Consider the following 57,671-nt stretch of genomic DNA (forward strand, 5'->3'; position numbering starts at 1 on the left):
TCAGAATCGTTATGGTATTCAGCAAGGACATTAGAAACATGAGCTTCTTTTTCCCTAGATATAAAACCTTGTTCGAGCAATTGCGAATCAATAGTTGTTTCTACTCCGTTTAATAAAGCATAAATTGTTGCATCGTTAACTTGGCAAATATCTGGAGAGATATTTTTCTGAATACGATAGATTTGACCTAAAATTTGTCCGAAAGCAAGCTTAGTATCCTGATCCATGCAAATCACCCCTTAGACATAGAATATAATTACTCAAAAACAAAAAAATTCCACATTAATATATTATTCCCTTATCAAAAATAAGTCTATTACTTTTTTAACGCTTAAAATTTTATTTCGCTCTTAAATCCATTGTTTGCAAAGGTATACCTTTACGGATTAAGGAAATTAAGTATTTTTATGTTCCGTAAAGGCTATTTTTCAATTTTATAAACGTTTATAATCTATGGATCACCTTTACAAACAAAAGAGGAATAAAATGCGAACATTCACAAGAGAATACGGTTATGCTCGAGTTACGACTCGCGATCAAAATGAATATCGGCAACTAATTGTTTTACTGGATCAAGGTATCCCCAATGAATTCATTTTTAATGATAAAGTAATCGGAAAGACTTTTGATCGCCCAGAATATCAAATGCTTAAAAGAGTATTAAGAGAAGGGGATACTATATTTGTTAAATCGATTAACAGATTTTGACGTAACAAACAAGAAATACTTAAAGAATGGCAATGATTAATCGATGCTAAAATTCATGTAGTCGTGATCGATATACCCATTCTGGATAAACGTAAGTATCAGGAGCTAGAGGGTGTAGGTAAGTTGATTATGGATTTAGTCCTACACATACTGAGCTGGTTAGCTGAGGAAGAGTGGAACGATATCAAGCAGGCTCAGGCTGAAGGCATAGTAGCAGCTCGTAAGAAGGGCAAGCATTTGGGAAGACCAGCCATGAACTTAGCTACGCTTACAACTAGGCAACATGAAATACTACAAACGAATTATGCCAAATGGAAATCTGGAGAAATAACCGGGGTAGAATTAATGAAGAAGTTGAATCTTAAAAAGAATACATTCTATAAAATCATTAATGAGTAGGCTGAGAAGGGAATTCAATAGTAAGGAGGATAGACAACGAAAATTACATCGTGTACTTTACAATTACTATTCTAGCCATAGAAAAATGCCAATGTGGGACGTATTGATCCGCTCAGTTAATTGAAGTAGTGGATAATATGCAAGCAGTCGATACATTGAAGTGGTCAGATTCTGAACCAACAACTATTGAATTATTTCAACTGTCTGGACAATCCACAAAAGAATCATTTTATAATGGACAGCGATATTTTACAGATCATTAAGTTCTTATGTTGCGCAGAATAACAAAGGAGCCTTTAAAGGCTCCTTTTCAAATAATATTTAATGAACAATTGCTCCTAGAATATGGTGGTATTGACAAGGTAGTCACTTAGATGATATATTAAAAAGGAAAAGCAAAATAGAGTCGATAACGTTATCGACTCAAAACTCCAAGCAGAGCTGTTAGCGCAGCAAGTGCTTGTTCACATATAAACATTAAAAATCATATGAAAAGAGGAAAACTTATTAACACACATTTTTTTGAGAGCCTTCTTATTCTTTTTAGTTGGCTCATCGGTATCTGGACTGGTATTCCAGTAATCGATTATCTCTATGTCGTCATTGCAACAACTTCAGTATTTTTCACAATTATGAAATGGTTGATTAATCGATTTTTCAACCACCCAGTTGGTATCTGGTTGGTTAAATCAAAGATATATCGTCCTTATTCTGAAAAAATTAGAGATTACCTTATTGAAAAGTTGAATTAGTATTACCCCTAAAATAAGCTGCCTCTTCTGGTGGCTTTTTTAGTTTTACGCGGTGAATGTTATAAATATTACTTTTTGACCTATAATATATAACACCCTTATTTCATAGTATAGACCATTAACAGAATTCGGTCAATAAAAACGTTGAGTGTTCAGTGGTTTTTTATAATCCCCTGATCACTAGCTCTAATCTTAATAAGGTTTTTCATACGATTTGTATGATTGAGATTGATGGAACAATATTGAGTATTGAAGTTGTCTCACGATCACCTAATCATGAATTAAAATTTCAAACGTAATTTTTAATTTGTTAAATCTGTTCAATATTTGTTTGAATATAATCACTACAATTCACATTCATTTTTTATAGATAAAATATTACTGAGCGAAATGCGGACTCGATTGTAGTTTTGATCGTACATAACCAAAACACGAGTCGTCAAATCACAACTATGAAGAACACCTTTTAGCTTGTGTATTTGCTTTTACTTATAGTATGAAATACTTACAGGTGTATGATCTTGTAAGTGTTTATAGGGTATGTTTTTGCCAATGTTAAATTCATACGGATCACTCACTTTTTACAAATGATATAGCCTGCTTATACAGCATCCGACCTAATCTTATACTATAATAGCTTAATCTCACTCTATTCTATCAACTACATTTTTCTTCTTCGCAAGCTACATCAGCCTAATCTCTAATCTGCAATAGCAACTTAGTCCCGTAAGCTTAATCTCTTTATGCCCTGTCTTATCTACTCATCCTCGATCCAATTGCCGATACTGAATCGCCTCTGCAATATGTAGCGCGTCAATCTGCTCTTCCTCCTCCAGATCCGCGATCGTTCTTGCTAATTTCAAAATACGGTCTCGTGCACGCATACTCATACCTAGCTGTTCAAAAGCTGTATCCAGTAACGTATTTGCTGCTGGTGTGAGCGGCGCATACTGACGCAGCCATTTACCAGACAATTGACTATTCCAGTGAATGCCTATTTCTCGATACCGTTCCAGCTGTAGCTTGTGCACACGTAGGACACGCTCACGCATACTAGAGGAATCGTTTCCGTCCGCGGCGGCTGCAACTGCGCTAGCCTGAAGCTCACGTTCACTCGGTCTGGGCACCTCGATCTGTAGATCAATCCGGTCAAGTAATGGGCCTGATATTTTAGCACGATAACGAGCGATTTTGGCATCGGTACATGTACACGGATGAAGTGGATGACGACTACCGGCAAATCCACACGGACACGGATTCATCGAAACTGCGAGCAATATATTTGCCGGAAACGTAAATACAGCTCTGGAACGACTAATATGGATTTCGTGATCCTCTAACGGCTGCCGCAACAGCTCCAAAATCGTACGCGGAAATTCAGGAAACTCATCCAAAAATAAAATACCCTGATGAGCTAGACTCACCTCTCCTGGCTTCGGGATCGCCCCGCCGCCGATCAAGGCAGATGCAGTAATACTATGATGAGGGGAGCGAAAAGGACGCTTGCGCATCAGCGTATTGCCGCTATCCTTTAATCGACCTGCCACACTCAAAATTTTGGTCACTTCTAGTGCTTCCTCATCAGTCAATGGTGGTAAAATCGTGGGCAAGCGCTTGATAAGCATCGTTTTACCCGTACCTGGTGGGCCGATCAGCATAATATTGTGCATACCAGATGCTGCGATCGTTAAGGCTCGCTTCACATGCTGCTGTCCGAATACATCGGCATAGTCCTCAATCATCGTTGGCTCTGTAGCATAAGTATGAGCTTGAGACTTGCGTACAAATAAATGAGGAGCAAGCTGAATATGATGACGCGGATCAGAACCGCTTGATCTTTTCGATGGAGAATGAACTTGCTGAACCGATGTAGAATCAGCTACCTGTTCAGCTGCTGGCTTCGTATATGCTGGATCATGTTCAAACTGTTCCCCTTCCATCCGCTGTCGACGATCTACCTGCTTCCCAGTAGAATGCTCTGCTACACAAGCACGATCCGTAGGAGACAATACACGCACTTGAATATCAGGCTGACCTGGAATCTGCATATTAAACTGCTGTACGCCTTCCTCCTGCTGCATAGAAGCTACATTTAGATTTGCCCGATTCTCTTTCTCTTTTTCTTTTTCTCTGGTAGCGGGGTCAGAAATCTCTAATGCAGCGGCTTTAGCAAGTCTGTCAGCAATCGTCATTTGCTCAGAAACGTGTAAAAGGTCTCGCATATGTCGGATTCCATATACATCCATCCCTTCGACCAGAGCAGCCTCAGCCGCATTTTCCAGCGGCACAATAACAGCCTTCAATCCACGCTGACGTGCCACATCCACCATTGACAGTACACCAGGCACCGGACGTAGATTGCCATCCAGCGCCAGCTCACCAAGTAATAAAAAGCTTTCCTGCTCTGGAAATACCAGCTGGTCACTCGTTACAAGAATCCCAATAGCGATAGCCAGATCAAACGCCGAGCCTTCCTTACGTAGATCAGCAGGCGCAAGATTAATCGTTACACGCTGAGCAGGAAAGGTAAATCCGCAATTTTTAATCGCTGACCGCACACGTTCAACCGACTCGCGAATAGCCGAATCGGGCAACCCGATAATCGAAACAAGTGGCAATCCATTAGACAAATCCGTCTCCACCTCAACCAGCACACCGTGAATTCCTTGAATACAAGCACTGAATTGCTTTCCATACATCACAAAACACCCTTTCTTCTATTCGTTATTAGCTGCGTATCCATTTGTCTATCTATCTGTGTATATACGATCTAGTCTGCCAGCTTCTTATCACCTGACAAATTCGTATCTCCACAGCCACAAACCAATCGCATCATAATCTCATTCGAAAAAGGGTGCTTCCTCTATTCTCATTTTTTACTTTTTCTATTAAGCAGTTATTGTGTACCGATTTCCCGGCTATTGTTGCTTTCTAATTCTACAAGCTATCGATAACGACTAAAATGATCCTTTATCGTCTAAAAATCTACTATATAAAAGCTTCCATACAGTGTTCTAGCTCTACAGCCTGATAATGATCATTAAGCTTGATCGTAATGACATCATAACGAAATAAAGCTTCATGCTGACCTGTATGATGAGCATATACTGCCGCAGTCTCACGTAATTGTTTGCGCTTGCGCCAATCTACCGATTCAGCAGCTGTTCCGTGCGTGCTTCCTGTACGGCTGCGTACTTCTGCAATGACAATCACAGGCATTATTTTTGCAGCTATTCTATTAGATTGAACATCCGACGGATCACTATCATATGTAATTTCTGAATGAGCTACAGACGATTCCCTACTAGCTTGAACCGCAGCTATCTCAACTTCATCTGTATTCCAATCTTCCTTTACTCTTCTATCCCATGCGTTGTCGTATTCATCTGCTCGTCTGGGAGCTAGTGCAATAATATCCAGCTCACCACTACGACAACGCCAGTTACGTTCTAATAAATGATAGCCCTGCTGTTCTAAGTAATACGCAGCAACATCCTCGCCGATTTTCCCTTTTTGCTTGCGATCATCTCGGATCGCTTTTTCGTTGTCATTCATCTTATTCTCCTGACGGGTATAAAGGGGATAAGCTTGTACTTAGCTTGTACTTAGCTTGTACTTAGCTTGTACTTAGCTTGTACTTAGCTTGTACTTAGCTTGTACTTAGCTTGTACTTAGCTTGTACTTAGCTTGTACTTAGCTTGTACTTAGCTTGTACTTAGTTAATCTATGTACATCCTTAGATTTATTATAATAATGGTTGAGCCTCTACATATCACTCATGCAGAGACTCAACTGTTATCAAATCTCACCTAGCTTATAAGCTAAATCTACTCCAACGATCATGCTCACATCATCAAACCGATCCATGATCGATCTCTATTCATTACCAGCCCTGCGGATCGGTTCCAAAGTTCTTATCCGCACGATAGATAAAGCTTAGAATCTCAGCGACAAGATTATATAGCTCACCAGGAATTTGCTGATCCAGATCAAGCTTGGATAGCACTTCAACCAGCGCTGCATCCTCCTGAATCGGTACACCAGCTTCATGTGCCTTTTCCAAAATCGTTTCTGCGATACGTCCGCGTCCCTTGGCAACGACTATAGGTGCTTCGCTACGAGAGGGATCGTATTTTAATGCAACTGCGCGTTTACCTACAAGCGAAGAATCTGTATCTTTGGGAGGCTTAGAATTGCTCATATTTTCATGTCTACCCCCTTATATTCAGACGGTGCAAATTGATCGATCAGCTCACCCATATTGCCCGCTGTCCCTATGAGATTATCTGCGGTATTTCGCACAGGTAAAGGGGCAACATGCAGCGATAACAATTGATATCCGAGCCCAGCAATCGCCTCTGCCACTTCCTGTCGTTTATTCTCAATTACGGGTCCCAGCTGCTCCAGATCGTTATGCACTTTGAGTGATACGATACGATCCGTCACCTGAACATCCAGCAACGTATGCCCCAATGCCTTCATATCGAGATCAAACCACAAACGGCAATTAGAAGCATCCAGCTCACCTTTACTGCCACGACGAGATTGGATATGCACTGAAGCCGTCTCCTGACCATCCGGGCCATTAAATGGAACGAACATCGTCACCTGGGCAAATGGAGCAGTACGATCTGTATTTAACAAAAGCTGCTGCCCCGTTAATTGCTGAACAAGCTGCTGGGCAGCATCCTTTAACATAGGTGGTGCATCGTCTGCGACACTGAGCTGTAATAACAGCCCTTTTAGCGTATCCTGAGCCTTAGACAGTGCTTCTTCTGCTGCGGCTGTATGTGTCGTCATATGAGCTGGATGTGGTAATGCGTCTGTCCGCCCATCGGCTGTCTGCGGTGCAAGCAATGAGCTGGCATTAACCGCATTAGCTGCTTGATTAGTAGCGGACAAAGCTGCTTTCCCCTCCGCTGATGCTTGCGCTTGAGCTGGATTAGTGGCAGCAGTCGGCGTATCGGGTGCATCTGATAACGAAGCCGCTGCTGCTGGTATGGGCTGATTCACTGTTGGAGCATTCGGTACAGTCGGTGGCGTTGGAATAGCGGTCTGGTTCGGATTAGCTACAACACGCTCACCACCTGCTGGTGTGGCTGCCTGCTGTACATTCGTTGCTCCAGCTGGATTAGCTGTTCCCTGCTCCTTCGCCGCATCAGCATGTTGTGCAGTGAGCGTTAAAGCTGCACGCACGCTTTGCTGTTCATATTCTGTACCCATCAGCTTGAGTAACTGACCGAGCCATGGTGAAGTCGAGCCGGATGGTGCATTAAAGTTAGCCGTTGCGGGTTGAGCTGCATTTCCAGCATTCGTACCATTTGCACGTGTCTGCTCGGCTGTTGCTGTGCTCGCTGTCGCAGTCGCCTGCTGTCCAGCATTGCCTGCTGTAAGATTAGATGTACCTCCTGTGGATGGAGGTAGCAGATCATTGATTTGCTGTAGCACCTGCTGAAGCTTAGCTACAATTGTTGCTGTAGCGTTTCCTGATGCAGTATTCGCACCTGTAGGAACCGCCTGCTGTCCATTCGGGTTCGTCGTACTTGCATGTGGTTCATTAGCTGCTGTACTGCCCGAAGGTGTAGCTGTAGATGCTTGCGCTTGTGGCATATTAGCGCCATCCGCTGCTTCACTAAGCGTCGCAGTCGTACCAGACTGAAGCTGTGGCAAAATCGTACGTAGCAGATTTTGCATTTGATCCAGCGATTCATGCAGTGGCGGTCCAAAAATCGCCTGCTGCAAGCCTGCTACACTTTGTCCCGTAACAGGTAGACCACGCTGTATCGCTACAGCTGCGGATTGAACCCATTCGCCCACCGATACACTGGCAGGCTTTTGTGCCATTGAGGTCTGAATACTTTTGACATTATCTGCTGTAAGTGCTATACCTGCTGCACGTATCTGAGTCAGCATCTCACGATTATCCTTCGTATCCGGTAATTGAAAAGAATCCAATAGATCATTCATCGTGGATGGAGGAATCGGCGTTTGGCTGGCAGTTACAGGCTTTAATACCGTCATGCCATCCTTGCCTGGCGGCTGCACCTGTAATAGCGTTGTCTCTCCCTGCTGTAATGGCGCTTCCAGGCGAGCGCGTACCTTGACGCCCTGAATCTGTACGACCACCTCCTGTCCATCCTCAGACACACTGGTCACTACTCCGCGAACGACCTGGCCTTCTTTCAATTCCATCTGCTTGGCCTCACCGGGCTTGCTATCTCCCATCATGCCACGGAACAGTGAACCGATATTCATAATCTCTCCTCCTGTCATTATCGTTGTCAAAGCATGGCTTTGTTAAGCGATATGTAGCGCCGTTTTACTTGACGTTTGTATGTTTATTTATCGGTCAAAATGAACAGAATGATGAGTCATAAATGACAAAGCCTGCGATGATCCATGTCTTTTTATATACAAAAAGAACCCGATCTTCAAATAACAAAGATTCGGGTTCTTCCCTGTGCACAAGCACTTCTGTTCCTTATCGTAACGGATTCCGTCTGAAAGAGCAATATTCTTTTGACGATTACCATACAATCGATCTACATGCTTGCTGTGCTTTTTATACCATACCTATAAGACAATTACTTGCCCTGTTTAAAATAGTGTCGGTTGTTCCAGCAGCAGATTGCCAAGGAAGCTTCTACGATGCAATGGTGTCACACCCAGCTCCAGAATACGCTCACGATGTAGCTTGGTTGCGTAGCCCTTATGTCCAGCAATGCCATAGCCCGGATACTGCTGCTCCCATTCACCCTCGCACAGACGGTCACGCGTGACCTTAGCGATGATCGACGCAGCCGCAATACTATGACTGTTCGCATCACCTTTAATAATGCTTTGCTGTGGCTGGGGCATATCAACCGTCTCTGCATCGACCAGAATATAATCGGGCACAACGCTCAGCTGCTCCAGCGCTTGCTTCATCGCTCGCAGTGCAGCCTGACGAATATTGATCTCATCGATCACATCAGCAGGAACATAGCCTACACCGACAGCGAGTGCTTGCTCCATAATTTCGGTGTACAGACGCTCACGCTTTTTATCAGTCAGCTTCTTGGAGTCAGTCACGCCTTCGATGATTACACCCTGCGGCATAATAACCGCAGCTGCGATCACATCGCCGAACAAGCAACCACGACCGACCTCATCCACACCTGCAATATGCTGATAGCCTGCTTCCCAGCATGCACGCTCATAATTTAGCAAGTCAGACATCGTATCTCCTCCCATCCTCTAATGGATTCAGGGTCTTTCCATAGAGATTCGACCCAGCTTGCCTGCACGAAGCTCACGCAGGATCACCTTGGAAGCCTTCTCCAGATCAACACGGCCTCCGCTCATCAGACAACCACGTTTGCGACCAATCGCTTCCATGATCTCCACGACATCGTTCGGATTGTCCATATCCTGTGGCGGTTCATCCAGGTCAAAGCGCTCTGCCAGTCGATCCCAATAATGCTCGCAAATGTACTTCGTACCAAAGTACGCTACATCCTCGACATTCAGAATCTCCTCACGAATCGCACCGGTTACCGCCAGACGATAACCAACGCCTTGATCCTCGAATTTAGGCCACAAAATACCTGGTGTATCCAGCAGCTCCATCTCTGTACCGACCTTGATCCATTGCTGTCCCTTTGTTACACCGGGACGATCACCTGTTGCAGCGATGCTTTTACCTGCAAGACGGTTCGTCAGTGTCGATTTACCAACGTTCGGAATACCAACGATCAGTGCACGGATCGCACGCTGGTTCATCCCCTTCGCAGCACGCTTATCGCGTTGCTCCTTTAACAGTACCTTAGCACGCTCCGGAATTTCGCGTGTTCCCTGTCCGCTGGCTGCGTCCAGTGTGAGCACCTCATGTCCTTGGTCTTTAAAATATTGTACCCAGGCATCCGTAATTACCGGATCAGCCAGATCAGCTTTATTCAAAATGATCAATCGCGGTTTATTTTGCAAAATCTCATCAATCATCGGATTACGGCTTGATAACGGCAAGCGCGCATCCAGCAACTCGACTACCATATCGATCAGCTTGAGCTTTGCCTCGATCTGGCGTCTTGCTCTGGTCATATGCCCGGGAAACCATTGAATGGTCATAGGTTTTCCCCCTTACTTCCTAAATAATAATGGCTAGAGTCCATCAATAATGATTGATCCACTCTGCTTTGTTTAATGGCCAGAAGATCACATCGGCCCGTCCAATAATATCGCCAAGCGGTACATAACCGATCATACGGCTATCCTGACTGTTGGAACGATTATCTCCCATTACGAATACATAGCCCTGTGGCACTTTACCATCTGGAATCTGTTCCGTTGGGAAATTGTTAATATTGTAATTACTACCCTGTGCATGTGCATGATCGATAGCCGCTTGAATGTAAGGCTCACTGATCGCCTTACCATTTACCGTTACGGTATCGCCATCTACCTTCACCGTATCGCCACCAACCGCAATGATACGTTTGATAAAGTCACGATTTTGTGAAGGTACTTTCAACACGACAACCTCGCCTGGGTGTGGATCACGAATATCGTACAAAATTTTGTTTACGATAACACGCTCACCGGTATAGAAGTTTGGCTGCATGGAAGGACCATCCACGATAAATGGCTCAAACAAGAAGCCACGAATGATGATCACAAGCACAAGAGCGACGACAATCGCTTTAATCCACTCTTTTGCTTCACTTTTTTTCTTTTTAGGAGGGGTTTGCTCTGATTCAGGCGTTTCGCTTACTACAGGTTCCTGTACGGCTGTAGCCTCAGCTGCGTCTGCCCGGTTCTGATTTTGTTTATCTTGCTCCATCGCAATGCCTTCTTTCCTGGTTGAATTGGCGCTTTGTATATGTACCGGTGGTATGATTCATCCGGAAACAATCCAGTGTCAATGTACCCAAGTACCTATACGATTCCTTAATCTATTTTACACACAATTTTGGAAAAACCAAATTTTGAAGGATTAACCTTGTCAAGCGCCGCTCCCATTATAGCATGACAATGTGTACATAAAGAGGGTACAAAAAAATCCGTCTTCAGTTGTAGCGTCATTTTGCCACAGAAATAAACCAATGCTCCATTACATTATGCAGTATAGGAAGCTGCTTATTCATTCAGCTCCAAAGCTAATGACTGCCAGGTTGGTTTCTCTGGAAAAATGCCGTGTCTGTATAACTGTACGGCGGAATAACCATTTTCCTATGCAATTAAAAGGTTTTAAAAATAAAGAAAAGGGCTTGTATGACAAGCCCTTCTCAACCGCAGCTCCCAAAGGATTAACGGCGCAATTCTTTAATTCTCGCTGCTTTACCGCGAAGTTCACGAAGATAGTACAGCTTCGCACGACGCACTTTACCACGGCGAGCCACTTCGAGTTTATCAATCTTAGGGGAGTGTACTGGGAAAGTTCTTTCCACACCTACACCGTAAGAGATTTTACGAACTGTAAAAGTCTCACTAATGCCTCCACCTTGACGTTTGATTACAACACCTTCGAACAACTGAACGCGCTCACGAGTTCCCTCAATAACCTTAACGTGCACTTTCAAAGTGTCACCGGCACGGAAATTTGGAACATCTTTACGCAGTTGATCTTGAGTAATCGCCTGAATGATATTCATCTATGACTCCCTCCTTCCGCACAGATGTTCTTGCGTCTCAGGAAGACCTATTGTCTTCTCATCATTGATCGCAGAGGACCATCGTATTCACACAACATTTGAATTTTAACATATTTACAGGGTGGATGACAATACTTTTTTTGAACGATATTCAGCTTTATTTTACACTCAGCCAAAACGCTCCTGCATCAGCATTTTTTTGAGATCATTCAACCGTTGAATCTCGTCGCTATAGCGATTATAACCGACCCGATCGGACTCCTGCACATTCAGGCGAGCACTTTTTTTGGTGTTCTCCATCTGCTCCAGCAGCTTAATGACCGTATTGCGACCTGCATAATCAGCAATAAAGTACTTTCTGCGTTCATCGGCATGAATATACAGCAAATATTTAAACTCCGGTAGTAGCTGTCCGATAATTTTATCTGCGTCCTGATCGTCAAAAGGCTGATTCAGTATAGACGCATAGCCCTGGCTACGCAGATCACTGCCAAGCTGCTGCACCCAACCCGTGGGCTGACCGGTTACTTCATTCGAATTCGACATGTTCCAGACTCCTATCTTATTACCCTGCAAGTAGGGTCGCCGCGTTCATTTCAGCATGAACTGCTCCAAAAAAAGCATGGTAGATATGCATTTTCTTTATGATACAGAACGGATATCGATATCGTATGTTTGAGCTTTTACCGACAAAAATAAATCATGGCCTGCAAAAACATAACCGAGTATATGATCATCTTCATCCACTTCCCGATAAACACAGGGCGGATCACCCGCAGCATTCGTATAGGAAGCAAGCCCTGATGCTCTATCGGTGCAATACAAGGAATCAAAACTCGAAAAGCTGAACTCTGCGATACGATAACCCAGATGATTATAGTGCTCATCAGGAATTTGCTGTTCATTCTGAACATTATACACAGACAGCCATTTACCGATATCCGACTGGCGAATCTCCTGTCCCAAAAATATCATAAACGATACCTTTAATCCGTATTCATCGTAGCTAAATAACGGATCACTGCAACTTTCCATTCTCCATGAAAAGTCAATCTTTTGCAGCATGTTCATCACTACACCTGCCTCGTTACCTATCACATCTTTACCTAAAGTTCGTTATTCCGATGCCTCTGAGCGTTTATCCTGTAGTGCAAGCCAGCGACGCTCTGCTTCCGACAGATCAGCGTGTTCCAGCAGATCCGGGCGACGCTGTAGAGTACGCAGTAGCGACTGCTCACGGCGCCACTTCTCCACGTTGCCATGATGACCGGACAGCAATACATCTGGCACCTTCAGTCCACGAAATTCAGCTGGACGCGTATAATGCGGATATTCCAGCAAGCCTGTACTGAACGAATCGGTCACCGCACTCATTTCGTTACCCAGCACACCCGGCAGAAGACGCACCACACTATCCACTACCGTCATCGCAGGCAGCTCGCCACCGGTGAGCACATAATCTCCAATCGATAGCTCGTCTGTCACCAGATGCTCGCGAATACGCTCGTCATAGCCCTCATAGTGACCGCAGATGAAAATAAGATGCTGCTCCTGTGACAGCTCCTCTGCCTTCTTCTGTGTAAACGTCTCGCCCTGTGGACACATTAAAATAATACGTGGCTTTGCAGCCTGATCGGGTACAAGATCCTCTACAGCTGCAAAGATTGGGTCTGGCTTCAATACCATTCCGCCACCGCCGCCATAAGGCGTATCATCTACGGTTCCATGCTTGCTGGTCGAATAGTTGCGAAAATTGACCGCATTCAGCTCCACAATGCCTTTTGCTGCCGCTTTACCGAGAATACTGGAGCCGAATACACCCGTAAACATTTCCGGAAAAAGGGTCAATACATCGATCTTCATCATTCCAGTAGACCTTCCATAATCTGAACGATGATCTTCTTGTCATCGATATTGATCTCCTGTACCACATCATGAATGTACGGGATTAAAATATCCTTACCTTTGGCAGGCTTCACAACCCATACATCATTCGCACCTGGTGTCAGAATTTCTTTGATCACACCAAGCGACTTGCCTTCATCCGTAATGACTTCACAGCCGATAATCTCATGGAAATAGTACTCGTCCTCTTCCAGCTCGACCGCTTCGTCTTTGGATACGCGCAGCTCCCAGCCCTTGTATTTCTCGACTTCATTAATGTTGCCAAAGCCTTTGAAGCGCACGACATACATATTTTTTTGCAGGCGTGAGGTTTGGATTTCGACCTCCTGTGAAGCACCTGTTTCTTCATTTAGCATCATCAGCTTGTTACCAGGCGCAAAGCGTACCTCTGGAAAATCAGTGTTCGGATATATTCTCAATTCACCGCGAATACCGTGTGTATTGACGATTTTACCAACATTCAGCCATTGTTTTGACATGTAGCTCTCCTTTGTATCCTTTTAATCTATCATTAGTATAACGGTACTCTATCATCATGTGACTACAAAAAATGTACGAAAAAAGGCTAGGAGTAACCCTAGCCCTTTTTCGTACATTTTTAAGACATGATATCAACCGTAACCCGTTTATGTGTTTTGACGGCTGCGGAGGTCACTACTGTGCGGAGTGCCTTAGCGATACGTCCCTGCTTGCCGATCACTTTGCCGGCATCGTCCGGATGGACGCTCAGTTCGTATACGATCAGGTTCTCCTTTTCCACCACATTTACCGACACATCTTCCGGATGATCCACCAGAGCTTTAGCAATAACGATTACTAATTGTTCCATCGTTTCATCCTCCGGAATAGGCAATATTTTGCGAAGCAAAATCAGTTGTGTCAAGCAGGCTGCAATGTGACAGCCTGACGCGTCGCTGTCGCCGATTTGCTCGCAAAAACGCAGTTCTGTATATACAAAACCGCGTTTCGACCAGCCAATTCAGCGTTAACCAGCGAACGCTTTACAGGGCCAAGCTTGTCAGCAATTATTTTTGCTGTTTCAGCTCATGGAATTTTTTCATAACGCCCGCTTTGCTAAGCAAGTTGCGAACAGTATCAGAAGCTTGCGCTCCATCTTGAAGCCATTTCAGAGCTTTTTCTTCATCAATTTTAGTTACAGATGGTTCTGCAACTGGGTTGTAAGTACCGATTTCTTCGATAAAACGTCCATCACGAGGAGAACGGGAATCGGAAACAACGATACGGTAGAAAGGCGCTTTGTGGGCACCCATACGTTTCAGACGAATGCGTACTGCCAAGAGAATTCACCTCCTTAAACTAATTCATTATCATATCAAACGCTTCATAAAGAAGACGCAGGATTCATTGCCTTCACAGCTGCATTATTCAACTTAACGGAACGGGAATTTGAAACCTCCACCGCCGCCTTTAGTCATCTTTTGCATCTGCTTCATCATCTTGCCTTTGCCGCCCTTCATCGCTTTCGGGTCCATCATATCCGAGAATTGCTTCATCATACGGCGCATCTCATCAAATTGCTTGATCAGACGGTTAACCTCAGCAACTGAGGTTCCGCTTCCGGCAGCAATACGCTTGCGGCGACTGTGGTTGATCACTTCAGGATGTTGTTTCTCCTGCACCGTCATCGAATGCACGATCGCTTCGATACGGCCTACTTGCTTATCATCAACCTGCAAGTTTTGAGTTTGTTTCATTTTGCCCATGCCTGGCAGCATGTCCATAATCTGATCCAGTGGTCCAAGCTTTTTAACCTGTTCCATCTGTTCCAGAAAATCTTCAAAGGTAAATTCAGCGTTGCGCATTTTGCGCTCCATCTCTTTTGCCTTTGATTCATCAATGTTCAATTGCGCCTTCTCGATCAGGGAGAGCATGTCACCCATACCAAGAATACGGGAAGCCATACGTTCTGGATGGAACACTTCCAGTGCATCCAGCTTCTCGCCAAGCGTTGCGAACTTGATTGGACATCCGGTTACTGCTTTGACCGACAGCGCCGCACCACCGCGGGTATCGCCATCTAGCTTCGTCAGTACAACACCGGTAAGGGCAAGCTGATTGTTAAAGTTCTCTGCGACGTTAACAGCGTCTTGACCTGTCATCGCATCAACAACGAGCAATACTTCATCCGGATTCGTCAGCTCGTGAATCTGGCGTAGCTCGTCCATCAACTCTTCATCGATATGAAGGCGTCCGGCGGTATCGATAATGACGTAGTCATTGTTGTTCGCTTTTGCTTCTGCCATCGCCTGACGAGCAATTTCAACGGGGCTCGTCTGATCGCCCATAGAGAAGACAGGAACTTTAATCTGTTCACCGAGCACTTGCAACTGCTTGATCGCAGCTGGACGATAAATATCGCCTGCTACAAGCAGTGGACGATGATTTTGCTTTTGCAGCATTCGCGCCAGCTTACCAGAGGTGGTTGTTTTACCCGCACCCTGCAAACCGACCATCATGATGACAGTAGGTGGCTTCGTCGCTTTGGCGAGCTTCGCCTGCGTACCACCCATTAGCTCAGTCAGTTCTTTGTTAACGATGTCGATAATGACCATACCAGGTGTGAAGCTCTCCATCACTTCTTGACCGATCGCTTTTTCCTTCACCTTGCTGATGAATTCCTTAACGACCTTGAAGTTAACGTCTGCTTCCAGCAACGCAAGTCGTACCTCGCGCATCGCTTCGCCTACATCCTCTTCGGATACTTTGCCTTTACCGCGTAGCTTGCTGAATACGTTCTGCAGTCGTGTTGTTAATCCTTCAAATGCCATCGCTGTCTTCACCTCGCTTCCTGCTTTGATCCTGTATGCCTGAATGCTTCAGATGCATCATTTCATGCTATATTTATTCATCATACCGCTTCTTCATCTAAAAGGACGGTATCTGTATAGTATACCTTATTTAGTGTTGCAGTTCTATTTTGAAATGGAGCTTCACATCGTAATGTCTCAGTCCATTCGGTCGATCGCTTCAAGCTGCTCAATAACATTCATTACAGCGCCTGCCTGCTTATCGTTCAGATCACTCTCTTGCATCTGCTGCTTGAGCTTATCCAGCTCACGCGAGCGACGATAATGCTTGTCCATCAGTCCAAGCTTCTCCTCGTACATCTCCAGTACCTGTTCGGCACGCTTGATGTGCTCATACACTGCCTGGCGACTAATGCTAAATTCAGCAGCAATCTCACCCAGTGAGTAGTCATCGTGAAAATAATATTTAAGGAACATTTGCTGCTTATCTGTCAGCAACGGTTCGTAAAAATCAAACAATAAATTGATTCGAGTCGTTTTCTCGAGTCGATTCTCCTGACTCATACGGGGCACTCCCTCCGTCAAGGAAAAACACTTTACAGTCATGTTCAACGTTTTATATCATATCCAAATCTACAGGGGATGTCAAGTGTTTTTCCTTAACATCTTTTAAAGGAGAATGATAGTGAATTGCTATCGTTGCAACATAAGCGTTTATCGGACGTTGATTGACCCTAAAGCATCATTTTTACTCATAAAAAAGCCACCCTGCAACGAGCAGGAATACACTCCTGTGCTCGCTCGGATGGCTTGCTTTCATTTAACGCCAGGGTAGCAAATAGAACAAGACGGCGAAGAAGTGCAATACGCTGCCTGCCAGTACGAATAGGTGCCATACAGCATGATGGAAAGGAAAGCCTCTCCATACGTAGAACACCGTGCCCAGTGTGTACATAAGACCGCCTGCCACGAGCAGGACGATTCCTCCTGTCGCTATCGCGGCAGTGAGTGGCGCCCATGCAAGCACGATCAGCCAGCCCATCAGCAGGTAGAACAGGGTGGACATAAACAGGAAACGCTTGGCAAAAAATGCTTTGAATGCGCAACCGAGTATAGCTATGCCCCATACGGTGCCAAAGATCGACCAGCCGAGTGGGCCTTTAACGGCTAATAACATAAATGGAGTGTACGTACCTGCGATAAACAGGTAGATCGCCGAGTGGTCAAAAATTTCGAATAAATCCTTTACTTTTCCATCGCGGAAGCTGTGTACCAGGGTAGAACAGCTATACAGTAGTAGCATGGTCACTCCATATACGGTAAAGCTGACGATATGCCATGGTGTGCCTTTTAAGCTTGCGAATACAATTAAAATAACTAGCGCTGCTGCACTTAGCGCTGCTCCGATGCCGTGTGTGATGGCGTTAGCCACTTCTTCACGGCGTGTGTACGTATACGTATCGGCCATGATTCACTTCCTCTCTTCATCCTGTCCGTTGTCTGTCTCTCTGTTATTCGGTTCATCCAGCATGGTGATAAGGCATGATCGGTTTCGATTGCATGATCATAGCAGTTACATCAAAGCTAAACCTATTACTTTTGTAAGGGTCAACTGCATTGTCCTTATAGCTACGATTGTATGTAGCACTGTATCTATTGTAACTCTTTAAGCGGCTGTATTTCCACAATACGTGAAAATAACGTTGAAATGAAAAAGCAACCGTCCAAGTAAATGTCACTATTTTGGCATTTACTCGGGCGGTTGCTATGTGTAGTATCTGTTGCTATTTGTATTATCTATAGATGCGATTACGCGCATACAAATTGATCGATTCGAGGTATCAGGCTATTCTAGCTGTAAAGCGATCACAAGCAAAGTGGAAAAAGGTATGCCTACCTTTCACTGCGTTGTTACACTTACGCGCACCTTACTATGATGGCTTTCATTGGTGCTTATGCCTATTGCCCATTATTCGGACTTGCTTACGTTACGCTTGCTCTTCTTCCTGTTCCACTTCTTCCTGAATCAGTCCAGCAAATAACGCATGCACAAACTGCTCGCTATCAAATGGCTGTAGATCGCCGATCTTTTCGCCCAGACCGACAAATTTGACCGGAAGATTCAGCTCCTGACGAATCGCGACCACGATACCGCCTTTAGCTGTGCCATCGAGCTTGGTCAATACAAGGCCGGTCACGCCACTCTTCTCGCCAAACAGCTTCGCCTGACTGAGTGCATTTTGTCCGGTCGTTGCATCGAGTACCATCAGCACTTCATGCGGCGCATCTGGAATTTCGCGCTGAATAACACGGAAGATTTTGTTCAGCTCTTCCATCAGATTCGTTTTGTTTTGCAGTCGACCTGCGGTATCGCACAGCAATACATCCACATTACGCTGCTTGGCTGCACGTACAGCATCATACATCACTGCTGCTGGATCAGAGCCTGCTTGCTGCTTGATCACTTCGACGCCTGCACGCTGTCCCCACACCTCAAGCTGTTCAATCGCTCCGGCACGGAATGTATCGCCTGCCGCCAGCATAACCTTTTTGCCTTCCTGCTGGAAGCGATGAGCCATTTTGCCGATTGTCGTTGTTTTACCTACGCCATTAACGCCGACAAACAGAATGACCGTGATGCCATCTGGATTCATATTCAGACCCGGATTCTCATCACCACGCAACAATTCGGTCAGCTTCTCCGACAGGACAGGCTGTAGGTCTGCTGCATCCTCGATCCGTCTTTTCTTCACTTCGTCGCGAAGCTCATCGATCAGCTCCATTACGGTATTCACGCCCACATCGGCGCCAATCAGAATTTCTTCCAGCTCTTCGTAAAATTCTTCATCGATCTTCTTGCGGCGAATGACCAGATCGGTTACTGCTCCGACCAGGCCTTTACGTGTTTTTTCCAGACCATCACGGAACTGCTGGGTTACGGCTTCAGTTTTCTGGGAAATGCTTTCCCGCAGTTTTTTGAAAAAGCTCATGAGATTCCTCCGTCAACATCATAGTTATGATTCAGATATTTATTTTGAAAAAAACAAAGCTGATGAAGATTCTGATCATCACATTTATCACACAAGACCGATCAGGACTGCCAAACATTGTTACAACTATCCTCATAGATGTGAACGCATCCTATCTAAGCGTATCATTCCCATAGAGTTCAACCGGTATCAAGCAATCTCAACCTCGTCCACATCATCCAGACGAACAGATACCAGCTTGGATACGCCGCCTTCCTCCATCGTTACACCGTATAACACATCCGCTTCCTCCATTGTGCCTTTGCGGTGCGTCACGACGATAAATTGCGTTTGTCCAGCAAATTCACGCAAATACTGTGCAAACCGCGTCACGTTAGCTTCATCCAATGCCGCTTCTACCTCGTCCAGCACACAGAATGGAACAGGCTTGACCTGCAAAATGGCAAACAGTAGCGCCATGGCAGTCAATGCACGCTCGCCACCGGAAAGCAGCTGTAGATTTTGCAGCTTTTTCCCTGGCGGCTGTGCGACGATATCGATCCCTGTTTCCAGCAATCGCTCCGGATCTGCCAAAATCAAATCCGCACGTCCTCCGCCAAATAGCTTCGTAAACACAGTACCAAACTGACCTCGAATCGCATCAAAAGTATGCTTGAAGCGTTTGGACATTTCATCGTCCATTTCCTTGATCACCTGATACAGGGCGGTCTTCGCTTCAATCAGATCATTTTGCTGCACGGTCAGGAACTCATAGCGCTCATTCACACGCTGATATTCCTCAATTGCACCCAGATTGACGTCACCTAGCTCCACAATTTGACGCTTCAAGCCGCGCACCTCTTCACCCGTGACAGCAACATCCTCTGGTAAGCCATAGCGCTGCTTCGCCTGTTCATAGGTCAGCTCGTATTCCTCCTGAAGCTTCGCCAGAATATTTTCTAGCTCTACATCCAGACGATTGACCTGAATTTCGGTTTTGCGCATCTCGTCCTCGACTGCCTTGAGCTCGCTCCGCTGCTCGCGTGTCTTGTTTTCTTCCTGCTCCAGCTTTTGCTGTAACGCGAGACGCTTTGCACGCGCTTGCTCCAGCTCGGTGCCGGTTTCGGTACGCTGACGGCGCAGACGCTCCAATTGCTCCTGCTGGCGCTGCTGATCCGTGGTATTCTTTTGCAAATCGCGTTCCAGTGTAGCCAGCTGAGCACGATTACTTTCTAACTCCTGTCCATAATCCTGCGATTCCTCGCGGGTGCGGGACATTTGCTCCTCCAATGAGAAGATTTCCTGTGCGAGCTTGCCTTCACGGATTTTCAGATCGGTCACTTGCTCCTGTAATTGCTCTTTGACCGATTCATTGGATTTACGCTTTTGTTCAGCTGATTGAATATCGTTTTGCAGCTTTTGCTCCTGCTTTTGCAGCTCGGCTAGCTTTTGCTCGGCTTCCTTGCGCTTTTTAGCAATTGCATCCAGCTCTGAGGTGTATGCGGTCTTCTCCTGACCATACAGCTCGTACTGCTCATTCACATGACGGAATTCATGCTCCAGCTGCTTGAGTTCTCCAGCAGTCTGTTGCTCCTCGCCACGCTTACGGTCGCCATCGGCACGCAGACGATCCAGCTTACTTTCTGTCGCTTCCAGTCGCTCGCGTACACTTTCCTGCTCACTGCGTATACGCTTGATCTCCTGTTCGCTCTCCGCAATCTGTTCGCCAAGCTGATCAAGCTGACGTTTCCGCCCTAACAGATTGGTATTCTTTTTAAACTGACTACCACCTGTCATCGAACCACCCGCATTGACCACATCGCCCTCCAGCGTTACGACGCGGTAGCGATAACCAAGCTTGGCTGCGATTCGGTTCGCCTGCTCCAGCGTCTCAGCGATTACAACGCTGCCGATCAAGCTTCCGATAATCGAAGCATAACGCTCGTCATACTCAACCAGCTCTGCACCGATACCGACAAAGCCCTCTGCACTTTCTGCCAGACGCTTGTCATTATCTCCAATACGGCGTGGACGAATAACGTCCAGCGGTAAAAAGGTAGCTCGTCCTAATTGCCGCTGCTTCAGAAAAGCAATCGCTCGGCGAGACACATCCTCATTTTCCATAACGATATGCTGTACCGATGCACCCAGTGCGGTTTCCATCGCTTGCTCCAAATATTCAGGCACGCGTACCAGTTCGGCAACTGCTCCATGTACACCGGTCAGTGTATTATTACGGGAAGCTTTAAGCACTTCCTTAACGCCCAGCATAAAGCCTTCAAAATCCTCCTGCATCTCCTGCATCGTATCCCGGCGTGAAATAAGTGCCTCGCGGCGCTGTTCCCACTGGCGAATCGATGCTTGCAGCTGCTCAGCGGATTTTTGCAGACTATGAAGCTGCTCGCTCTGCTTAATGTAATCGGTACGTACACCCGCAATATCTTTGGCAAACTTCTCTAGCTGCGCCGTTAGTGTCGCCTTACTCTGCTCCAGACGCTGCTTCTCCTCACGCCATTTGCCTGATTCGCTCTCAGCGCGTGCCATACGGCGCTGTGTGGATTCGGTTTCCTGATCAGCATACCGAATCTCGTTACGAAGCTGTGCCATATCGTTCATCAGCTGTAGTAGATCGCCCTTCAGGCTTTCTTCCTGCTGCTGACTGATCCCACCATTAATTTCGTTTAAACGAGCTTCTTCTGCATTCAGTGTGCTACGTAGCTGCTCCAGCTGTCCATTCAGCTCAGTCAGCTTGCTTTGAAGCTGCTCGGTTTCACCCGTACGTTGACTGGTACGCTCTTCGCTTCGCTCCAGTGCAACACCGAGTTGCTTGCGATTTTGCTCCAGATTGTGGCGACGTTCCTTGAGTAGCTCAACCTGACCTTCTGCCTTCTCTGCTTGCTCGCTGTATTGCAGCAGTAGCTCTTGCAGACGCTCGACCGTTTGCTCCGCTTCACGAAGAGCTGTACGCTCGTCTTCCAGCTTGGCATCATGTCCAGCAACGACGCTCGCGAGTGCTTCCTGCGTTTTTTTATACCGTTCCAGCTGCTCACCGGCAGCAGTCCACGTGCTATGAATGCGCTCGATATCATGCACATACATCCCGATTTCCTTGTGCTTGAGCTGTTCCTTGAGCTGCTTAAAATGAATAGCCTTTTCAGACTGCTCACGTAGCGGCCCAATCTGATCTTCCAGCTCATGCACCAGATCGTGAATACGTAGCAGATTCTGCTCGGTATCATCGAGCTTGCGCACAGCGTCTTTTTTACGTGATTTATATTTGACAATACCAGAAGCTTCTTCGAAGATTCCACGCCGATCCTCAGAACGCGTGCTCAAAATCTCTTCGATTCGACCCTGCCCGATAATCGAGTATGCCTCTTTACCGATCCCTGTATCCATGAACAGCTCGGTAATATCCTTGAGCCGACAGGACTGACGATTAATCAGATATTCACTATCCCCACTGCGATGTACACGGCGGGTAATCGTGACTTCGTTATAATCGAGCGGCAATGCCTGATCCTCGTTATCCAGTGTTAGCGATACTTCGGAATAGCTGACCGGCTTACGCGAATCGCTTCCGGCAAAAATAATATCTTCCATCTTGCCGCCACGTAGCGACTTGGCAGACTGTTCACCGAGTACCCAGCGGATTCCATCGGAAATGTTACTTTTGCCACTGCCGTTAGGTCCAACGACGGCGGTAATACCCTGAACAAACTCCATTTCTGTTTTGTCGGCAAATGATTTGAAGCCCGATAATTCAATTCTTTTCAGGAACATAATGTATTGTTCACCTCTACTGCTATTGTAGCATAATTGCGTGCCTTGCCATCAATGGAAAAAGAGCAAAAAGCGGTCGTGCCTCTTGTACGCTTGCAAGGGGGCAATGACTGCTCTTTGCTCTTTGTTTGTCCTGTAATCGCCAGAAAAAAAGAGATGTTATTTCAGCTTCAACTGGTTCAGGGCTGCCGCAGCCGCACGCTGCTCCGCTTCCTTTTTGGAACGGCCTGATCCCTGGCCAAGGCTTTCATCCCCCATATAGACTTCCGAGACAAACTCCCGCTCATGGGCAGGACCTTTTTCCTCAATGATGCGGTATTCCAGTACACCCATATTGTGATGCTGGGTAAACTCCTGTAGCTCCGTTTTGAAATCCATCATCTGAAGCTGTCCGCCAGGTGAAAGACTGGAGAACACATGCTTTTCCAGGAAGACTTTCACTGCATCCAGACCTTGATCCAGATACAGGGCTCCGATAAACGATTCAAATACGTCTGCCAGCAGAGCAGGCCGCTGCCGTCCTCCGGTCAGCTCCTCCCCTTTACCAAGCAACACATAACGTCCGAAATCGAGCGCCTCCGCAAACTTGACCAGCGAAGGCTCACAAACGATCGCTGCACGCAGCTTCGTCAGCTCGCCTTCGGGGCGGTCGGGATACTCATTATACAGATACTCCGACACCGTCAGTTCCAGTACCGCATCGCCAAGAAACTCCAGTCGCTCGTTATCCTGATGCTGACTGAACCGATGTTCATTCACATACGAGGCATGCGTAAACGCCTGCTTGAGCAACTGGCGATTGTGGAACTGGATTTGAATTTGTTGCTGTAGCTGTTTCACATCTCCGTTCAAGAAACTGACCCCTTACGCTTCGAATTTCTTCAGGACGATCGAGGCATTGTGTCCCCCGAATCCAAAAGAGTTGGACATTACGATGTTCAGATCGGCTTTGCGTGCCACATTCGGAACATAATCCAGATCGCATTCCGGGTCCTGGTCATGCAGGTTGATCGTTGGTGCGATGATCTGATGCTGTAAGGACAGCGCACAGATTACCGCTTCGACACCACCAGCAGCACCAAGCAAGTGTCCGGTCATCGATTTAGTGGAGCTAACCGCAATACGGCTCGCATGATCGCCAAGCGCCATTTTGATCGCTTTCGTTTCCGATTTGTCACCTACTGGAGTAGATGTACCGTGTGCATTAATATACTGTACGTCCTCTGGCTGAATACCAGCTGTGCGCATCGCCATCTTCATGCAGCGTGCGGGTCCATCTGGATTCGGCTCTGTCATATGGAATGCATCTGCACTCAGTCCATAGCCGATCACCTCAGCATAGATATGTGCACCGCGCTTCTGTGCATGCTCCAGCGATTCAAGAATCAGAATACCCGATCCTTCTGCCATTACAAAGCCATCGCGGCCTGTATCAAATGGACGGCTTGCTGTTGTTGGATCATCATTACGTGTCGACATCGCACGCATCGAGCAGAAGCCGGCAAGTCCAGTTGGACGAATCGTTGCTTCCGCGCCGCCTGTGATCATCACATCAGCTTCGCCAGATTGAATAAATTTGAATGCATCGCCAATCGCGTGGCTACCGCTCGCACAAGCCGTTACCGGCGCTACGTTCGGGCCTTTCGCTCCATGAATGATCGATACCTGACCGGAAGCCATGTTTGCAATCATCATCGGAATGAAGAAAGGACTTACGCGTTTTGGACCTTTTTCAAGCAAAATGCTGTGCTGATCCTCGAAGGTACCCAGCCCGCCGATGCCGGAGCCAATAATGACACCCACACGTTCGGGATCGGTATCCTCGCTAACGTTCAGCTTACTATCCTTCAGCGCTTCTGCTGTTGCAGCAACGGCGAACTGAACAAAGCGATCCAGCTTACGTGCTTCCTTACGCTCCAGATAGTCCTCTGGATTAAAATCATGCACCTGACCCGCAATGCGTGTCGTATAGGCACTCACATCAAATCCCTCAATCGGGGTAATTCCGGATTTACCTGCCATCAGGTTATTCCAGAATGTATCTTTATCCTTACCAAGAGCCGTAGTGACTCCAAGACCTGTAATTACCACTCTATGTTTCAAACACATTCACCTCATATCGACTGCATGTGTGTATTTTTGGTTCAATTCTGATAGACGCCATGAATGAGGAGAAGTCCCGACCCGCAATAATATGCAGGTAACGGGACTTTTTAGCCTTAGGTATGAGATTGTATGTAGTTCACAACTTCACCTACGGTCGTAATTTTCTCCGCGTCTTCATCAGAAATTTCAAGATCAAACTCTTCTTCAAGTTCCATAACGAGTTCCACTACATCGAGGGAATCTGCGCCAAGGTCATCTTTGAAAGAAGATTCTAATTTAATATCAGCTTCGTCAGCACCTAAACGGTCGATAACGATGCGTTTTACACGTTCCAAAACATCAGACATCCGGTTCACCTCCTCTTCCAAGTATTATACGTAAATTGTACTTAAAAATCCATACAGGCATCTGTAAGCCAATCCTGTTTCTTACATGTACATGCCACCATCAACATGTAGCGTTTGTCCCGTCATGTAAGACGCAGCAGGCGACACCAAGAAACCAACAACCTGTGCTACTTCATCCGGCTGACCCAAACGTGCAAGCGGAATCTGGCCCAGAATGCGACCCTTCTGCTCCTCGTTCAGCTCATCCGTCATATCGGTAGCGATAAAGCCAGGTGCTACACAGTTCACGGTGATGCCACGGGACGCAAGCTCCTGCGCAGATGCTTTGGTCAGACCGATCACACCTGCTTTGGCAGCTACGTAATTGGCCTGTCCCGGATTACCCAGTACACCTACGACGGATGAAATGTTGACGATGCGGCCATAGCGCTGCTTCATCATTGGACGCGTTACTGCCTTGAGACAGTTGAATACGCCCTTCAGATTCGTCTCGATCACCTGATCGAACTCCTCTTCCTTCATCCGCATGATCAGGTTATCGCGTGTAATCCCAGCATTGTTGATCAAAATATCAATTTTGCCAAAGGTATCACTCACCTGCTTGACCATCGCTTCTGCTTCAGCAGCTACGCCAACATTTGCCTTGACAGCAAAAGCCTTCACGCCGAGTGCTTCAATCTGCTGTACCGTCTCCTGTGCAGCAGCTTCGCTACCTGCATAGTTGACTGCTACATCCGCTCCGGCTGCTGCCAGTGCGAGTGCAATGCTACGGCCAATCCCGCGAGATGCACCGGTAACAAGTGCAGCTTGTCCTGCTAGTGGTTTACTCATTCATACGCACCTCCTTCACGAAATATTCGCTCTTCCAGCTCCAGCATTCGCCTTATAGTTCCAGCGAAGCCAGGCTATCCAGACTGCTGATATTAAACAGACGTACATCCTTGTCTGTCTTCTTGATCAAGCCAGTTAACACATTGCCTGGTCCGATCTCGATAAACGTATCCACACCCTGCTCGATCAGATAGCGTACACTATCCTCCCATAATACAGGGGAATACACCTGTTCTACCAGCAGCTTGCGAACTTCGTCTCCAGAAGTGACTGCCTGCGCTGTAACGTTAGCAACAACCGGTACAAAAGCATCCTCGAAGGTAACGCCTTGTAGACGCTCTTCCAGAAGCTGTGCAGCAGGCTTCATCATAGAGGAATGGAAAGGTCCACTCACTTCCAAAGGGATGGCGCGCTTGCCGCCAATCTCTTTTACCCGCGCACCTGCCGCTTCGACACCCTCACGAGTACCGGAAATGACAATTTGTCCCGGGCAATTCACATTGGCAAGCTCTACCGCATGTCCATCGGCGGTTACGGCTGCACATAGCTCGCTAAGTGCAGTACGCTCGGCGCCAAGCACTGCTGCCATCGCGCCTTGACCCGCAGGTACAGCTTGCTCCATGAATTGTCCACGAGCACGCACGATCGCAACGGCATCCTCGAAGGACAATACACCAGCCGCTACCAGTGCGCTGTATTCGCCCAGACTGTGACCAGCCACATAATCGGGCTGAATGTCATGCGCCTTGAGCGCCTCCAGCAGCGTTACGCTAGCTGTAAGCAGTGCAGGCTGTGTGTTGGCAGTCTGCTTCAATTCATCCTCTGGACCTTCAAATGCCAGCTTGCTGATGTTAAAGCCGAGCACTTCGTCCGCTTTATCAAAATATTGCGCTGCCGCAGGATTGGCATCATATACATCCTTTGCCATTCCTACCTTTTGCGCTCCCTGACCCGGGAATACAAATGCTATTTTACCCATTTGACAGTTACCTCCTGAATAACGCGAGTTACCAGACGATGACGGAAGCTCCCCATGTGAGGCCGCCGCCGAAGCCAACCATAACGACTTTGTCGCCTTCTTTGATTCGTCCTTCTTCTACCGCTTCAACAAGCGCTAATGGAATGGAAGCCGCAGAAGTATTCGCATACTTTTGCACATTGATCATAACGCGGTCTTCGGTCAAATTCAAACGCTCCATCGCAGAGTTGATAATACGCACATTCGCCTGGTGCGGAATGAACAGGTCAATCTCGTCCTTGGACATGCCTGCTTTGTTCAGTACATCCACAGTTGCTGTGTTCATTACCTTCACGGCAAACTTGAACACTTCACGACCGCTCATCTGGATAAAATGCTGCTTCGCTTCCAGTGTATCCGCAGAAGCTGGTGTACGAGAACCGCCAGCAGGTAGCTTGAGCAGCTCGCCACCAGCACCCTCAGCGCCGAGATCGAATGCTTTGAAGCCGCGTCCTTCGCCCACTTCACCGATCACAACCGCACCTGCCCCATCACCAAAAAGTACACAGGTGTTGCGATCTGTGTAGTCTGTAATGCGGGAGAGCGTATCTGCACCGATAACGAGTGCATTTTTGTACATGCCCATTTGCAGCATACTTGTTGCCGCACCAAGTGCGTACACAAAGCCAGAGCAAGCGGCAGACAGATCGAATGCCGCTGCCTTTTTTGCACCCAGCTTATCCTGCAAAATGCAGGCTGTAGAAGGGAACGACATGTCTGGCGTGATAGTGGCTACAACGATCAGATCCAGATCAGCCGCTGTCAGACCCGCAGTCTCGATCGCTTTGATCGCCGCTTCATAAGCGAGATCGGATGTTGCCTGATCCGGTGCTGCGATATGACGCTCGCGAATGCCTGTACGGCTAACAATCCATTCATCGTTAGTTTCGACCATTTTTTCCAGATCAGCATTCGTTAATATTTTTTTAGGCACATATTTCCCTGTGCCGATAATTCCGATAGGCAAAACACTCATCGTTGTCACTCTTTTCTATACGTACGGATTTCCTTATCGATACGGTAAGGATCAAATAGAGTTCGAACAGCCTCGATAGACGATTCGAAACAGACCAATGAAGCTGTGAATCAGCCAATAACTTCCTGCGAAATACTTGAAACGAGCTTGCCCTCAATCGCAATACGTGCTTGACGTACTGCATGCTTGATCGCGCCAGCATCCGAAGAGCCGTGACCCTTGATCACCAGTCCATTAAGACCTAGCAGCGGTGCGCCGCCGTGCTCCTTATAATCCATAATGTCACGCAAGCCACGCAGCTCCGGCATAATTAAAGCAGCCGCCAGCTTCGTCTTGAGTGATTTGGAAAATTGCTGCTTGAGCAGTGAGAAGATGCCAGCAGCCGTACCTTCCATCGACTTGAGCAAAATATTACCTGCGAAGCCGTCGCATACGAGTACATCGCATACGCCATTCAGCACATCGCGCGCCTCTACGTTACCGACAAACTGAATCGGTAAAGCTTCTAGCAGCGGATAAGCTTCCTTGACCAGCTCATTCCCCTTCTTCGCCTCTGTACCGACATTGAGCAGACCGACACGCGGATTGCTCACGCCTTGAACCTTCTCCCGATAAATGCTACCCATCAGCGCATATTGCGCCAGATGCTCCGGGCTTGCATCCATATTCGCGCCAAGATCAAGTGCCAGTACACCCTTGCCATCGATCGTTGGAATGATCGGTGCCAATGCAGGACGCTCAATCCCTTTAATACGTCCAACGACAAGCAAGCCTGTCGTCATCAGTGCGCCAGTATTCCCAGCCGAGATCATCGCTTCAGCAAGTCCTTCTTTAACCATCCGACCTGCAACGACCATCGAAGCATCCTTTTTCCGACGAACCGAACGTACGGGCTCATCCTCAGGCTCAATCACTTCGGAAGCATGTACCAGTGTCAGGTTAGACGGAATCTCCGGTAACAATGCCTTCATCCTTGCTTCGTCACCGACAAGAATAATCTCCGTATCCTTCCACTCTCTGGCTGCCTCCAGGCCGCCCAATACATTAGTGTCTGGAGCATGATCTCCCCCCATCGCGTCAATCGCGATTCGCATGATCAAGTCCTCCTTCATCGTGTTCTTCTCCATCTGATCGGTATATCACAAAGTTGCCCTGAAATACCATTTCTTCACCGACATAGGTCAAAACCTCAACCTTTGCCTTTCCTCTGCGCGCAGGGCTCGTTTGCACATAAGCCTTAGCAATACATTTTTCACCCAGATTGACCGGACGGACAAAACGCAGATCCGCCGATGCGGTCAATGCGATCGCATCGTTAATGACGGCGACTGCAAGTGAGTTCGCCTGTGCAAAGATGTGGTGACCACGGGCAATATGGTTCCGTGAAAATACATGCTCTTCTCGAATCTCAAAAATCGATATTCCACTTCGATCCAGCTGTAAATCGACAATATCCCCGATCACTTCATCCAGTGGCAAGGATCGAACCTGATCATAGGAACGCTCGGCCATCAGCTTCATACGCTCACGCAGCTCGGGAATCCCCAGCTCCATTCGGTCCAGACGAATCGTCTGAATGCTAACCTTCAGCTGACGAGTCAGCTCCTGGTCCGTCACAAACGGGTTATCTTCAATAATTTTCACGAGCCGCTGCTGGCGTTGCCTTTTCGGCAATCGTTCGATGGTCACAAAGCCTCCCCCCACTTTCAGATGGATTTTGCGAAGCACCCGAGCATGTCCCCTGTCCGGTGCTCCCTGTGTATCAACATTATGATATCTATATAAACCTTTCGGTTTCCGTGTAGCTTTTACAGGAACGCATATACGATAACAGGTACAAAAGCATCGCCTCTGTCCTTATCGCTTCGTTTTAGAACCTGGTACTAAGATTGTAGTATAAAGCATATTCTCGTAAAAAGAAAGAGGCAGTGTTTTGTTATTATGTAATTTCGGTGTCATACCGCACCAGCTATGGCAAGTGATGCCTTTACGCAAAAAAACAGCGTCTCATCAAACGACGAGACGCTGCCTTTACAACAATTACTGTTGTACGATTTCTCTTTGCTTGTAAGTTCCGCACACTTTGCAAACGCGGTGAGACAATTTCATTTCTCCGCAGTTTTCGCATTTTACCATACCTGGTACTGCCAGTTTAAAGTGTGTACGACGTTTGTCACGGCGTGTTTTGGAAGTTCTCCGTTGAGGTACTGCCATCGTTAAACACCTCCTTCATCTAGTTGAATGCCATTTAACACTCTGAGATCAGAGTTATCAAATCACTTGAAAAAATCCTTGAGCCCTGCCAATCGAGGATCGATCGGCCGGTTATCGCAATCACAATCCTGTTCGTTCAGGTTGACTCCGCATGTCTGGCACAGGCCTTTGCAATCGTCCTTACATAGAACAACCGCCGGCAAGTCCATCAATGCAGCTTCCTCCAGATAAGGACGAAGATCTACTGTATCGCTATTCACGTATATTGTATTATCTTCTTCCGCTACATTTTCCGGTTCTTCGCCGTGTCTGAATTCCTCATCCATGCTGAATTCACGATGGAGTTCAACAGGCTTCAGACAGCGAGCGCATGCCACCTGCAGATCAAGCTTCAACGTTCCGTTCACTTCCACAACCTTATCGACTCGATAACGCGCCTTCACATCTGCCTGCAATGGTTGTGCATGCAGGATGTCGCTGCGTTCGAATTTTACAAATTCGGAGTCCAGTGTCTGGTGAAACTCTATAGGCTGATCGCTCTGCGCCATTTTTCGAAATTGGAATTGCATAGTTATCACTCCAAACAAACAAAAATTATTTTACCAATGAATAGAGGTTTTTGTCAATCAAATTTTGTATTTTAACAACCTGTAAGGGTAAATCCCTTTACTGTAGCGGGATTCCCAGTGTTGATGCGGGTTTCTGGCATCTGATATTCACCTGAAATCCATCCAAAATTCGTCCAAATCCACTTGTGCTTCACCGCATATTTTCCAGTTGATCACATGAATTGAAGCCGCTTTTACGCTTCCAAAAGAGGAATGAGGTATAATGGAGCAGCCGCTGTCCAAGACAGCTTCAACCCGATCAGAAATCACACGGGTAGCATTGATTTTACCATACATATCCCTGCTGTATGCTATACAAATTATAATTATATCATGAAGCTTACAAAGGAGAATACCATGATGAATATCGCTGGCGTTATCGTTGAATATAATCCGTTCCATTATGGGCATCAGCTTCATCTGGATCGTACACGTCAGCTGACTGGCTGCGATGGGGTCGTCGCTGTAATGAGTGGTGGCTTCACCCAACGCGGAGAGCCGGCTAGCTTTAGTAAATGGGCGCGTGCTGAGATGGCGCTACGTGCAGGCTGTGATGTGGTGCTGGAGCTTCCCTCCGCTTATGCGGTACAGCCAGCAGAATGGTTCGCTTATGGCGCAGTAGCGGTGCTGGAGGCAACAGGTGTAGTGAATCAGCTCGTGTTCGGTAGTGAGTCTGGATCGCTGGAGCATTTGCAGACAGTAGCGATGCTAATGGAGCAGGAGCCAGAGCAGCTCCAGCAATCGATTCGCGACTATCTGAATCAGGGATGGAGTTACCCAGCTGCTCTCAGTCGCGCTGCTACGGCTTCTGGTCTGCTATCCACTGAAGCGGTAGCAATGCTCCAGCAACCGAATAATACGCTTGGATTGCAATACCTACGAGCAATTCATCAGCTGAATAGTCGGATTACTCCGCTTACGATTCAGCGTGAGCAGTCGGGCTATCATGATCTACAGCCAACACACGAGCAGATTGCAAGTGCAACCTCGATCCGACATATGCTACAGCATGAACCTGAGCGAGTAGCCGCCTATGTTCCTCCAGCGACATGGGAGATCATGCAGCGTGAAATTGCCGCTGGACGTGGTTCTGTACAAATGGACGCCTTATGGCTTCCCCTGCTGCAACGAATTGCTACTTCATCGCCCGAGATGCTGGCAGAATATTATGATATGAACGAAGGTATTGAGCATCGCCTTAAGCGTCTGCTGCCTTCCTTACCGGAGCCGTCTGTCAATCAATTGATCGACAGCTTGAAAACAAAGCGTTATACACGCGCACGATTACAGCGTCTACTCGCTCATCTACTGCTCGGTCATCGTAAGAACAGCTTGAATGAGCAGATGCTACGTCGTGGCCCAGGCTATTTGCGAGTGTTAGGCTTTACGCAGCGCGGACGAATTCTACTTAAACAAATGAAAAGTACCGCTTCGCTGCCAATCATCATGCGAGCAGCCGACTGCGAGCATGAGCAGATGATACTTGATATACAGGCAACGGTGATGCAAGCCGCCGGATTCACGGTTCAGCAGATGCGGGATCTGTATTCGGACTACTATTATCCACCGGTTCGTGTGTGATCTGAGCTGGAGATCGAAGATGCCGTTAAGCTGCTGTTCACCGTGTTTTATGGAGCATTTCTGACAGCGCGGTTGTATGCATCTGTGGATATTCGCAGCTTTTACGAGCTGCATATGAAGCAATTGAAACGACATTGAGGAGGCAATAGGATGAATCCAATTATGCCAGGTCGCCAGACCGCTTCGATTGAAGGGCCGTTCGTCGTTTTTATTATCGGTGTTCGTATTAATAAATGGCTTGCAATCAGGCAATGGCTTCCTGTCCTGCAAGCGATGGGACCTATGCTCAAGGAGCTGTACGAGAACCGCGAGCTTGGTTTTCTGGATGGGGCTTCTTTTATATCCGGGCGCGGCGTGTCGATTGTTCAATACTGGCGTTCTTATGATCAGCTAGAGCACTATGCGCACGGTGCCAAGCATCTGAGCGCATGGCAAAACTTCAATCGCAAATCTCGTGCAGGTGAAGCGGTTGGGATCTATCATGAAACGTATCTGGTCGAAAACGGGGCGTATGAATCGATTTATGTGAATATGCCAGCAACCGGGCTGGGACGTGCGGGTGAATTGCGTCCGATTGGTGCAGGACGGGAGACGTCGCGTGAACGGACGAATCTTGCGGACTCTGATACGATGACAGAGATCAAATAACGATATTAAAAAGGACGCCGAGAATAAGCTCAGCGTCCTTTTTTCTTTTTTCTAATCCATTGAATATACGTCATGAAATAGCGTTGTTACGTTTGGTGAATGTCTGTTTTATTTTAACATGTACATGTAGACGATTACGGTATTCCCAGGCCAGCTAAACGGATAAGCATTACAAGCTGCGGCAGCTATTAATCCGCTCGCATGATCCTGCAATGCATTGCGCTTCAATCACGATTTTGCTGGTAATGCTGCAATTGCCTTCAGCGCATCATCCATCGTTTGTACGGGGATAAGCTTGATCGTAGAATGCATACGATCAAGCTGTGCCTTGGCATCAGCGTAATTCCCCTGTGGCACAAGGAAAATCTCTGCTCCATTGTTCTGTGCAGCGACCACCTTATGCTGTACACCGCCGATAATGCCTACTGTACCATCCGAGTCGATCGTTCCCGTTCCGGCGATACGATAGCCCTTGGTCAGATCGCCAGGGGTTAATTGATTGTAGATTTCCAGGCTGAACATTAGACCTGCTGAAGGGCCGCCAATGCTCGTATCGGCAAACTTCACCTCGTGTGCTGGATCATCTGGTGTTACCTTTTGTACTTCTCCAATCGATACCCCAAAGCCAACACGAACACGTCCAATCGCATCCTGGAACTCGGTTAATGTAATATTTTGCTCTACGGTAGTGCCAGCGCGGTCGATAACGACCTTGACCACCTCACCTGCTTTTTTACTGCCTAAAATACTCTCCAGCTGCTGAATCGATGTGATCGCCTGTCCATCCACCTGCACGAATTTATCCCCGGCATGTATCGTTGTATTCCCATCCGGTACATTCACGACAAACACATACTGAGGCTCGATTTTGAAAGGAATGTTTGCCTTTTTATAGGCCGCAGCAATCGCATTCGATTGGGAGCTGTTCATATAATAGAGCTGCTCGGCTGCGTACTCCTTGCGATCACTCTGGGCTGGCTTAGGGCCAATCTCCTCGTCAGGATCAAATAAACTACCGATCAGCATCGCCGTATTCGCATAGCTGATCGATACCGTCGTCAGCATAAATGTCCCCTTTTCAGTTGGATCGCCGCCTGATACGCTTACGATCGGCTTTAGCTCATTGGCGCTGCCCGGCGCATTAATTACATAGGGAGTCGGCATATAGACAAGCACATAGACAAACAGGAGTAAGCAAAGCAAATAAACCCATATTCGCTTTTGCGAAAACGGGGATTTTAGGGATGAGCCGGACACGCAGTTCTCTCCTTTACACTCTAATGCCTGAACAGGCGGGATATTCGCCGCAACACGTCTTGCCGTTCCATGCCAATCGGTACAGACTATGATCCAGGATGCTGTACTCGCTGGAAAGAAACGGACAGACCGTTGTCGATAACGACCTATCTGTCCGTCTATTATCCCATGACCAGCGCAGCAAATCCACTTTGACGCTAGCTACTCATTTGGAGCAATTATGAATTGGACATCGCTCCGAATTTGAGCTTCAACTCCTGCTCGATCAGTGGCGGGACAAAGTCAGACACTGGCCCGTCAAAGCGTGCAATCTCCTTCACCATACTGGAGCTCAGATAGGAATAGCGCGGATTGGTCATCATAAAGATCGTCTCTGCATCAGGATTCAGCTCGCGGTTGATCGAAGCCATTTGCAGTTCATATTCAAAATCGGTTACCGAGCGAATACCGCGTACGATAACATGCGCTTCACGCTCGCGGATATAATTCGCCAGCAGATCGCGGAAGCTATCGATCTCCACATTGGGCAGATCCGCCGTAACCTGCTTGAGTTGTTCTACACGCTCCTCGACGCTGAAGAGCGGCTTTTTGCTCATATTGTTGAGTACAGACACTACAAGCGTATCGAATTGACGTGCTGCACGGTGAATGATATCCAGATGCCCCATCGTCACAGGATCAAAGCTACCCGGATATACCGCGATCCGCTTGCCGCCAGTCGGTACAGATTGGATCAGCTTGCTCTGCTCGTTATTCATCTAACGTTCCTCCCTGCTGTTCCTCATTCTCGTCCGATGCTTCTACAGCATTCTGTTCTGGCTCATAACGGTAGACGTATAGCGTGGTGTCTCCATATTCTGCTTGCCGCACGCCGATAAAATGCTGGCATTCCGTTGGATACGGGTGCCCGGTTTCAAATTCCAGTACGATGGTCGCTCCCGGATTCAATAAACCGCGCTCATGCATTTCCTGCATCAGCTCAATACCATTTTTCATCCGATAAGGTGGATCAAGGAATACGAGATCAAAGGTAGCCTCGCGCTTCTGTAATACCTTGAGCGCACGTCCTGCTTCATTGCGATAAATCTCCGCTTGCTCAGTCAGTCTTGCGGACTGTACATTGCTCTTGATGACCTCGATGCTTTTGTATTCCATATCGATAAATACACCGTGCTCCATCCCACGGCTTAACGCTTCAATCCCCAGTCCACCCGTTCCAGCAAACAAATCCAGCACATGACCGCCATCAAAATAAGGCCCAATAATGCTGAACATCGCCTCCTTCACCTTATCGGTTGTTGGACGGGTTCCGTTTCCCGGTACCGCTTTAAGCGGTCTTCCTTTTGCACTTCCAGAAATGACTCTCATTCCAATCAATTCACCCTCTATATATAATGTAGAACAGCCTGTTGATCACCGATGGTCGCATCCTTCTACGATTTATCTCCATCATCCGATATCTGTCCGCTCTGATCAGTTCGGTCAGCTTGTATAGGCTTGAGCAAACTAATAACAGTCGCTACATGCCATGTACAGCCCAACCTTTACGCTTGAGGTTCATTACCCGCAAGGGCGCTACCCACCAAGCAAATACACGACGTTATCGTATCATATCAGACGGTCGTTGCAAAATCATATTACGTTCTGCTTGCCTTTCATGACAGCCATCTGCTACAATACTGAACAAACGTTCAGTATCGAGAATGTCGAGGTGAGAATATGAACAAAAAGCAAGCTCAAAGTGAGCAAACACGTAAAAAAATAAGCGACGCCGCCCGTAGTTTATTTGTACAAAAGGGCTACAAGGCGACCTCGATCGAGGATATCGTTGCCGCTACAGGCAGCAGCAAAGGGAATATTTATTACCATTTTAAAAGTAAGGAAGGGCTCTTCTCCTACTTACTGCATGAATGGGATCGTGACTGGCTGGAAAAATGGCAAGCCCGTCTTCCCTCTTACGCAACCGCTACTGCCAAAATGTACGGACTTGCCGAGCAGATTGTACGCGAGGATCTGAACCATCCACTTACTCGTGCAGCGGACGAATTTTTCAGTAATGATGAGCAAAAGAGTGAGATTGAGGAAAAGATGAACACGATGATGCAGGAGCATCTGCTGTTCAATCGCCAACTGATTCAGGAAGGCGTCGATGGTGGCGAATTCAGCGGTGAACAGATTGAGCAAAAGGCGCTTGTGCTGGAGGGCATTATCGTCGGCATGAGCCGTGTTTGCCGTAATCAGCCGCTTGAGCAGGTGCTAAAGCATTATCAGTTTGCGATTGATACTTTTTTACATGGCATTGCAGCCGGACCGCAGCAGTCATAGCACGTCTATCGCTCTGTTGCTCATCCGGTATTTTTAAACCTTTTTACTGACCGAATGTTCAGTATGTATTGCTTTCAATTCAATTGTTTCATGTGATTCGGCTCGTGTCCCCATGGCACGCAGTTATTTTACGGAGGAAATCATGTCACTTTTAATGCGTAATCGAGCAGCGCTGTTGCTGCTAATGTTTAATATCTTTCTCGTATTTACCGGGATTGGACTTGTTATTCCGATCATGCCTACGTATATGAATGAGCTGCATATCGGCGGTAGTGTGCTTGGATTGATGGTTGCAGCCTTTTCGATCAGTCAGCTGATCTTTTCCCCATATAGTGGTCGCTTATCTGACCGAATCGGGCGTAAAAAATTGATCATTACAGGGATGGTCATCTTTGCGATCTCGGAGTGGTTGTTTGCCATCGCTCATGCGCCAGCGCTACTATTCGTCTCGCGCGCGATTGGTGGTCTGGGTGCGGCGCTGATTATGCCATCGGTTATGGCGTACGCTGCCGATATCACTTCCAATGAGGAACGTGGCTCGGCGATGGGCTTTATCAATGCAGCCATCACAACAGGCTTTATTATCGGGCCAGGGATTGGCGGCTTGCTGGCAGAGTATGGCATTCGAGTGCCTTTCTATGCGGCAGCCATTGCCGGACTCGTGGCTGCGATAGCAACGTTATTGATGCTGCCAGAATCGTTATCACCGGAGCGTCGTGCAGAGCTGACGACGAGTCAGGGTAAAGGCGATAGTCTGGTACGTCAGCTATTGCAATCGTATCGCAAGCCGTATTTCCTTAGTCTGATCATCGTTTTCGTGGCTTCTTTTGGTCTGGCGAATTATGAAACGGTATTCTCTCTGTTCGTTGACCACAAATTCGGCTTTACGGCGCAGGATATTGCGATCATTATTACGTTTGGCTCGATTGCTGGCGCGGTTTTGCAGGCAACGATCTTTGGCTGGATGATGAATCGCTTTGGTGGGCAGAAGCTAATTATTGTCTGTCTGATCGCTTCGGCTATTTTTATCGTGTTGACACTGCTTGTGCATACGTACTTCCTGATCTTTGCTGTTACATTTGCGGTGTTTCTGGCGATGGACATTTTGCGTCCAGCGATCGGTACGCAGCTTTCACAGCAGGCTGGACATGAGCAAGGCTATGTAGCTGGACTAAACTCAGCGTATACGAGTCTTGGAAATATTGCAGGGCCGATTGTGGCGGGCGCACTGTTTGATCTGGATGTGAATTATCCATATATGATGGCTGCGATTATTTTGACATTATGCTTTTTGCTGTCGTTGCGTGTTAAACCGCAAACGCCGGGGCGTTCTGATCGTAGTTCATCAGAGGCTAGTTCGGGTGCAGTTGAATCACACTGATCATTCCTACAATCACTAATAAATAAGATTAGCTATACATCATTCCTGTTCACTCGGATGGTTATGGCTGATCTTATTTTTGTTGGGAGTGTTCTATTGGCTTGGTTTGTTATATGTAGTTGTTTGTCAACTATAAGCTTAGCAACTACTGAACTACCTATAGCTATGTCACTGCATACGAGCGTTGCGCCAAGTAGAGCAACGCTGTATCTACGCACCGATACCCGATAGACAGACCAATACGCGATAGACAGGTAATGATCGCTATAAATAATCGCTATATCTGCATAACTACAAAATCATCTATCGTGCGAGAAATTACGTAAGAACTTCGGGCTTATAGTTTCTGTATTAAGCTACGATAATACGTGCGCAATCGATCTTTTAGCTCTACGGGTTCTATCTGTGATAATGTGGTGCCTAATCCGGTCAGGTAGCTGAGCATGAAATCGATCTCCTCTGGCTCGTAGCTTCCTTCTAGCTGCCAGACTTTGCCTGTATGTACTAGCTTCATGGAAGGCAATAAACGGGCATATACGCGGCGTTCGTCGGTTAGGTCTGGTAATTTGCAATGAAAATGGATAGCTCCAGGCGTTGGTTGGCGCAGGGTTGGGGCAGAATGTAGATCGATATCGGTAAATGCTAGTTCAGTCTGCTCCTCTACTCGTCTGATCGATTGAATTCGATCGCAGCGAAATACGCGGTATTGCTGTTTATCCATATCGTAGCTACGACAATACCAGTAGCCTTCCATCACATATACAGCAAAAGGCTGAATGCGTCTTTCGCTCACATGTGTACTGGAGGAATAGCTAATCTGCACGATGCGTTGATCGGCTGCGGCAAGCAATAGCTCTTCCAGACATTGTCCCGGCTCTGCCTCCATATGATGATAGAAGGCAACGCGATCGCGGAATTGCTCGATCTGCTTTTGCTGTTGCGGAGAGGCGATGTCTAAAAACTTGGCATTGATGGAGTCAAATGATACGCCAAATACCGCACCGGAAAAGCTTTCAAGTGCCTGCATTGAAAAATACAGCGCCAGCACCTCGCGTGCAGTAAATGAAATCGGTGGCAATGTTGCGGTATCGAGTAGGCGATACCCTCCGTACCGTCCATGTTCGGCATATAACGGTACACCGATCTCCTCCAATGCCTCTACATCGCGAATAGCAGTACGCCGTGAAATATGAAAATGCTCCATAAGCTCAGCCAGTGTAAAACGACGCTGACGGTATACATAGCGCTGCATCTGCTGTAAACGTTCTGCTTTTTTCATAGTCGCCTCTTTTCTATACCGTTTACTGTTTTAAAGGTGCCACATTCTGGCACCTTATTCTTTTATGCTATTACTGTATCACATTACAGGAGGCGATGATAATGAACAAAGACCAAACGACATCCGCTACAGAAGCTACAGCATGTACGCGCAAGGAAGCTACGAATCAGCAGGCTACGGAGCAACAATCGGGAGCTGCTGTACAGACCGAGGTTATTCCGTTTCTGTCCTTGAATGGAAAGGCTGCTGAAGCGATTGCCTTTTATGAACAGCTGGGCGCAAAGGTGCTGTTGAAGGTAACGTATGCGCAGCTGGCTGCGATGGACGATAGCTTTCATGTACAGGCTGGGCAGGAGCATTACATTACGCATTCCGTGCTGGAGCTGGGAAGCGGTAAGCTGATGATTGCGGAGGAAGCTGTAGATACGGAGCAGACCTGGCAGGCTGGCAACTCCTTTTCACTCTGTCTGCAATCTCGTCAGCATGAGGATATGGAAACACTGTATAATCGGCTGGTGGCTGATCCGCGTTGTACGATTATTGTTCCATTTGCCCCTAATTCGTTTAGCACTGGTTATGCGGCAGTTCGTGATCCGTTTGGTATTGTTTTTCAATTCACGGTGACTCGTCACGCGTTTTAAAAAAGTTGATAACTTCAGGGTTAACGGTGTGAGTTCTTGAGTTCTTGACTTTTACATGTTTAACATTAAATATTATGCTCAATCAACATCAGCGGCAACAAGCTAACATACTATGAATTAGAAAAACACCCGATCTTTAGTACTCAGATCGGGTGTTGAATAGGCTTGGATTTCATAGACTCAACGCATTCTATTTCATCTATTCATCCATATGTGCAAAAGTATGATCGAATTAGTTCACGATAAATTTCACTCGTGTACCATCTGGATATTTGGTGAGCTGATTACCGACCCAGGAACCAGCGCCACGGTTATCCGATGGTGTTATGTAACGGATGTCTGCACCTTGGCCGCCTTCAAGACACATTGCCATCGGCCATTCATCACGATCATAGCCGCTTTTCGTTGGTACGCCTTTTAGCGATTCCTCGCGGCGCTCATCTGCACCAGAGCGATCGATCGTACATACGGCAGAGTGACCATCTGCAATCGCATCTCGAATATGAGAGGCAGTTTCAGGATAGCGACTGGATGGGAAGGTCAGGGTATAGTCATACGCAGCTGCTGCATAAGCCTGAGATCCATTATTTTCACCTTGTAGCAGCGCTGGTGTCGTCAATAGCACCACCAGCATCATTAACATCATGCCTAGCTTTTTCATTCGTTTCAATCCAATCAACTCGCTTCCTCTAGGTTTATTGATTCTTGCTTCGCACGATCTACAGCAAGCGAGCACGAGCTAAGCTTCTGCTGTCGATTGTGCACAACTGGAATCTAGTACCATTTTAAGCGAATGAATGTAAAACTTAAATCTTTTTATGTTAAATTTTGGATTAAATTTAATGGAATTGTAAAATTTCGTGTGCCGATCCGATTATTCTGAATCGGTATTGTAGGCAAGTCAACGATACATGACAGAAGAAATATAACAATTGCTCCTCCAAACAAAAAAGGACCCTGCCTGGGATCGAGGCAGGGTGTAGGCAATATTTATATCAAAAGGGGTATGTCTGTATCTTAAACGCACAAGCTGAAATGAAGCTGATATGAACCTAAAAATTAGCTTAAAATTCAAAAAAATACGTTATGAAGCAGATTAGATTTACTATTTTTTACAATCTCAGTGTAAGATAGAGAAGTAAAGGTTACCTGAATTAGCATTTACACCGATAATAGAAATATGCCCTGTTTCATGGCAGGAAAGGAGGAATGTATTCATGGATATCGCTTCTTTGTCCACTGCAATGAGTCAAAGTTCAGTGTCACAGGCCGCTAGTATTAAAGTACTTGCTCTATCCAAGGATATGGCTGAGCAACAAGGTCAGCAATTAGCAGAAATGCTGAAGCAAGCTCCTCATCCAAACCTGGGAAGCACATTGGACATTCGCGCGTAATGGCGAATCCCAATCCCAGCTATGTGTGTGATGCAAGCGCAGCATGATAGCGTTGATATCGTACATATAGCATGTGATAGCTTCCACTAGCAACAAACAAAACCGTCCCTTCTGCATAAGAAGAGGCGGTTTTGTTTGTTTTAAAATTTGTTCTACATTTGTTCTGGAGTTTATACTGAATCCTGCTTCTAGCTGATGTTCAGTGTGTATTTGCTCTAGCATATAGCTTTTATAATGCTCGTCTATTGACTACATACAGATAGACTAAAGCCATTAAAATCGCAATCGAGCAGACTACGATTCCACTTCTTCGAGTAGCTTCACAGCTAATTCACCAAAATCGGGATCATCTCGCAGCTGCTCCAACACCTCTCGCACCTCAGATAACTGATGCTCTGAGCGTAATAACGAAAAAGCTGCCGCACGAACCAAAATGTATTCATCGCTCTGTAGGATAGATGCTGCCATACGAATATCCTCGGATTGCACACCAAGTGCAGTTAATGCCTCCAGCATAGCGATCTGTACATATTCCTCATCGCTTTCCTGTGCCCAATGCCCATGAATAGCATTGCGAACAGATGCGTGCTGAGAGGATTCACTGTATAAGCCCAGCACCTTCCAGCATTCAATACGTAAAATATCTTCACTTTGATCCGTTTGAGCGGTATTCAGTAGTAGCTCCAGATCTTCTGTATCCAGAGCAGAATCAATACGAAGCAGAGCTTGCAAACGTTCGTCTGTGTTCCATTGCTGCCAGCCATTCAGATGCTCTGACAAAGGAATTCGCCTCCGCTCTATCCTAAAATAATCGGTTATGCCGCTATGCAGCGATATTACCCTATTTGCAAAGTATTGCATCTCACCCTTGCAATCTTACATATGAGGCAGGCTGCCGAAGTCCGAATGAAGAATTAGCTTCTCTTTACGCATCCAGCTCTTCTAATGCGGTACGTGCCATCGTTTGAATAACTGCATCCTCCATGGGTGGATTGTGCAAACCTGCACGCACGTCACGATACAGGCGCTCAAGTGGTAGATTTTTCGATAAGGCGGCACCGCCTACGATCTTCATCGATTTGTCCACTACCTGATTGGCTAGATGAACGGCATTATATTTGACCAGACCGAAGTCCGGGCGCATATGCTTGCGCTCCTCTGGCTGACGATCCCAGCGATCTGCCACATCATATAGCAGTGTGCGAGCAAGACGCAGCTCGCTCTCGATCTGACCGATCCATTGACGGATATGCGGTAAAGTGGCGATCGGCTCATTCAAGCTATTTGGCGTGTAGTTGGCAGCATATTGAAGCGCAAAGTCACGTGCGGCATAGGCGATACCTAGATAACAAGCAGGAATATGGAGCAGCCAGCCGTCACCGTCGTCGCGTCCTGTTTTCGGTGTGCCCGGTTTGTAGATGTTAAGTACCTGACGATCCGGTACAAATACATCGTGAAGCACAACATCGTGGCTACCAGTTGCCCGCATACCGAGCGTATTCCACGTCTCCTCTACCTCAATCCCTTCTCGGGAACGAATTAGAAAATCACCGATTTCCGGTTGTCCATCTAACCCTGCACTCACAATAAAATCGATCAGCATCGGACTGAGTGTACTGTACGTTTTACGTCCATTTAATAGCCAGCCACCGTCGGTGCGTACGGCTGTTGTTTCGGGACGACCGCCACGTGTCGGACTACCTGTACCGCGTTCACTGGCAAATTTGTTAATCATATTGCCATGTGCTACAACATCCTGACAAAATTCCGAAAAGGTCGGCTCCGGCCAACCGTCTGCCTCGCGAAAATGCAGCATCATCCCACCATGCCAGCCTGCACTGAGCGCAGTCGAGCCATCGCCACGAGCGATACGCTCCTGCACCAGCAGCCATTCATACAGCGACAGTCCATCCCCACCATAATCACGGCTGACCGTCAGCTTTGCATAGCCCGCTTCCTTCAAGTCCGCAAAATTTTCAAATGGAAATGTTCCTTCCGCATCATGCTTGGCTGCTCGCTCTGCAAAGCGTACGGCCAGCCGATCTGCCCAGGCTGCCAGCTCTGCCTCTCGTTCATTGCGGATAAATTGATCGATTCGTTTGCCAGTCATTGTGTCTCCGTCCTTTCCTCACGAGCCGATCATAGTGAAAATGGATCGATCATCGGCTCTGCTCTTATCTTTATCTGTACTTGATCGAATAGGAGTCATCCTTCAATAACTAGATTGTTAAGACAGTACTATCCTATTAACCCAAGCTGTTTGCCCCGAATTATAGTCGAGCATGATATATAGTATAAAACATATTGGCTACTTATGCCTTCACTGCTCATGTACAATCAGTAATTCCAAAAATTCGTCAAATGTATCACTCACGTCAACCAATTCCTCACCATCCATCAGGAAAACATAGATCATCCCATAATCCTTTGCACGTAGCGAAAGCAAAAAGCTATGACCGCCCTGATCATAAGCAAATGGGAATAAGTCGATTAATTGCGGAAAGGATTTAATTAAATCTTTATAGATCTGCTCAGCTGTCAATTCGCCGTAACGGATAGAATCAAAGCCACCAAAGATGATTTCATTACGCTCCATCCATTCATCAGGCAAGTAACCCCCATTGTACTGCAAATACAGCTGGCGAAACGACTCCGGGAATTTCCAGTTGTACAGTTTCTCCAGTTCGTCCAGGTCTGCGGGAGTTAATGGGTGTTCGGATTGCTCCAAAATCATTTTCGTCATAGGGTGGGTACCTCCTTGTAGTAATCGGGTCTTATGTATAGATCGGTGACGACTGTTATTTAGTTGAAGGCATATATCAATTTCTCATACTTCGATTTAGTATGCTTCATATTGCCTTCTATTATTTCCCACTGCAAATAACATAGTTAACTGTTGCTCGTATCCCAGACCTATTCCCTGTTCTCTCTCATGTAAAACAGATTCGCCGTTCATGCCTTTATGACTCATCAAAAATCAGTAAATCCAAAAATTCGTCAAACGTATCCGCAATTTCATAAAAATCTTCGCCATCCATTGCGAACAAGCTTACCTTTCCGTAATCTTCTGCGCGCAGCGACAATACAAAGCTATGTCCGAATCCATCATAAGCAAATGGAAACAGATCAATTAATTGCGGAAAAGACTCAATTAAATCCAGATAGATCTGCTCGGCGGGCACCTTGTCATATCGAATCGCATTAAAGCCACCGAAAATGATACCTTGCTGCTCCGCCCATTCCTCCGGTAGGTAACCGCCATTGTACTGCAAATACAACTGACGGAACGACTCCGGGAATTTCCAGTTGTACAGTTTCTCCAGCTCGTCCAGATCTGCGGGAGTGAGTGGGTGTTCGGATTGTTCCAGAATCATTCTAGTCATAGGATGCGTACCTCCTTAGCATTGAACTGATCTTATGTATCGATCGATATAACTTTATCGTTTCTTATTTTCCACTATAAATAACGTTGCGATCTGTTGCAAATTAAGATAGACCATAATCCTGCTTAGCAGGACTACGGTCCAAGTTTGAATTGTTTATTGGGATTGATAAATAAGGCTCCCTACCTTACCAGTTAACAGGTTGACCGAGATTATACGCCACTGTGCGGGTGCCTTTAACCCCTAGACGAACACGGAACAGACCGCCATCAAGCGTACCATCGTCCGGCTCACGTTCACCGCGTGCAGTCGTTATGTACAGCTCGTCCAGATCAGCACCGCCAAATACACAGGATGTTACATTATCAGCAGCAACCTGCACTTCGGCAACGACTTCGCCTGTCGCTGGATCGATGCGAGATACACGGCGTCCACCCCAGCGAGCAACCCACAGCATGCCTTCTTCGTCGATCGTCATACCATCAGGGAAGCCATCTGCATCGTCGACCTCGGTAATCACGCGTGCATTGCCAATCGAGCCATCTTCGATATCATAGTCGAACGCGCGGATCGTCAGTGTTGGCGTATCGATATAATAAAAGAGGCGTCGATCTGCACTCCATGCAAGCCCATTGGAGGTGGATACCTCGCTTAGCAGCAGGCGTACGTTACCGGATGTATCCATGCTATACAGCGCACCCGCCTTTTTCTCATCGCTCAAGCTCATCGTACCTGCGATAAAACGACCGTATGGATCACATTTACCGTCATTGAAGCGGTTGCCAGGGCGACCTTCCTCTGGATCATGAATGGCGATCTTCTCACCGGTTTGCAGATGAATACGATAGAATCCACTGAACAACGCCGCGATAGCTTCGTCCTCGGTATACGGTACAACCGCACCGATATGCTCGCCTACCTCAATCGCCTGATCCTCGCCAGTTGCCGGGTTGTAGCGATGAAGCTTGAATCCTTCGATATCGACCCACAGCAGCTCCTGTGTTCGTTCATCCCAGCTTGGCCCTTCGCCTAGCTTTGCTTTTGCATCCAGTACCAGTTCCGCTTCATATTGCTTCATCGTAACGCCTCCTGTACATGTCATTTCGATTTACGGCATGTGTTTGTTAAGTCACATTTAACCACGATTCCAATCATACTTAATCGCCTGTAAAAAGGCGCGTGCCAGCACCATATGCCCTTTGGTATTCGGATGCACATGATCCCATCCATGTGACAGTGTAGCTGGATAGATATGCTCACCCATACGGTCAAAAGCCGCCTGTGTATCCACGCATGGCACACCTGTCTCGGCAGCAATGCGTTTCACTGCCTCGCCATAAATATCCATCGTGGCACGCATTGGATCTTCCACTGTCGTGCTCATATAATATGGCGTCATCAATACCAGACCTTTGACCTTAGGCAAAGTGTCCACCACAAGCTTGCGCAATGTCTGCTCATACTCGTCCAGATACACATGCTGGCCCGGATCGGTTGGGCGATCGAATTGACGCCACACATCGTTAATACCGATCATAATGGATACCCAGTCCGGCGAGTGAGCAAACACATCCTCTTGCCAGCGTGCTTCCAGATGACGCACGGTATCACCGCTTGTACCTGTATTCAGTACACGCAGATTATAATCCGGGTAAGCTGCATTCAGTAAGGCATCGACCAACCCTACATATCCATCCCCAATCACCCAGTGCTCACCTACCGGACGTGCGCGACCACAATCCGTAACGGAATCACCAATCATCAACAGTATGCTATTCGGCTCTATTTTCATTTCAATCCATCCCTTCTGTCTCTAATTGTTATATGGTGTGGAAACTATAATATTCCTATCTTCATCATTTAAATGGCCAGAAACCATATTGCCAGTACGTGTATTACCAATGTGTACGTTACCAGCCCTGACGATGTAGCCAATCTGCACAGCGCTCTGTCCAGCTTCCCATGGACGGATGACCTGTAGCCAAACCTGCTCCATGCCCACCATGGTCATACACATGCAGCTCAAACGGAACACCGTGCTGCTCAAGCGCAAGCGCCATGCGCAAACTATTTTGCACCGGAACGGCTTCATCGTCTGCGGTGTGCCAGATAAAGGCTGGCGGTGTATGCGTAGTGACCTGACGCTCTGCACTATGAGCAGCGATACGCTCGGCTGAAGCATCTGTGCCTAATAGTGCGTTCTTAGAGCCTTCATGTCCATAGCTCTCCATCGTGATCACAGGATAACAGAGCACCATTAGATCCGGGCGAGAGCTAACGGATGCCACGCGTCCATCAGGCAGGGTAATCTCCTGCTCGCTGAATACCGTGCCTGTCATTGCAGTCAGATGTCCACCTGCTGAGAAGCCCAGAATACCAATTCGATCAGGACGTAGTCCATATTGTGATGCATGTGCACGTACATGACGAATAGCAGCCTGTCCATCTTCCAGCGGTGTACTACGATGCTTAGGGGTCAAGCGATATTGCAGCACAAAAGCTGAAATCCCTTGCTCATTCAGCCACTGCGCGACAGGCCCACCTTCATGATCGGCTCGAAATTCATAGCCGCCACCAGGCAAAACGATCACTGCACTTGTTGCGTCAGGAACCAAATAAGGCTCCAGATAAGGACGTGTACCTGTCTCATCCACAATCTGTTCATCCGCAATCCAAATACGTTCCATATGTACCCTCCACTTCGGAATTGAGCTAGCTTCATCCAGCTATGCTCTTATTCTCACACTTATGCTAGCGTATGTCTGCAAAAATATGCCCTGGCTCGAAAGCCAGGGTATAGGCAAGCTCATGCGCTATTGCTATAAACGATTCTATTGTAAGCGCTTTAGATAATCGTTTCAATGATGAATCTTCGCCATGTTCATGCCGATACGTGATGATCTGATCACCTATCGGTTGATGAACTAGTAAAGATTGCGGAATTGCTCTGGTGTTACGCCTTCCAGACGACGGAATGTCGCTACAAAATGACTTGAGTCACGGAAACCGACCTGACCGGATACTTCCTTAATCGTCATACGCGGATACAATGTCATTAATTCCTTCGCCTTACGCAAACGAAGCAAAATGAAATACGCATAGGCGGTCATACCAAATGTTTGCCGAAACAGCGTGTTCAGATGTCTTGCACTCACGCCAACCTGCTGTGCCATATCCTCCAATCCAATATTCGGATCATCATAATGTGCCTCCATAAAGCTCATCAGTGGTGCGAGACGCTCAACTGTATGCGACAGGGATGGCAGATTGTTCACACGTCCATGCTTTTTCAGCAGGGTCAGGAAACGATACAGATCGGCGCTCGTATCCAGTCCGGATAGATCACGGTTGCTGCGAATCTGCCCCAGCAGACTTCCTGCAAAAAACTCCAGCTCACAATCCCGATCCCATTCATAATAAGCCGAATGTGACAAACCAAAGGTAGATAGCAACGCAAGCGACTGCGGACCGCCAAAGGTCAGATACGTTGTCTCCCAGATTCCGCTAATCGGACGATAGCTATGTGCATCGCGCGGAGCCAGCAATACACCGGAGCCAGGCTTCACCATATAACGCGCTCCACCAAAGGTAAACTCGCCTTCTCCACGTACGCTCTGTAGCCAGTGATAACACGGATAACCATCCGGACGCTCAATGCTCTCCTGATCCGGATTCTCGCCAATACTTTCCATATGAATCGGTAATTGCAGGTCTTTCAGTTCACTAAAAAAGCGGCGATGCGGATTGGTAACGTACATGATCATTCACATCCTATATCCTTATTTTAATATCATAGTTTAATTATCTTATATTTTACAAGGGTTTGTTATCGTTTAGTATAGAATTATTCTTATACAAGGAGTGACAACGTTGATCAGCAACCGACTTCCTAAAATGTTTTATGGCGGTGACTATAACCCGGAACAATGGGATCACGGCACGCATCTCGACGATCTAGAGCTGTTCAAGCAGGCTGGTATTGATATCGCTACGCTCAACGTCTTTTCATGGGCTCGCAATCAGCCAGACGAGGTTACATACAACTTTGAATGGCTGGACAACTACATCAACAGCCTTTATGAAAGCGGTATCTATACTTGTCTGGCTACAAGCACAGGCGCACATCCAGCATGGATGGCAACCCGATACCCAGACATTTTACGAGTGGAAAAAGATGGCCGCAAGCGCAAATTTGGCGGTCGTCATAATTCCTGTCCAAACAGTCCAACCTATCGCCATTACTCTGTAGAAATTGCTCGCAGGCTGGCAGAACGCTACAGGGAGCATCCGGCTATACTGGTATGGCATATCTCCAATGAGTACGGCGGCGAGTGCTATTGCGATAACTGTGAGAAAGCGTTCCGCGTCTGGCTGAAGCAACGCTATGGCACGCTGGATGCTGTCAACAAAGCGTGGAATACCGCTTTCTGGGGCCACACCTTTTACGATTGGGATGAGATTGTTGTTCCGGATCATCGCAGTGAGGAATGGGGCGAGAATAGCTCTAGCTTTCAGGGCATCTCGCTTGATTACACACGCTTCAATTCGGATAGCATGCTGGAATGCTATCAGCTGGAATATGACGCGATTCGTTCGATCATTCCTGATGCGCTGATAACGACCAACCTCATGGGCTTCTACAAACCGCTTGATTACTTCAAATGGGCAAAACATATGGATATCGTGTCATGGGACAACTATCCAGGTCTGAATACTCCAGTCAGCTTCACCGCTCTCGCACATGATCTGATGCGCGGTCTAAAAGACGGTGATCCGTTCATGCTAATGGAGCAAACGCCAAGCCAGCAAAACTGGCAGCCGTACAACTCTCTGAAGCGTCCAGGTGTGATGCGGCTATGGAGTTACCAGGCTGTTGCACATGGTGCCGATACGGTTATGTTCTTCCAGCTTCGCCGCTCGATCGGTGCATGTGAAAAGTTCCATGGTGCTGTGATTGAGCATGCTGGACACGCGAATACGCGCGTGTTTCGTGAAACGAGTGCGCTTGGTCACGAGCTGCAAAAGCTGGGCGATCAGCTGCTTGATTCAAGGATTGAAGCAAGCGTAGCGATTCTGTTCGATTGGGACAACTGGTGGGCAATCGACAAATCGAGTGGGCCAACCGTTGCACTCAAATACGTCGAACAAATTCATAAGTATTATAAAGCATTGTATAACCGGAATGTGCAGGTAGACATCGTCTCAGTCGATTCGGATCTGAGCGGCTACAAGCTTGTGATTGCTCCTGTACTGTACATGGTCAAGCCTGGCTTAGCAGCAAAGCTAGAGCAATTCACCGAAAATGGCGGCACCTTCGTCACGACCTTCTTTAGCGGCATCGTGAATGAAAATGATCTGGTCACACTGGGTGGCTATCCGGGTGAACTGCGTAAGCTACTTGGCATCTGGGTCGAAGAAATTGATGCCCTGCTTCCGTCCATGCGTAACTCCATCGTCATGAAGGAAACGATCGGCGAATTGAGCGGCAGCTATGAATGCGGCATGCTCTGCGATCTACTTCATACCGAGGGAGCCGATGTGCTTGCCGAATACGGTACAGACTTTTACAAGGGCATGCCTGTATTGACAAGACATGCATTTGGTAAAGGGGAAGCCTGGTATATTGCCTCCGATGGTGAAGAATCCTTCATTGCAGGTCTACTACAGCATCTGTGTCAGCAACAAAGCATTCAGCCTGTTCTGGATACGCCAGCTGGTGTGGAAGCCGGTCGTCGTGTGAAGGATGGTCAAGCCTTCCTGTTTCTGCTGAATCACAATGCAGAAGCGGCAACCGTAGAGCTTGGCTCGCTTCAGACGAGCAATATGCTGGAAGACCAGCCGGTAGGCAGCTCGATTGAGGTACCTGGTAATGGGACGATTATTTTATCTGTAAAATAATGCCATCCATTACTGTGCTTATTGTAACATGAAAATAGCGATACGTAAATGTAGAAAAATACATTTTACGTATCGCTATTTTTGTCGAATTTGCTCATCTTACGCTCGTTTAGTCGAAATAACGAACGAACTCGTTCAGCACGTCATTATTATATCGAACCGTTTATATCATGCGCGGGTTCTGTTGTTGGATAAAGCTTTTGCTCTTGAACTCACCAGTCTTACCGATGTTGCCTGTACACGTATTTATGATCGTGAGCGATACCGAGTGCCGTAGTCGTTCACTTTTTTCTTATTGATAGGAAATGGATTGCCTATGCTCTGCTCGATATCGACCATTAGAGTTGGCTTTTCAATCGGACTGCAACAGATGTTCGCTCACTTCCATATTTTAATTGGAAGCTGGTAATTTTACAAGATGACACCGTCTTTAAAAATAGCAATCTCGCGGAAGCCATGACGCTCACTGTTCGTCTCCAGACGACCGGAAGCGATATCGACGATCTGCTCTAACAGCTCCAGTCCAACTTGCTCCATCGTTCTCCCTTCTAGTAGCTGACCTGCGTTAAAATCAATCCAGTGCTTTTTCCGGTTCGCTAGCTCGGATTGGGTAGCAATCTTCACCGTGGGTACAGGTCCACCAAATGGCGTCCCTCGTCCTGTCGTAAACAGCACAATATGCGCACCTGCTGCCGATAGTGCGGTCACCGACACCAGATCATTGCCAGGCGCTTCTACAATATTTAGCCCGGTACGCTGTACACGATGACCATAACGCTGTACATCGACTACCTGTGAATGACCGCCTTTTTGTGTACAGCCGAGCGACTTTTCCTCCAGCGTTGTAATGCCACCTGCCTTATTACCTGGTGATGGATTTTCATAAATATTTTGCCCATGATCGACAAAGTATTGCTTGAAGCCGTTGATCAGCTGTACCATATCCTGAAATACCTGCGGACTGGCAGCTCGATTCATGAGAATCGTCTCCGCGCCGAACATTTCTGGCACCTCGGTCAATATGGCGGTACCACCTGCGGATACGAGCAGATCGGCAACCTTACCTACAAGCGGATTCGCGGTAATACCGGATAAGCCATCGGAGCCGCCGCATTTTAAACCGAGCTTGAGTGCAGATAATGGCACAGGCTGGCGCTGCTCCTGTTCGGCAAGCTGCGCTAGCTCCTCCAAATAGGCCATCCCTGCTTCCAGCTCGTCCTCTACCTCCTGCGCCTTCAGATAGCGGATTTTACCAGCATATTCGGCTGGAATACCTGCTGCGAATTCATCCACCTGATTGTTCTCGCAGCCCAGCCCGATCACAAGCACGCCTGCCGCATTAGGATGCAGAACGAGTGAGGTTAATAGCTGCCGGGTATATTCCAGATCATCGCCAAGCTGAGAGCAGCCAAAAGGATGCGGAAAATGATACACGCCATCCACACGACCTGCCAGCTCCGCATGCCCCATACGAGCAAGTGCTTCACAAATTTTATTAATACAGCCTACAGTATTAATAATCCACAGCTCATTACGAATACCAACCTCACCATTGGGACGCACATAGCCGTCAAAGGTTTTCAAATGCTGTGGTAGCTCCGAAGGTTGCCAATCCGCAGTCGGTGCATATTCATAATCAAGTGTACCGGACAAGCCCGTGTGCAGATTATGGCTATGAATCCATTGTCCCGGTTTAATCGGCTGTGTGGCACGACCAATCGAGAAACCATATTTGATCACATCCTGTCCCTGCTCGATCGGGTGAACAGCGATCTTATGTCCACGTGGTATTTGCTCCGTTACAGTCAGCACCTCGCCCCCGTCAAGCAGCAGGGTATCACCTGCTTCCATATCACGTAACGCAATCACAACATCGTCCTGCTTTTGAATGGCGATATAATCTCGGATCATCGTGTTCATAGCCGCCCAGCCTCCATATCGTTCAAATTAGATGCCACCATTTCCACTAATCCCGGTATGGCGGTCAGATCCTCCTGCCAGATGCGAGTATCGCTCAAGATGCATTGTACAGCCTCGCTATAATCGACCACACCATCTGTCTCGTGCTGGCTACCCCCTTCCGACCAATGCTGAGCAAGCTGCTGTAGCCATTCAGCATTATCGCGAATATCCAGTGGCTGACCTTCCAGTGTGAAGCTGCGAAATAATACCGTCCCCTCCTGTTCGACCGGCTTTACGCGATACAGCAGCAGCAATGCCGAGAATCCACGCACAATCTGCTGTGGTAGATGACCATTTTTATCTGTATACGTTTTCAAAACGGGTAGCACACGTGCCTGAAACTTGCTCAAGCTATTCATCGCAATATCCATCAGGCGATGCTCCAGATACGGGTTATAGAAGCGCTCATATGTTTCCTCTGCATAGCGCTGTAATTCGTCCGCTGGCAAGGATAATGATGGAATCACTTCCTCCGCAATCGTCTGCTTCACCCAGCTACCAAGCTGCTCATCCTCCATCAGCTCACGTACCGTTGTGCGATTATGTAGCACGCCGAGCGGCATCATGAGCGTATGCGCTCCATTCAAAATATGCACCTTACGCTGACGGTACGGCTGTAAATCCTGTGTCCATTTCACATTCAGACCGGTCTGTACGAGTGGAAGGCGCTGATCGAGCGAAGAATCGCCTTCAATCACCCAGATATAATAGGGCTCTGCCGAGGTGAGAAAATGATCCTCATAGCCCCAGTTCCCCGTCAAGCGAGCATATTCATCTGCCTGCGGCATACCGGTTACGATCCGATCCACCAGATTGTTCAAAAAGAGCTGATGCTGCTCCACCCACTGGCAGAAGTCCTCACCAAAGCCAAATTCCCTCGCATAACGCAGCACATAGCTTTTCAGCACATCGCCATTATTTTCTACCAGCTCACATGGCAAAATCATCAGCCCACGCTTCGGATCATTGCCAAACGTCTGAAAGCGACGATGTAAAAAGACCGTCAAACGCGCAGGATAATTCACAATCGGCTCACCCGGTACATAGTCCAGCTCTGTATAGGTTAAGCCAGCTTCTGTTGTATTGGAAATAACTATATCGAGCGACTCCAGCTCTGCAAGCTGTAAAAAGGCTTCCCAATCCGCATACGGATTCACATAGTCACGAAATACGGAAATGAGCTGGCGCTTCTCAACCTTTTCGCCGTTTTGCAAACCCTGCTGTACGAGTGTATATAAGCCCTCCTGCTCTGCCAGCTTCTCCAGCTTAGCACCGCCGCGCGGAGTTGGAGGCGTTAATACAACGCTACCGTGATACTTGCCGCTCGCATTCATTTCGTGAATCATCCAGTCTGCAAAGCCGCGCAGGAAATTGCCCTCACCGATCTGCAATATTTTGATCGGCTGCTGCCGAATCACATCATGCCGTCTTCGTTCATTTTCACTTGTCAAATGATGGCGCAGTAAAGGTAATGGCTGAGTTTTGCTCATTGTCATGAATGAACCTCCATTGAAATCGAAATAGCTTACAATCTGCAAGCTTAACAACCAGTAGCAAATGATAACGCTCTAATGTTAACGTGAACATTTTAATGCAAAAGGCATTTCTTGCCACCTATTGTAACATCATTTAGACTAAAATAGTAAAAAAATATTGGCTTCTCGAATTGATATCGATAGGTATGCGGCATTTAATTTATCCTCCTCATTCAAGCTTCTATAGAAAGGAATTTGACCATGCTAAATGAACAACAATATATTCAGCATATCCGTGAACGTATAGGAGCGATGTATGATGATCCTGCTTCTCGCGTGCTCTTTTTTACGGTAGCTGATTCGATTCCATCGGCGATGAAAGGCAACAATGCGTTCATTCCTGCTCCTTTATTAGAGGACGAGGATTGGGCAACCTGGAAGCCTGTCCCCTCAACTATTACCAGAGCGCAGATCACTCAGCTAGAACAGGAGCAACAACTTCGATTCCCCTTGCCCTATTGCGCTTACTTACAGGCCTATCATTTGCTAGATTGGCAGCTATCTAATCTGCCAACCGCAGATGGATACCCCGGTGGCTGTAGCTCGTTCATGTTTCCATCGCTGGATACCGAGCAAGGATTATCGGAAATAAGGAAGCTAATTCAGCAGTGGTCGATTTTGCAAGGCACAGGCTATATTCCTTTTGCGATCGGCGAGGACGGACAAGGCATCGTGTGCTTGGACACTATGAGAACACATCCGGATGGAGACTGTCCGATCACCTGGATCACATTGGATATCCTGCATGAGCTTCCAAGTCCTCCAGCTCCAGAAGACAGACGTGCTGTGTTGGAGCCGCGAATGGAGGATATTTTCCGTTCATTTGATGAGCTGGTTCAAGCGGTTTTCCGCAAACGTGCTTGATGTAGAGATCGGATATCACCCCCAATAGATGGAGGCTTTTCTCATGAGTAAAATTTTTATTTTTTCAATTCTGTGGTGGTTGCTTGGCAATCCATTTCTGGCACTGATCGTGCTGCTTGTTATCATTTATGTGCTGGATCGCCGTTTTGTCGGTATGTTCCCAAGCGTCGTCAAGCCACTTCGGCGCATGAGTCGAATACGTGCGCTACGGCGACAGGTAGCGAACAGTCCGAGCGATATGTCCTCACGATATGAGCTGGCACGCCTGCTATTAGAGCGTCGTCATTATAGCGAAGCTAGACGCTGGCTGGAGCAGATTGGACATGCCTACGAGGAATCGGCTGAATACTGGGACGATCTTGGAACCGCACTACTGCATACGGGAGATGCTGCGACCGGCGAGCAATACATGCTCAAGGCATTAGAGCTGAATCCTCGAGTCAAGTATGGTGAGCCTTATCTGCGATTAGCCAGTTATTATGCCCGCCAGGATGGGCAAAAGGCGATCGATGTTCTGGAGCGCTTTCGCGATATTCAGTCTTCCTCCTGCCGCGCCTATTATATGCTCGGTCAGCTGGATCGCTCGCTCGGGCGTGAACAGGAGGCAAAGGCTTCTTTTCAGGAAGCCGTTACAATCTACCGCTCGCTCCCCAAATACAAAAAACGCAGTGAGCGCGGATGGGCAATCCGTAGCTGGCTGCGTAGTCTGTTCTAACTTGAGTCTCCTTTTGTACCATTAATTCGTATCATATCCAAACACACGGCGGCTAACTGCTTTGAGCAGGGGGCCGCTTTGTTTGTACCAGTTCAGTCCCTCGTCCAGACGCTTTGCCTGTGCAATGACCACATCCGCCTGATCGATGCCTTCAAAATAACGACTCAGAAAATGCATAAATACATCCATACGGCGCAGTAGAATGAGCAGTGGTAAACGCACGGCTTCCGCTTCGGTTAACGTCACGATCGAAGCATAGCCTTTTAAAAAGGCAGTGCAGCGACGCTCCTCCTCTGCACTCCATTCCATGCTGCCCAGCATATCGGACAGACAGACCGCAGGCTCCATTGCTCGTAAATCACGCGTGACAAATTCAAAATCAAGAATAGCCGTAATCTCGCCATCCTGCGATTGCAGCATATTCGAGGCGTTCAAATCACCATGAATGAGCTGATGCGGCAGCGATGCCAGTCGTGCAATACGCACAAGCTGCTCGCCCAGACGTTCACCAATCCGGTTCAGCGTCTCACGAATCTCGGCAAAATCCTCTGGCGGATTGGCGCAGAAGGCTTCCAATCTGCCTGGACTGCACAGCGGATATGACTGTCCCAATCGATAATACGGTGGGTAGACTGGATGTAGATCGATATCGATCTGTGCCAGCGCCTCGGATAGACGCCCTACCGTTTGCCCAAAATGAATGAGCTGCTCGTCTGTGACCAGCTCTGGATTGCTGCCATCCATATAATGAAAGAGCGCAGCTAATCGTCCATTGCTCGCCTCAGCCGATCCAGCGGCAGTGACATAGATCGTATCACCGTGACGATCGCGAACAGGCTTCGGAATCGATAATCCATCCAGCACTTCCGGTAGAGCAGCGAGCACCTCATGCTCATAGCGTACTTTTTCCGGCTCGCGATGCGTCTCATAGCGACGTAGTACATATCGTTCAGAGGCATGATCAATGAACATTGTTGTGTTGTTCATGCCTCCCTTTCCTTCTACCATATGCCAATTCCCGGACGGGAAAAAGTGATCTGCCAGTTGTTCCATTGAATCAATTGCTTCGCGTTCCAAAAATTCCCCTCCTTGTTGCCATTAGTCCTTTGCAGATAAGGGAGAATACCGGCATGGCAGGCGCTTGCTGCCCGTGCCAGCCGTACGTGTTACAGGGCAGATGAATTCTCAGCCGATGATGTCGGCAGTCGTTCCATAATGCAGGCATACGCTGTTGCCTGCTCCATACCTTTTATGCATTCCGGTACAAAGTCGTGAATCCTTCCGATTCCGGGTGTTCCCTTACCATGATCAAGCCCTACGGCCCTTCGTTAATCCATATATTTATATTCGCCGCCAGCAGGATTGCCTCCTGCCTTGGACGTAAAATCCGGCACCAAAGCTATATGATAACACGAACAGCCGCCTGTGAAAACTTTTTCGTCGCGAAGTAGCTAAGCTATACTGGATTTTTTTCTAATTTTATATAAAAACGTTGTAAAAACAGCAACAGCAGCATTCCCGCCACCCGTGGCCGAGAACCTGCTGCTGTTACGTATGATGCTCTATATGGTTTTTTATTCATATCATTATTCCGCTACAGATGGCTCTTCTGTTCGTGTTTTACATTTTATCGCTGCACTTTCTACCGCACGCATAATGCCGCCATAGCCGGTGCAGCGACACAGATTGCCGCATAGCGCTTCTTTGATCGTATGCTCATCTGGCTGATCGTTGCGATCCAGCAATGCCTTGGTCGATATGATCATGCCCGGTGTACAGTAGCCGCATTGGAAGC

The 57,671-nt window shown here is 47.3% G+C and carries 58 protein-coding genes (2 of these 58 running past the window's edge); 11 read left to right on the forward strand and 47 right to left on the reverse strand.

Translation table 11 applies throughout. The features are described from left to right. Positions 1-227: the 5' portion of a hypothetical protein gene (locus SK066_RS14740; protein ID WP_320542054.1), read on the reverse strand. The gene continues 196 nt to the left of window position 1, outside the view; the window shows 227 of its 423 coding nt (coding positions 1-227); the start codon lies at positions 225-227; its stop codon lies off the left edge, out of view. A gap of 259 nt (positions 228-486) precedes the next feature. Between SK066_RS14740 and SK066_RS14745 the strand changes: the two genes are divergently transcribed. Both SK066_RS14745 and SK066_RS14750 read left to right on the forward strand, forming a co-directional pair. Then, the gene (locus SK066_RS14745; protein WP_320542055.1) at positions 487-708 is read left to right on the forward strand and encodes a recombinase family protein; all 222 of its coding nucleotides are present in this window, start codon (positions 487-489) and stop codon (positions 706-708) included. Positions 709-831: 123 nt separating this feature from the next. Beyond that, on the forward strand, positions 832-1,107 hold the full coding sequence (locus SK066_RS14750) for a serine integrase family protein (protein WP_320542056.1): 276 nt from the start codon (positions 832-834) through the stop codon (positions 1,105-1,107). Between the two features lie 1,513 nt (positions 1,108-2,620). Here the strand turns inward: SK066_RS14750 and SK066_RS14755 are convergent. The 29 genes from SK066_RS14755 to SK066_RS14895 all read right to left on the reverse strand — a co-directional run bounded on the left by SK066_RS14755 (position 2,621) and on the right by SK066_RS14895 (position 30,974). Continuing rightward, the gene (locus SK066_RS14755; RefSeq protein ID WP_320542057.1) at positions 2,621-4,558 is read right to left on the reverse strand and encodes a YifB family Mg chelatase-like AAA ATPase; all 1,938 of its coding nucleotides are present in this window, start codon (positions 4,556-4,558) and stop codon (positions 2,621-2,623) included. A 289-nt stretch (positions 4,559-4,847) separates the two neighbouring features. Continuing rightward, entirely contained in the window at positions 4,848-5,414 is a 567-nt protein-coding gene (locus SK066_RS14760) for a YraN family protein (RefSeq protein ID WP_320542058.1), read from the reverse strand. A gap of 328 nt (positions 5,415-5,742) precedes the next feature. Further along, on the reverse strand, positions 5,743-6,060 hold the full coding sequence (locus SK066_RS14765) for an EscU/YscU/HrcU family type III secretion system export apparatus switch protein (protein ID WP_188776623.1): 318 nt from the start codon (positions 6,058-6,060) through the stop codon (positions 5,743-5,745). Continuing rightward, entirely contained in the window at positions 6,057-8,114 is a 2,058-nt protein-coding gene (locus tag SK066_RS14770; protein WP_320542059.1) for a hypothetical protein, read from the reverse strand. The genes SK066_RS14765 and SK066_RS14770 overlap by 4 nt, the downstream gene beginning before the upstream one ends. 342 nt (positions 8,115-8,456) lie before the next feature. Beyond that, positions 8,457-9,077, reverse strand: a complete 621-nt coding sequence (locus tag SK066_RS14775; protein ID WP_250345724.1) for a ribonuclease HII — start codon at positions 9,075-9,077, stop codon at positions 8,457-8,459. A gap of 27 nt (positions 9,078-9,104) precedes the next feature. Then, a complete protein-coding gene (ylqF, locus tag SK066_RS14780) occupies positions 9,105-9,965 on the reverse strand; it encodes a ribosome biogenesis GTPase YlqF (protein WP_320542060.1) in 861 nt (286 codons plus the stop codon). A 43-nt stretch (positions 9,966-10,008) separates the two neighbouring features. Next, complete coding sequence (gene lepB / locus SK066_RS14785) at positions 10,009-10,677, reverse strand: signal peptidase I (protein ID WP_250345725.1); 669 nt, start codon at positions 10,675-10,677, stop codon at positions 10,009-10,011. A 466-nt stretch (positions 10,678-11,143) separates the two neighbouring features. Then, on the reverse strand, positions 11,144-11,488 hold the full coding sequence (gene rplS / locus SK066_RS14790; RefSeq protein ID WP_188776618.1) for a 50S ribosomal protein L19: 345 nt from the start codon (positions 11,486-11,488) through the stop codon (positions 11,144-11,146). A 168-nt stretch (positions 11,489-11,656) separates the two neighbouring features. Next, the gene (locus SK066_RS14795) at positions 11,657-12,034 is read right to left on the reverse strand and encodes a hypothetical protein (protein WP_250345726.1); all 378 of its coding nucleotides are present in this window, start codon (positions 12,032-12,034) and stop codon (positions 11,657-11,659) included. Between the two features lie 96 nt (positions 12,035-12,130). Continuing rightward, complete coding sequence (locus SK066_RS14800; protein ID WP_320542061.1) at positions 12,131-12,559, reverse strand: hypothetical protein; 429 nt, start codon at positions 12,557-12,559, stop codon at positions 12,131-12,133. A 45-nt stretch (positions 12,560-12,604) separates the two neighbouring features. Beyond that, entirely contained in the window at positions 12,605-13,351 is a 747-nt protein-coding gene (gene trmD, locus SK066_RS14805; protein ID WP_320544894.1) for a tRNA (guanosine(37)-N1)-methyltransferase TrmD, read from the reverse strand. Beyond that, the gene (gene rimM / locus SK066_RS14810) at positions 13,351-13,872 is read right to left on the reverse strand and encodes a ribosome maturation factor RimM (protein ID WP_250345728.1); all 522 of its coding nucleotides are present in this window, start codon (positions 13,870-13,872) and stop codon (positions 13,351-13,353) included. The genes trmD and rimM overlap by 1 nt, the downstream gene beginning before the upstream one ends. Before the next feature lie 119 nt (positions 13,873-13,991). Further along, positions 13,992-14,222 carry a KH domain-containing protein gene (locus SK066_RS14815; protein ID WP_188776614.1) on the reverse strand — a complete coding sequence of 77 codons (231 nt, stop codon included), beginning with the start codon at positions 14,220-14,222 and terminating at the stop codon, positions 13,992-13,994. Between the two features lie 196 nt (positions 14,223-14,418). Next, positions 14,419-14,691, reverse strand: coding sequence for a 30S ribosomal protein S16 (gene rpsP, locus SK066_RS14820; protein WP_188776613.1), 273 nt, complete (start codon positions 14,689-14,691; stop codon positions 14,419-14,421). 93 nt (positions 14,692-14,784) lie between these two features. After that, positions 14,785-16,182 (reverse strand): signal recognition particle protein, encoded by a 1,398-nt coding sequence (ffh, locus tag SK066_RS14825; RefSeq protein WP_320542062.1) that lies wholly within the window; start codon positions 16,180-16,182, stop codon positions 14,785-14,787. Between the two features lie 177 nt (positions 16,183-16,359). Continuing rightward, positions 16,360-16,725, reverse strand: a complete 366-nt coding sequence (locus SK066_RS14830) for a putative DNA-binding protein (RefSeq protein ID WP_320542063.1) — start codon at positions 16,723-16,725, stop codon at positions 16,360-16,362. Between the two features lie 256 nt (positions 16,726-16,981). After that, positions 16,982-17,629 carry a PAQR family membrane homeostasis protein TrhA gene (gene trhA, locus SK066_RS14835; protein WP_320542064.1) on the reverse strand — a complete coding sequence of 216 codons (648 nt, stop codon included), beginning with the start codon at positions 17,627-17,629 and terminating at the stop codon, positions 16,982-16,984. 520 nt (positions 17,630-18,149) lie between these two features. Then, positions 18,150-19,151 carry a signal recognition particle-docking protein FtsY gene (gene ftsY / locus SK066_RS14840; RefSeq protein WP_188776609.1) on the reverse strand — a complete coding sequence of 334 codons (1,002 nt, stop codon included), beginning with the start codon at positions 19,149-19,151 and terminating at the stop codon, positions 18,150-18,152. 189 nt (positions 19,152-19,340) lie between these two features. Continuing rightward, positions 19,341-22,913, reverse strand: coding sequence for a chromosome segregation protein SMC (gene smc, locus SK066_RS14845; RefSeq protein WP_320542065.1), 3,573 nt, complete (start codon positions 22,911-22,913; stop codon positions 19,341-19,343). Between the two features lie 159 nt (positions 22,914-23,072). Next, on the reverse strand, positions 23,073-23,765 hold the full coding sequence (rnc, locus tag SK066_RS14850; RefSeq protein WP_250345731.1) for a ribonuclease III: 693 nt from the start codon (positions 23,763-23,765) through the stop codon (positions 23,073-23,075). Positions 23,766-23,777: 12 nt separating this feature from the next. Further along, positions 23,778-25,016: a beta-ketoacyl-ACP synthase II gene (fabF, locus tag SK066_RS14855; protein WP_188776606.1), complete on the reverse strand. Its 1,239-nt coding sequence runs from the start codon at positions 25,014-25,016 to the stop codon at positions 23,778-23,780. A gap of 116 nt (positions 25,017-25,132) precedes the next feature. Next, the gene (gene acpP, locus SK066_RS14860; protein WP_188776605.1) at positions 25,133-25,366 is read right to left on the reverse strand and encodes an acyl carrier protein; all 234 of its coding nucleotides are present in this window, start codon (positions 25,364-25,366) and stop codon (positions 25,133-25,135) included. A gap of 81 nt (positions 25,367-25,447) precedes the next feature. Continuing rightward, positions 25,448-26,197, reverse strand: coding sequence for a 3-oxoacyl-[acyl-carrier-protein] reductase (gene fabG / locus SK066_RS14865; protein WP_188776604.1), 750 nt, complete (start codon positions 26,195-26,197; stop codon positions 25,448-25,450). Positions 26,198-26,249: 52 nt separating this feature from the next. Further along, positions 26,250-27,176, reverse strand: a complete 927-nt coding sequence (fabD, locus tag SK066_RS14870; protein ID WP_188776603.1) for an ACP S-malonyltransferase — start codon at positions 27,174-27,176, stop codon at positions 26,250-26,252. A gap of 28 nt (positions 27,177-27,204) precedes the next feature. Next, positions 27,205-28,191, reverse strand: a complete 987-nt coding sequence (locus SK066_RS14875) for a beta-ketoacyl-ACP synthase III (protein WP_320542066.1) — start codon at positions 28,189-28,191, stop codon at positions 27,205-27,207. Positions 28,192-28,301: 110 nt separating this feature from the next. Further along, positions 28,302-29,285 carry a phosphate acyltransferase PlsX gene (gene plsX / locus SK066_RS14880; RefSeq protein ID WP_320542067.1) on the reverse strand — a complete coding sequence of 328 codons (984 nt, stop codon included), beginning with the start codon at positions 29,283-29,285 and terminating at the stop codon, positions 28,302-28,304. Continuing rightward, positions 29,269-29,865: a transcription factor FapR gene (fapR, locus tag SK066_RS14885; RefSeq protein WP_188776806.1), complete on the reverse strand. Its 597-nt coding sequence runs from the start codon at positions 29,863-29,865 to the stop codon at positions 29,269-29,271. Before fapR ends, plsX begins: the two co-directional genes overlap by 17 nt. A 366-nt stretch (positions 29,866-30,231) precedes the next feature. After that, positions 30,232-30,405 (reverse strand): 50S ribosomal protein L32, encoded by a 174-nt coding sequence (gene rpmF / locus SK066_RS14890; protein ID WP_081604133.1) that lies wholly within the window; start codon positions 30,403-30,405, stop codon positions 30,232-30,234. 62 nt (positions 30,406-30,467) lie between these two features. Then, positions 30,468-30,974 (reverse strand): YceD family protein, encoded by a 507-nt coding sequence (locus SK066_RS14895; protein WP_188776601.1) that lies wholly within the window; start codon positions 30,972-30,974, stop codon positions 30,468-30,470. A gap of 396 nt (positions 30,975-31,370) precedes the next feature. Between SK066_RS14895 and SK066_RS14900 the strand changes: the two genes are divergently transcribed. Both SK066_RS14900 and SK066_RS14905 read left to right on the forward strand, forming a co-directional pair. Then, complete coding sequence (locus tag SK066_RS14900) at positions 31,371-32,594, forward strand: nucleotidyltransferase (protein WP_320542068.1); 1,224 nt, start codon at positions 31,371-31,373, stop codon at positions 32,592-32,594. 150 nt (positions 32,595-32,744) lie between these two features. Beyond that, on the forward strand, positions 32,745-33,242 hold the full coding sequence (locus tag SK066_RS14905; protein WP_320542069.1) for a DUF4188 domain-containing protein: 498 nt from the start codon (positions 32,745-32,747) through the stop codon (positions 33,240-33,242). Between the two features lie 228 nt (positions 33,243-33,470). Here the strand turns inward: SK066_RS14905 and SK066_RS14910 are convergent, their stop codons facing one another. The 3 genes from SK066_RS14910 to rsmD all read right to left on the reverse strand — a co-directional run bounded on the left by SK066_RS14910 (position 33,471) and on the right by rsmD (position 35,867). Further along, positions 33,471-34,406, reverse strand: a complete 936-nt coding sequence (locus SK066_RS14910; protein WP_320542070.1) for a YlbL family protein — start codon at positions 34,404-34,406, stop codon at positions 33,471-33,473. Between the two features lie 311 nt (positions 34,407-34,717). Continuing rightward, positions 34,718-35,257, reverse strand: a complete 540-nt coding sequence (coaD, locus tag SK066_RS14915) for a pantetheine-phosphate adenylyltransferase (protein ID WP_320542071.1) — start codon at positions 35,255-35,257, stop codon at positions 34,718-34,720. After that, positions 35,250-35,867, reverse strand: a complete 618-nt coding sequence (rsmD, locus tag SK066_RS14920; RefSeq protein WP_320542072.1) for a 16S rRNA (guanine(966)-N(2))-methyltransferase RsmD — start codon at positions 35,865-35,867, stop codon at positions 35,250-35,252. The genes coaD and rsmD overlap by 8 nt, the downstream gene beginning before the upstream one ends. 351 nt (positions 35,868-36,218) lie before the next feature. Here rsmD and SK066_RS14925 point away from each other — a divergent pair, with 351 nt between their 5' ends. Continuing rightward, the gene (locus tag SK066_RS14925) at positions 36,219-36,824 is read left to right on the forward strand and encodes a TetR/AcrR family transcriptional regulator (protein ID WP_188776594.1); all 606 of its coding nucleotides are present in this window, start codon (positions 36,219-36,221) and stop codon (positions 36,822-36,824) included. 142 nt (positions 36,825-36,966) lie between these two features. Continuing rightward, complete coding sequence (locus tag SK066_RS14930) at positions 36,967-38,205, forward strand: MFS transporter (RefSeq protein ID WP_320542073.1); 1,239 nt, start codon at positions 36,967-36,969, stop codon at positions 38,203-38,205. A 337-nt stretch (positions 38,206-38,542) separates the two neighbouring features. Here the strand turns inward: SK066_RS14930 and SK066_RS14935 are convergent, their stop codons facing one another. Further along, positions 38,543-39,484 (reverse strand): helix-turn-helix transcriptional regulator, encoded by a 942-nt coding sequence (locus SK066_RS14935; RefSeq protein WP_320542074.1) that lies wholly within the window; start codon positions 39,482-39,484, stop codon positions 38,543-38,545. 101 nt (positions 39,485-39,585) lie between these two features. On the opposite strand from SK066_RS14935, the gene SK066_RS14940 reads away from it, so the two are divergent. Next, the gene (locus SK066_RS14940) at positions 39,586-40,125 is read left to right on the forward strand and encodes a VOC family protein (RefSeq protein WP_320542075.1); all 540 of its coding nucleotides are present in this window, start codon (positions 39,586-39,588) and stop codon (positions 40,123-40,125) included. 232 nt (positions 40,126-40,357) lie between these two features. Here SK066_RS14940 and SK066_RS14945 read toward each other — a convergent pair whose 3' ends face one another. Continuing rightward, on the reverse strand, positions 40,358-40,759 hold the full coding sequence (locus SK066_RS14945; RefSeq protein ID WP_373289153.1) for a NucA/NucB deoxyribonuclease domain-containing protein: 402 nt from the start codon (positions 40,757-40,759) through the stop codon (positions 40,358-40,360). A 583-nt stretch (positions 40,760-41,342) separates the two neighbouring features. Between SK066_RS14945 and SK066_RS14950 the strand changes: the two genes are divergently transcribed. After that, on the forward strand, positions 41,343-41,519 hold the full coding sequence (locus SK066_RS14950) for a YjfB family protein (protein WP_188776591.1): 177 nt from the start codon (positions 41,343-41,345) through the stop codon (positions 41,517-41,519). A 294-nt stretch (positions 41,520-41,813) separates the two neighbouring features. Here the strand turns inward: SK066_RS14950 and SK066_RS14955 are convergent, their stop codons facing one another. From SK066_RS14955 to SK066_RS14990, 8 genes are all read right to left on the reverse strand, one after another. After that, positions 41,814-42,299, reverse strand: a complete 486-nt coding sequence (locus tag SK066_RS14955; RefSeq protein ID WP_320542076.1) for a hypothetical protein — start codon at positions 42,297-42,299, stop codon at positions 41,814-41,816. Positions 42,300-42,444: 145 nt separating this feature from the next. Continuing rightward, positions 42,445-43,629 carry an acyl-CoA dehydrogenase family protein gene (locus SK066_RS14960; RefSeq protein WP_320542077.1) on the reverse strand — a complete coding sequence of 395 codons (1,185 nt, stop codon included), beginning with the start codon at positions 43,627-43,629 and terminating at the stop codon, positions 42,445-42,447. A gap of 210 nt (positions 43,630-43,839) precedes the next feature. Further along, positions 43,840-44,262, reverse strand: a complete 423-nt coding sequence (locus SK066_RS14965; protein ID WP_320542078.1) for an SMI1/KNR4 family protein — start codon at positions 44,260-44,262, stop codon at positions 43,840-43,842. 217 nt (positions 44,263-44,479) lie between these two features. Beyond that, a complete protein-coding gene (locus SK066_RS14970) occupies positions 44,480-44,902 on the reverse strand; it encodes an SMI1/KNR4 family protein (protein ID WP_320542079.1) in 423 nt (140 codons plus the stop codon). A gap of 187 nt (positions 44,903-45,089) precedes the next feature. After that, a complete protein-coding gene (locus tag SK066_RS14975; protein WP_320542080.1) occupies positions 45,090-45,980 on the reverse strand; it encodes an SMP-30/gluconolactonase/LRE family protein in 891 nt (296 codons plus the stop codon). A gap of 57 nt (positions 45,981-46,037) precedes the next feature. After that, entirely contained in the window at positions 46,038-46,694 is a 657-nt protein-coding gene (locus SK066_RS14980) for an SGNH/GDSL hydrolase family protein (protein WP_320542081.1), read from the reverse strand. A 118-nt stretch (positions 46,695-46,812) separates the two neighbouring features. Next, complete coding sequence (locus tag SK066_RS14985; RefSeq protein WP_320542082.1) at positions 46,813-47,589, reverse strand: alpha/beta hydrolase; 777 nt, start codon at positions 47,587-47,589, stop codon at positions 46,813-46,815. A gap of 237 nt (positions 47,590-47,826) precedes the next feature. Next, a complete protein-coding gene (locus SK066_RS14990; protein WP_188776585.1) occupies positions 47,827-48,660 on the reverse strand; it encodes an AraC family transcriptional regulator in 834 nt (277 codons plus the stop codon). A gap of 112 nt (positions 48,661-48,772) precedes the next feature. Between SK066_RS14990 and SK066_RS14995 the strand changes: the two genes are divergently transcribed. Further along, the gene (locus SK066_RS14995; protein WP_320542083.1) at positions 48,773-50,800 is read left to right on the forward strand and encodes a beta-galactosidase; all 2,028 of its coding nucleotides are present in this window, start codon (positions 48,773-48,775) and stop codon (positions 50,798-50,800) included. A 411-nt stretch (positions 50,801-51,211) separates the two neighbouring features. On the opposite strand, the gene SK066_RS15000 is transcribed toward SK066_RS14995, so the two are convergent. Both SK066_RS15000 and SK066_RS15005 read right to left on the reverse strand, forming a co-directional pair. Then, positions 51,212-52,720, reverse strand: a complete 1,509-nt coding sequence (locus SK066_RS15000; RefSeq protein ID WP_320542084.1) for a UxaA family hydrolase — start codon at positions 52,718-52,720, stop codon at positions 51,212-51,214. After that, complete coding sequence (locus tag SK066_RS15005) at positions 52,717-54,258, reverse strand: tagaturonate reductase (protein WP_320542085.1); 1,542 nt, start codon at positions 54,256-54,258, stop codon at positions 52,717-52,719. The genes SK066_RS15000 and SK066_RS15005 overlap by 4 nt, the downstream gene beginning before the upstream one ends. Positions 54,259-54,498: 240 nt before the next feature. On the opposite strand from SK066_RS15005, the gene SK066_RS15010 reads away from it, so the two are divergent. Both SK066_RS15010 and SK066_RS15015 read left to right on the forward strand, forming a co-directional pair. Continuing rightward, entirely contained in the window at positions 54,499-55,161 is a 663-nt protein-coding gene (locus tag SK066_RS15010) for a hypothetical protein (RefSeq protein ID WP_320542086.1), read from the forward strand. Positions 55,162-55,204: 43 nt separating this feature from the next. Then, complete coding sequence (locus tag SK066_RS15015) at positions 55,205-55,876, forward strand: tetratricopeptide repeat protein (protein WP_320542087.1); 672 nt, start codon at positions 55,205-55,207, stop codon at positions 55,874-55,876. Positions 55,877-55,897: 21 nt separating this feature from the next. Here SK066_RS15015 and SK066_RS15020 read toward each other — a convergent pair whose 3' ends face one another. After that, positions 55,898-56,953 carry a phosphotransferase gene (locus SK066_RS15020; RefSeq protein WP_320542088.1) on the reverse strand — a complete coding sequence of 352 codons (1,056 nt, stop codon included), beginning with the start codon at positions 56,951-56,953 and terminating at the stop codon, positions 55,898-55,900. A 509-nt stretch (positions 56,954-57,462) separates the two neighbouring features. After that, positions 57,463-57,671: the end of a (2Fe-2S)-binding protein gene (locus tag SK066_RS15025; RefSeq protein ID WP_320542089.1), read on the reverse strand. 304 nt of this gene lie beyond the right edge of the window; 209 of the gene's 513 nt are visible here — the last part of the coding sequence; the start codon falls outside the window, past its right edge; its stop codon occupies positions 57,463-57,465.

Source organism: Paenibacillus hunanensis (genome assembly GCF_034055775.1).
In the GTDB taxonomy this organism is placed as follows: Bacteria; Bacillota; Bacilli; order Paenibacillales; family Paenibacillaceae; genus Saccharibacillus; species Saccharibacillus hunanensis.

Excerpts from the sequence above, each read along its gene's own strand:
- SK066_RS15000 (WP_320542084.1), bottom strand. The coding sequence starts at position 52,720 with ATGAACACGATGATCCGAGATTATATCGCCATTCAAAAGCAGGACGAT.
- trhA (WP_320542064.1), bottom strand. The coding sequence starts at position 17,629 with ATGGCCGATACGTATACGTACACACGCCGTGAAGAAGTGGCTAACGCC.
- rpmF (WP_081604133.1), bottom strand. The coding sequence starts at position 30,405 with ATGGCAGTACCTCAACGGAGAACTTCCAAAACACGCCGTGACAAACGT.
- rimM (WP_250345728.1), bottom strand. The coding sequence starts at position 13,872 with ATGTCAAAACAATGGCTGAATGTTGGTAAAATCGTCAATACACACGGT.
- SK066_RS15015 (WP_320542087.1), top strand. The coding sequence starts at position 55,205 with ATGAGTAAAATTTTTATTTTTTCAATTCTGTGGTGGTTGCTTGGCAAT.
- coaD (WP_320542071.1), bottom strand. The coding sequence starts at position 35,257 with ATGAATAACGAGCAGAGCAAGCTGATCCAATCTGTACCGACTGGCGGC.
- SK066_RS14745 (WP_320542055.1), top strand. The coding sequence starts at position 487 with ATGCGAACATTCACAAGAGAATACGGTTATGCTCGAGTTACGACTCGC.
- SK066_RS14770 (WP_320542059.1), bottom strand. The coding sequence starts at position 8,114 with ATGAATATCGGTTCACTGTTCCGTGGCATGATGGGAGATAGCAAGCCC.
- SK066_RS14815 (WP_188776614.1), bottom strand. The coding sequence starts at position 14,222 with ATGGAACAATTAGTAATCGTTATTGCTAAAGCTCTGGTGGATCATCCG.
- SK066_RS15005 (WP_320542085.1), bottom strand. The coding sequence starts at position 54,258 with ATGACAATGAGCAAAACTCAGCCATTACCTTTACTGCGCCATCATTTG.
- SK066_RS14875 (WP_320542066.1), bottom strand. The coding sequence starts at position 28,191 with ATGAGTGTTTTGCCTATCGGAATTATCGGCACAGGGAAATATGTGCCT.
- SK066_RS14960 (WP_320542077.1), bottom strand. The coding sequence starts at position 43,629 with ATGACTGGCAAACGAATCGATCAATTTATCCGCAATGAACGAGAGGCA.
- SK066_RS14990 (WP_188776585.1), bottom strand. The coding sequence starts at position 48,660 with ATGTACGTTACCAATCCGCATCGCCGCTTTTTTAGTGAACTGAAAGAC.
- ftsY (WP_188776609.1), bottom strand. The coding sequence starts at position 19,151 with ATGAGCTTTTTCAAAAAACTGCGGGAAAGCATTTCCCAGAAAACTGAA.
- SK066_RS14945 (WP_373289153.1), bottom strand. The coding sequence starts at position 40,759 with ATGCTGGTGGTGCTATTGACGACACCAGCGCTGCTACAAGGTGAAAAT.
- SK066_RS14765 (WP_188776623.1), bottom strand. The coding sequence starts at position 6,060 with ATGAGCAATTCTAAGCCTCCCAAAGATACAGATTCTTCGCTTGTAGGT.
- SK066_RS14935 (WP_320542074.1), bottom strand. The coding sequence starts at position 39,484 with ATGAAAAAAGCAGAACGTTTACAGCAGATGCAGCGCTATGTATACCGT.
- SK066_RS14895 (WP_188776601.1), bottom strand. The coding sequence starts at position 30,974 with ATGCAATTCCAATTTCGAAAAATGGCGCAGAGCGATCAGCCTATAGAG.
- lepB (WP_250345725.1), bottom strand. The coding sequence starts at position 10,677 with ATGGAGCAAGATAAACAAAATCAGAACCGGGCAGACGCAGCTGAGGCT.
- SK066_RS14950 (WP_188776591.1), top strand. The coding sequence starts at position 41,343 with ATGGATATCGCTTCTTTGTCCACTGCAATGAGTCAAAGTTCAGTGTCA.
- SK066_RS14930 (WP_320542073.1), top strand. The coding sequence starts at position 36,967 with ATGTCACTTTTAATGCGTAATCGAGCAGCGCTGTTGCTGCTAATGTTT.
- SK066_RS14970 (WP_320542079.1), bottom strand. The coding sequence starts at position 44,902 with ATGACTAGAATGATTCTGGAACAATCCGAACACCCACTCACTCCCGCA.
- SK066_RS14905 (WP_320542069.1), top strand. The coding sequence starts at position 32,745 with ATGAATCCAATTATGCCAGGTCGCCAGACCGCTTCGATTGAAGGGCCG.
- SK066_RS14760 (WP_320542058.1), bottom strand. The coding sequence starts at position 5,414 with ATGAATGACAACGAAAAAGCGATCCGAGATGATCGCAAGCAAAAAGGG.
- SK066_RS14965 (WP_320542078.1), bottom strand. The coding sequence starts at position 44,262 with ATGACGAAAATGATTTTGGAGCAATCCGAACACCCATTAACTCCCGCA.
- SK066_RS14985 (WP_320542082.1), bottom strand. The coding sequence starts at position 47,589 with ATGGAACGTATTTGGATTGCGGATGAACAGATTGTGGATGAGACAGGT.
- SK066_RS14910 (WP_320542070.1), bottom strand. The coding sequence starts at position 34,406 with ATGCCGACTCCCTATGTAATTAATGCGCCGGGCAGCGCCAATGAGCTA.
- fabD (WP_188776603.1), bottom strand. The coding sequence starts at position 27,176 with ATGGGTAAAATAGCATTTGTATTCCCGGGTCAGGGAGCGCAAAAGGTA.
- SK066_RS14925 (WP_188776594.1), top strand. The coding sequence starts at position 36,219 with ATGAACAAAAAGCAAGCTCAAAGTGAGCAAACACGTAAAAAAATAAGC.
- SK066_RS14980 (WP_320542081.1), bottom strand. The coding sequence starts at position 46,694 with ATGAAAATAGAGCCGAATAGCATACTGTTGATGATTGGTGATTCCGTT.
- SK066_RS14975 (WP_320542080.1), bottom strand. The coding sequence starts at position 45,980 with ATGAAGCAATATGAAGCGGAACTGGTACTGGATGCAAAAGCAAAGCTA.
- plsX (WP_320542067.1), bottom strand. The coding sequence starts at position 29,285 with ATGCGAATCGCGATTGACGCGATGGGGGGAGATCATGCTCCAGACACT.
- SK066_RS14900 (WP_320542068.1), top strand. The coding sequence starts at position 31,371 with ATGATGAATATCGCTGGCGTTATCGTTGAATATAATCCGTTCCATTAT.
- ffh (WP_320542062.1), bottom strand. The coding sequence starts at position 16,182 with ATGGCATTTGAAGGATTAACAACACGACTGCAGAACGTATTCAGCAAG.
- SK066_RS14755 (WP_320542057.1), bottom strand. The coding sequence starts at position 4,558 with ATGTATGGAAAGCAATTCAGTGCTTGTATTCAAGGAATTCACGGTGTG.
- SK066_RS14940 (WP_320542075.1), top strand. The coding sequence starts at position 39,586 with ATGAACAAAGACCAAACGACATCCGCTACAGAAGCTACAGCATGTACG.
- trmD (WP_320544894.1), bottom strand. The coding sequence starts at position 13,351 with ATGAAGATCGATGTATTGACCCTTTTTCCGGAAATGTTTACGGGTGTA.
- SK066_RS14775 (WP_250345724.1), bottom strand. The coding sequence starts at position 9,077 with ATGTCTGACTTGCTAAATTATGAGCGTGCATGCTGGGAAGCAGGCTAT.
- smc (WP_320542065.1), bottom strand. The coding sequence starts at position 22,913 with ATGTTCCTGAAAAGAATTGAATTATCGGGCTTCAAATCATTTGCCGAC.
- SK066_RS15010 (WP_320542086.1), top strand. The coding sequence starts at position 54,499 with ATGCTAAATGAACAACAATATATTCAGCATATCCGTGAACGTATAGGA.
- SK066_RS14800 (WP_320542061.1), bottom strand. The coding sequence starts at position 12,559 with ATGAACATGCTGCAAAAGATTGACTTTTCATGGAGAATGGAAAGTTGC.
- rplS (WP_188776618.1), bottom strand. The coding sequence starts at position 11,488 with ATGAATATCATTCAGGCGATTACTCAAGATCAACTGCGTAAAGATGTT.
- SK066_RS14795 (WP_250345726.1), bottom strand. The coding sequence starts at position 12,034 with ATGTCGAATTCGAATGAAGTAACCGGTCAGCCCACGGGTTGGGTGCAG.
- acpP (WP_188776605.1), bottom strand. The coding sequence starts at position 25,366 with ATGTCTGATGTTTTGGAACGTGTAAAACGCATCGTTATCGACCGTTTA.
- ylqF (WP_320542060.1), bottom strand. The coding sequence starts at position 9,965 with ATGACCATTCAATGGTTTCCCGGGCATATGACCAGAGCAAGACGCCAG.
- SK066_RS14830 (WP_320542063.1), bottom strand. The coding sequence starts at position 16,725 with ATGAGTCAGGAGAATCGACTCGAGAAAACGACTCGAATCAATTTATTG.
- fabG (WP_188776604.1), bottom strand. The coding sequence starts at position 26,197 with ATGAGTAAACCACTAGCAGGACAAGCTGCACTTGTTACCGGTGCATCT.
- rsmD (WP_320542072.1), bottom strand. The coding sequence starts at position 35,867 with ATGAGAGTCATTTCTGGAAGTGCAAAAGGAAGACCGCTTAAAGCGGTA.